At 38.2% G+C, this 48,417-nt stretch carries 61 protein-coding genes, 1 tRNA gene and 1 pseudogene; 17 read left to right on the top strand and 46 right to left on the bottom strand.

The annotated features are described in order from the left end of the window. From ACJMLD_RS06385 to ACJMLD_RS06435, 11 genes are all read right to left on the bottom strand, one after another. On the bottom strand, positions 1-433 hold a 433-nt coding region (locus ACJMLD_RS06385; protein WP_405269416.1), incomplete at its 3' end, for an NAD(P)-binding domain-containing protein. A 9-nt stretch (positions 434-442) separates the two neighbouring features. Further along, entirely contained in the window at positions 443-994 is a 552-nt protein-coding gene (locus tag ACJMLD_RS06390) for a DUF2284 domain-containing protein (protein ID WP_405269419.1), read from the bottom strand. 297 nt (positions 995-1,291) lie between these two features. Further along, positions 1,292-2,659 (bottom strand): MATE family efflux transporter, encoded by a 1,368-nt coding sequence (locus ACJMLD_RS06395; RefSeq protein ID WP_405269422.1) that lies wholly within the window; start codon positions 2,657-2,659, stop codon positions 1,292-1,294. 4 nt (positions 2,660-2,663) lie between these two features. Continuing rightward, positions 2,664-4,028, bottom strand: coding sequence for a CCA tRNA nucleotidyltransferase (gene cca, locus ACJMLD_RS06400; protein WP_405269425.1), 1,365 nt, complete (start codon positions 4,026-4,028; stop codon positions 2,664-2,666). A gap of 4 nt (positions 4,029-4,032) precedes the next feature. Next, positions 4,033-4,590 carry an RNA 2',3'-cyclic phosphodiesterase gene (gene thpR / locus ACJMLD_RS06405; protein WP_405269428.1) on the bottom strand — a complete coding sequence of 186 codons (558 nt, stop codon included), beginning with the start codon at positions 4,588-4,590 and terminating at the stop codon, positions 4,033-4,035. Positions 4,591-4,599: 9 nt separating this feature from the next. After that, positions 4,600-5,730 (bottom strand): 3-dehydroquinate synthase II, encoded by a 1,131-nt coding sequence (locus ACJMLD_RS06410; protein WP_405269431.1) that lies wholly within the window; start codon positions 5,728-5,730, stop codon positions 4,600-4,602. A gap of 8 nt (positions 5,731-5,738) precedes the next feature. Next, positions 5,739-6,533 carry a 2-amino-3,7-dideoxy-D-threo-hept-6-ulosonate synthase gene (locus tag ACJMLD_RS06415; protein WP_405269579.1) on the bottom strand — a complete coding sequence of 265 codons (795 nt, stop codon included), beginning with the start codon at positions 6,531-6,533 and terminating at the stop codon, positions 5,739-5,741. 221 nt (positions 6,534-6,754) lie between these two features. Continuing rightward, positions 6,755-7,267, bottom strand: a complete 513-nt coding sequence (locus ACJMLD_RS06420; RefSeq protein WP_405269434.1) for a class I SAM-dependent methyltransferase — start codon at positions 7,265-7,267, stop codon at positions 6,755-6,757. Continuing rightward, positions 7,260-8,105: a pantoate kinase gene (locus tag ACJMLD_RS06425; protein ID WP_405269436.1), complete on the bottom strand. Its 846-nt coding sequence runs from the start codon at positions 8,103-8,105 to the stop codon at positions 7,260-7,262. Before ACJMLD_RS06425 ends, ACJMLD_RS06420 begins: the two co-directional genes overlap by 8 nt. Before the next feature lie 49 nt (positions 8,106-8,154). Then, the gene (locus ACJMLD_RS06430) at positions 8,155-8,661 is read right to left on the bottom strand and encodes a flavodoxin (protein WP_405269439.1); all 507 of its coding nucleotides are present in this window, start codon (positions 8,659-8,661) and stop codon (positions 8,155-8,157) included. Between the two features lie 104 nt (positions 8,662-8,765). Further along, on the bottom strand, positions 8,766-9,989 hold the full coding sequence (locus tag ACJMLD_RS06435) for an FprA family A-type flavoprotein (protein WP_405269442.1): 1,224 nt from the start codon (positions 9,987-9,989) through the stop codon (positions 8,766-8,768). 89 nt (positions 9,990-10,078) lie between these two features. On the opposite strand from ACJMLD_RS06435, the gene ACJMLD_RS06440 reads away from it, so the two are divergent. Together ACJMLD_RS06440 and ACJMLD_RS06445 are read left to right on the top strand one after the other, a co-directional pair. Further along, on the top strand, positions 10,079-10,744 hold the full coding sequence (locus ACJMLD_RS06440; RefSeq protein WP_405269445.1) for a histidinol phosphate phosphatase domain-containing protein: 666 nt from the start codon (positions 10,079-10,081) through the stop codon (positions 10,742-10,744). Continuing rightward, complete coding sequence (locus tag ACJMLD_RS06445; RefSeq protein WP_405269448.1) at positions 10,741-11,205, top strand: DUF2115 family protein; 465 nt, start codon at positions 10,741-10,743, stop codon at positions 11,203-11,205. Before ACJMLD_RS06440 ends, ACJMLD_RS06445 begins: the two co-directional genes overlap by 4 nt. On the opposite strand, the gene ACJMLD_RS06450 is transcribed toward ACJMLD_RS06445, so the two are convergent. The 5 genes from ACJMLD_RS06450 to metG are packed head-to-tail and all read right to left on the bottom strand — an operon-like array spanning position 11,202 to position 16,983. Next, positions 11,202-11,873: a 2,5-diamino-6-(ribosylamino)-4(3H)-pyrimidinone 5'-phosphate reductase gene (locus ACJMLD_RS06450; RefSeq protein ID WP_405269451.1), complete on the bottom strand. Its 672-nt coding sequence runs from the start codon at positions 11,871-11,873 to the stop codon at positions 11,202-11,204. The two genes, ACJMLD_RS06445 and ACJMLD_RS06450, sit on opposite strands and share 4 nt — an antisense overlap. 8 nt (positions 11,874-11,881) lie before the next feature. After that, on the bottom strand, positions 11,882-12,895 hold the full coding sequence (locus ACJMLD_RS06455; RefSeq protein ID WP_405269453.1) for an MraY family glycosyltransferase: 1,014 nt from the start codon (positions 12,893-12,895) through the stop codon (positions 11,882-11,884). 36 nt (positions 12,896-12,931) lie between these two features. Further along, entirely contained in the window at positions 12,932-13,396 is a 465-nt protein-coding gene (locus ACJMLD_RS06460; RefSeq protein ID WP_405269456.1) for a hypothetical protein, read from the bottom strand. Positions 13,397-13,400: 4 nt separating this feature from the next. Then, positions 13,401-14,981, bottom strand: coding sequence for a DUF530 domain-containing protein (locus ACJMLD_RS06465; RefSeq protein ID WP_405269458.1), 1,581 nt, complete (start codon positions 14,979-14,981; stop codon positions 13,401-13,403). A gap of 10 nt (positions 14,982-14,991) precedes the next feature. Beyond that, complete coding sequence (gene metG, locus ACJMLD_RS06470) at positions 14,992-16,983, bottom strand: methionine--tRNA ligase (protein ID WP_405269461.1); 1,992 nt, start codon at positions 16,981-16,983, stop codon at positions 14,992-14,994. Between the two features lie 158 nt (positions 16,984-17,141). Between metG and priL the strand changes: the two genes are divergently transcribed. Next, complete coding sequence (gene priL / locus ACJMLD_RS06475) at positions 17,142-18,470, top strand: DNA primase large subunit PriL (RefSeq protein WP_405269464.1); 1,329 nt, start codon at positions 17,142-17,144, stop codon at positions 18,468-18,470. On the opposite strand, the gene ACJMLD_RS06480 is transcribed toward priL, so the two are convergent. Continuing rightward, positions 18,471-18,986, bottom strand: coding sequence for a hypothetical protein (locus ACJMLD_RS06480; protein WP_405269467.1), 516 nt, complete (start codon positions 18,984-18,986; stop codon positions 18,471-18,473). A gap of 103 nt (positions 18,987-19,089) precedes the next feature. Here ACJMLD_RS06480 and priS point away from each other — a divergent pair, with 103 nt between their 5' ends. From priS to ACJMLD_RS06495, 3 genes are read left to right on the top strand one after another with little or no spacing between them, the layout of a single operon-like run. Beyond that, the gene (gene priS, locus ACJMLD_RS06485) at positions 19,090-20,067 is read left to right on the top strand and encodes a DNA primase catalytic subunit PriS (RefSeq protein WP_405269470.1); all 978 of its coding nucleotides are present in this window, start codon (positions 19,090-19,092) and stop codon (positions 20,065-20,067) included. A 1-nt stretch (position 20,068) separates the two neighbouring features. Continuing rightward, positions 20,069-20,326: a hypothetical protein gene (locus ACJMLD_RS06490; RefSeq protein WP_405269472.1), complete on the top strand. Its 258-nt coding sequence runs from the start codon at positions 20,069-20,071 to the stop codon at positions 20,324-20,326. A 14-nt stretch (positions 20,327-20,340) separates the two neighbouring features. Beyond that, positions 20,341-20,838, top strand: a complete 498-nt coding sequence (locus ACJMLD_RS06495) for a hypothetical protein (RefSeq protein WP_405269475.1) — start codon at positions 20,341-20,343, stop codon at positions 20,836-20,838. On the opposite strand, the gene ACJMLD_RS06500 is transcribed toward ACJMLD_RS06495, so the two are convergent. Both ACJMLD_RS06500 and cofH read right to left on the bottom strand, forming a co-directional pair. Continuing rightward, complete coding sequence (locus ACJMLD_RS06500) at positions 20,828-21,415, bottom strand: thymidylate kinase (RefSeq protein ID WP_405269478.1); 588 nt, start codon at positions 21,413-21,415, stop codon at positions 20,828-20,830. The genes ACJMLD_RS06495 and ACJMLD_RS06500 overlap by 11 nt on opposite strands. Positions 21,416-21,423: 8 nt before the next feature. Next, on the bottom strand, positions 21,424-22,545 hold the full coding sequence (gene cofH, locus ACJMLD_RS06505) for a 5-amino-6-(D-ribitylamino)uracil--L-tyrosine 4-hydroxyphenyl transferase CofH (protein WP_405269480.1): 1,122 nt from the start codon (positions 22,543-22,545) through the stop codon (positions 21,424-21,426). A gap of 191 nt (positions 22,546-22,736) precedes the next feature. Between cofH and comD the strand changes: the two genes are divergently transcribed. The 3 genes from comD (at position 22,737) to ACJMLD_RS06520 (ending at position 24,134) form a co-directional block, all read left to right on the top strand. After that, positions 22,737-23,234, top strand: a complete 498-nt coding sequence (gene comD, locus ACJMLD_RS06510; RefSeq protein WP_405269482.1) for a sulfopyruvate decarboxylase subunit alpha — start codon at positions 22,737-22,739, stop codon at positions 23,232-23,234. 4 nt (positions 23,235-23,238) lie between these two features. Beyond that, the gene (comE, locus tag ACJMLD_RS06515) at positions 23,239-23,775 is read left to right on the top strand and encodes a sulfopyruvate decarboxylase subunit beta (protein ID WP_405269485.1); all 537 of its coding nucleotides are present in this window, start codon (positions 23,239-23,241) and stop codon (positions 23,773-23,775) included. Between the two features lie 98 nt (positions 23,776-23,873). Further along, complete coding sequence (locus tag ACJMLD_RS06520) at positions 23,874-24,134, top strand: MarR family transcriptional regulator (protein ID WP_405269488.1); 261 nt, start codon at positions 23,874-23,876, stop codon at positions 24,132-24,134. A 5-nt stretch (positions 24,135-24,139) separates the two neighbouring features. Here ACJMLD_RS06520 and hdrA read toward each other — a convergent pair whose 3' ends face one another. The 7 genes from hdrA to ACJMLD_RS06555 form a co-directional block, all read right to left on the bottom strand. Continuing rightward, positions 24,140-26,449 carry a ferredoxin:CoB-CoM heterodisulfide reductase subunit HdrA gene (gene hdrA, locus ACJMLD_RS06525; protein WP_405269491.1) on the bottom strand — a complete coding sequence of 770 codons (2,310 nt, stop codon included), beginning with the start codon at positions 26,447-26,449 and terminating at the stop codon, positions 24,140-24,142. Beyond that, entirely contained in the window at positions 26,446-27,387 is a 942-nt protein-coding gene (gene hdrB, locus ACJMLD_RS06530) for a ferredoxin:CoB-CoM heterodisulfide reductase subunit HdrB (RefSeq protein ID WP_405269494.1), read from the bottom strand. The genes hdrA and hdrB overlap by 4 nt, the downstream gene beginning before the upstream one ends. Further along, a complete protein-coding gene (hdrC, locus tag ACJMLD_RS06535; protein ID WP_405269497.1) occupies positions 27,384-27,977 on the bottom strand; it encodes a ferredoxin:CoB-CoM heterodisulfide reductase subunit HdrC in 594 nt (197 codons plus the stop codon). Before hdrC ends, hdrB begins: the two co-directional genes overlap by 4 nt. 8 nt (positions 27,978-27,985) lie before the next feature. Continuing rightward, complete coding sequence (locus tag ACJMLD_RS06540) at positions 27,986-29,233, bottom strand: methanogenesis marker 16 metalloprotein (RefSeq protein WP_405269582.1); 1,248 nt, start codon at positions 29,231-29,233, stop codon at positions 27,986-27,988. Positions 29,234-29,251: 18 nt separating this feature from the next. Then, positions 29,252-30,022 (bottom strand): phosphosulfolactate synthase, encoded by a 771-nt coding sequence (gene comA / locus ACJMLD_RS06545; protein WP_405269500.1) that lies wholly within the window; start codon positions 30,020-30,022, stop codon positions 29,252-29,254. 157 nt (positions 30,023-30,179) lie between these two features. Further along, positions 30,180-30,467: a UPF0058 family protein gene (locus ACJMLD_RS06550; protein WP_405269503.1), complete on the bottom strand. Its 288-nt coding sequence runs from the start codon at positions 30,465-30,467 to the stop codon at positions 30,180-30,182. Positions 30,468-30,823: 356 nt separating this feature from the next. Continuing rightward, positions 30,824-31,546 carry a UPF0280 family protein gene (locus ACJMLD_RS06555; RefSeq protein ID WP_405269506.1) on the bottom strand — a complete coding sequence of 241 codons (723 nt, stop codon included), beginning with the start codon at positions 31,544-31,546 and terminating at the stop codon, positions 30,824-30,826. A 169-nt stretch (positions 31,547-31,715) separates the two neighbouring features. Between ACJMLD_RS06555 and mtxX the strand changes: the two genes are divergently transcribed. Genes mtxX through ACJMLD_RS06570 form a run of 3 tightly spaced genes read left to right on the top strand, consistent with a single transcriptional unit; the run spans position 31,716 to position 33,970 of the window. Further along, positions 31,716-32,438, top strand: a complete 723-nt coding sequence (mtxX, locus tag ACJMLD_RS06560) for a methanogenesis marker protein Mmp4/MtxX (RefSeq protein ID WP_405269509.1) — start codon at positions 31,716-31,718, stop codon at positions 32,436-32,438. A 5-nt stretch (positions 32,439-32,443) separates the two neighbouring features. Beyond that, positions 32,444-33,208, top strand: a complete 765-nt coding sequence (uppS, locus tag ACJMLD_RS06565) for a polyprenyl diphosphate synthase (protein ID WP_405269511.1) — start codon at positions 32,444-32,446, stop codon at positions 33,206-33,208. Further along, entirely contained in the window at positions 33,209-33,970 is a 762-nt protein-coding gene (locus ACJMLD_RS06570; protein WP_405269514.1) for a TatD family hydrolase, read from the top strand. Here ACJMLD_RS06570 and ACJMLD_RS06575 read toward each other — a convergent pair. The 5 genes from ACJMLD_RS06575 to ACJMLD_RS06595 are packed head-to-tail and all read right to left on the bottom strand — an operon-like array spanning position 33,967 to position 35,940. Next, the gene (locus tag ACJMLD_RS06575; protein WP_405269516.1) at positions 33,967-34,335 is read right to left on the bottom strand and encodes a hypothetical protein; all 369 of its coding nucleotides are present in this window, start codon (positions 34,333-34,335) and stop codon (positions 33,967-33,969) included. The two genes, ACJMLD_RS06570 and ACJMLD_RS06575, sit on opposite strands and share 4 nt — an antisense overlap. Further along, positions 34,336-34,602: a hypothetical protein gene (locus ACJMLD_RS06580; protein ID WP_405269519.1), complete on the bottom strand. Its 267-nt coding sequence runs from the start codon at positions 34,600-34,602 to the stop codon at positions 34,336-34,338. Positions 34,603-34,662: 60 nt separating this feature from the next. Beyond that, positions 34,663-35,034 carry a carboxymuconolactone decarboxylase family protein gene (locus ACJMLD_RS06585; protein ID WP_405269522.1) on the bottom strand — a complete coding sequence of 124 codons (372 nt, stop codon included), beginning with the start codon at positions 35,032-35,034 and terminating at the stop codon, positions 34,663-34,665. A 16-nt stretch (positions 35,035-35,050) separates the two neighbouring features. Then, a complete protein-coding gene (locus tag ACJMLD_RS06590; protein WP_405269525.1) occupies positions 35,051-35,548 on the bottom strand; it encodes a hypothetical protein in 498 nt (165 codons plus the stop codon). Then, complete coding sequence (locus ACJMLD_RS06595; RefSeq protein WP_405269528.1) at positions 35,545-35,940, bottom strand: hypothetical protein; 396 nt, start codon at positions 35,938-35,940, stop codon at positions 35,545-35,547. The genes ACJMLD_RS06590 and ACJMLD_RS06595 overlap by 4 nt, the downstream gene beginning before the upstream one ends. A gap of 97 nt (positions 35,941-36,037) precedes the next feature. Between ACJMLD_RS06595 and cobM the strand changes: the two genes are divergently transcribed. Next, entirely contained in the window at positions 36,038-36,790 is a 753-nt protein-coding gene (gene cobM, locus ACJMLD_RS06600; protein ID WP_405269531.1) for a precorrin-4 C(11)-methyltransferase, read from the top strand. A gap of 332 nt (positions 36,791-37,122) precedes the next feature. Further along, positions 37,123-37,587 (top strand): hypothetical protein, encoded by a 465-nt coding sequence (locus tag ACJMLD_RS06605; protein WP_405269534.1) that lies wholly within the window; start codon positions 37,123-37,125, stop codon positions 37,585-37,587. A 224-nt stretch (positions 37,588-37,811) separates the two neighbouring features. On the opposite strand, the gene ACJMLD_RS06610 is transcribed toward ACJMLD_RS06605, so the two are convergent. Further along, entirely contained in the window at positions 37,812-38,081 is a 270-nt protein-coding gene (locus tag ACJMLD_RS06610) for a TfoX/Sxy family protein (RefSeq protein ID WP_405269536.1), read from the bottom strand. A 234-nt stretch (positions 38,082-38,315) separates the two neighbouring features. Between ACJMLD_RS06610 and ACJMLD_RS06615 the strand changes: the two genes are divergently transcribed. The 3 genes from ACJMLD_RS06615 to ACJMLD_RS06625 are packed head-to-tail and all read left to right on the top strand — an operon-like array spanning position 38,316 to position 39,720. Continuing rightward, the gene (locus tag ACJMLD_RS06615; RefSeq protein WP_405269539.1) at positions 38,316-38,807 is read left to right on the top strand and encodes a deoxycytidylate deaminase; all 492 of its coding nucleotides are present in this window, start codon (positions 38,316-38,318) and stop codon (positions 38,805-38,807) included. 36 nt (positions 38,808-38,843) lie between these two features. Next, positions 38,844-39,161 (top strand): TfoX/Sxy family protein, encoded by a 318-nt coding sequence (locus ACJMLD_RS06620; RefSeq protein WP_405269542.1) that lies wholly within the window; start codon positions 38,844-38,846, stop codon positions 39,159-39,161. Between the two features lie 28 nt (positions 39,162-39,189). Beyond that, positions 39,190-39,720 (top strand): macro domain-containing protein, encoded by a 531-nt coding sequence (locus tag ACJMLD_RS06625; RefSeq protein ID WP_405269545.1) that lies wholly within the window; start codon positions 39,190-39,192, stop codon positions 39,718-39,720. 31 nt (positions 39,721-39,751) lie between these two features. On the opposite strand, the gene ACJMLD_RS06630 is transcribed toward ACJMLD_RS06625, so the two are convergent. The 14 genes and pseudogenes from ACJMLD_RS06630 to ACJMLD_RS06695 all read right to left on the bottom strand — a co-directional run. Beyond that, positions 39,752-40,624 carry a damage-control phosphatase ARMT1 family protein gene (locus ACJMLD_RS06630; RefSeq protein ID WP_405269584.1) on the bottom strand — a complete coding sequence of 291 codons (873 nt, stop codon included), beginning with the start codon at positions 40,622-40,624 and terminating at the stop codon, positions 39,752-39,754. Positions 40,625-40,648: 24 nt separating this feature from the next. Continuing rightward, positions 40,649-41,551 carry an SPFH domain-containing protein gene (locus ACJMLD_RS06635; RefSeq protein ID WP_405269548.1) on the bottom strand — a complete coding sequence of 301 codons (903 nt, stop codon included), beginning with the start codon at positions 41,549-41,551 and terminating at the stop codon, positions 40,649-40,651. 12 nt (positions 41,552-41,563) lie between these two features. Further along, positions 41,564-41,980, bottom strand: a complete 417-nt coding sequence (locus tag ACJMLD_RS06640; protein ID WP_405269551.1) for an NfeD family protein — start codon at positions 41,978-41,980, stop codon at positions 41,564-41,566. Positions 41,981-42,045: 65 nt separating this feature from the next. After that, positions 42,046-42,498, bottom strand: a complete 453-nt coding sequence (locus ACJMLD_RS06645) for a hypothetical protein (RefSeq protein WP_405269554.1) — start codon at positions 42,496-42,498, stop codon at positions 42,046-42,048. Positions 42,499-42,503: 5 nt separating this feature from the next. Continuing rightward, positions 42,504-43,448, bottom strand: a complete 945-nt coding sequence (locus ACJMLD_RS06650) for a methionine synthase (RefSeq protein WP_405269557.1) — start codon at positions 43,446-43,448, stop codon at positions 42,504-42,506. Next, positions 43,445-43,759: a DUF1894 domain-containing protein gene (locus ACJMLD_RS06655; protein ID WP_405269560.1), complete on the bottom strand. Its 315-nt coding sequence runs from the start codon at positions 43,757-43,759 to the stop codon at positions 43,445-43,447. Before ACJMLD_RS06655 ends, ACJMLD_RS06650 begins: the two co-directional genes overlap by 4 nt. Further along, positions 43,760-44,218, bottom strand: coding sequence for a DUF1890 family protein (locus tag ACJMLD_RS06660; protein ID WP_405269563.1), 459 nt, complete (start codon positions 44,216-44,218; stop codon positions 43,760-43,762). A gap of 11 nt (positions 44,219-44,229) precedes the next feature. Continuing rightward, positions 44,230-45,312: a hypothetical protein gene (locus tag ACJMLD_RS06665; protein ID WP_405269565.1), complete on the bottom strand. Its 1,083-nt coding sequence runs from the start codon at positions 45,310-45,312 to the stop codon at positions 44,230-44,232. Positions 45,313-45,351: 39 nt separating this feature from the next. Further along, positions 45,352-45,424: transfer RNA gene (locus ACJMLD_RS06670), tRNA-Ala, on the bottom strand. Between the two features lie 46 nt (positions 45,425-45,470). After that, positions 45,471-46,502, bottom strand: a complete 1,032-nt coding sequence (locus ACJMLD_RS06675; RefSeq protein ID WP_405269568.1) for a DUF354 domain-containing protein — start codon at positions 46,500-46,502, stop codon at positions 45,471-45,473. A gap of 18 nt (positions 46,503-46,520) precedes the next feature. Further along, complete coding sequence (hypB, locus tag ACJMLD_RS06680; RefSeq protein ID WP_405269571.1) at positions 46,521-47,174, bottom strand: hydrogenase nickel incorporation protein HypB; 654 nt, start codon at positions 47,172-47,174, stop codon at positions 46,521-46,523. Between the two features lie 17 nt (positions 47,175-47,191). Next, positions 47,192-47,569 (bottom strand): hydrogenase maturation nickel metallochaperone HypA, encoded by a 378-nt coding sequence (gene hypA / locus ACJMLD_RS06685; RefSeq protein ID WP_405269574.1) that lies wholly within the window; start codon positions 47,567-47,569, stop codon positions 47,192-47,194. A gap of 139 nt (positions 47,570-47,708) precedes the next feature. Further along, a complete protein-coding gene (locus tag ACJMLD_RS06690) occupies positions 47,709-48,005 on the bottom strand; it encodes a putative quinol monooxygenase (RefSeq protein ID WP_405269576.1) in 297 nt (98 codons plus the stop codon). A 108-nt stretch (positions 48,006-48,113) separates the two neighbouring features. Further along, positions 48,114-48,417: pseudogene (locus ACJMLD_RS06695) on the bottom strand (NADPH-dependent F420 reductase); the annotation flags it as partial.

The following is a 48,417-nucleotide window of genomic DNA, read 5'->3' on the forward strand; positions in this document are numbered from 1 at the left end:
TTGAGATGTTACAGAATGCGCAGATTACTTTTGCACCGGTTCCTTCGAGGATTTTTGCGGTTCTTTCAGCTGCTGATCCTTCCATTAGGTCTACGAATCTGAATGGTTTTCCGCCGATTGCTGTTTCTAACGGTACGGTTGCGTCCATGACTATTTTGTCTGTACAGAATTCTTTGATTCCTTCGACGGTAGGTTTTTGTGCTGCTAATGGTACGGTTAGGATTAATACATCTCCTTCTTTTGCTGCATCTTCGTTAGCCATACCTACCATGTTTAAGTCATAGTCTGCTAAGTCTTCTTTTGCTTTTGCAACTACGTCCAATGCCTTTTCTTCTTTTCTTGAACCTACAATTACTTCAACACCAGCAATAGCTAATCTTTCAGCAATTCCAAGTCCTTGTGGTCCGGTTCCTCCAATAACACTTACCTTCATTTTTATCACCTATTTTTTATCATACAATAAGCCGCCGACGAATATCAAGTATTCCGGCAGTTTACCATCATGAGCATAAAGAATTTCATATCCGAAGATTTCCTCGATGGCCCTATCCACTTCTCCACCTAAAGATTCTATTGAATATCTCATTTTGAAAGGCATTTTGCAAGGAGCTCCGAATTCCCTTGTACATCTCATGCACAGGTTACATTTGCCTAAATATAATCCTAAAGCATCCTCACTTTCTTGTGCGTAAATTTCATTCATTAACTTAACCTTAAGCCTTTCAAAGCGTTTCAAAACAAATTCCAGCTCTTGATCTGAGAAAGTGTGTTCGAGCTCTTCGGGCGAAAAGTCAATCTTAAAAGCAATTATCTTAAGTTTATTATATGTATTCCATACATCGTCGACATCGAAATCAAATGGAGGATAATTCCAGTTATATCCTAGCATTTCCTGCTCTTCGATGCATAATCTAGAGATTTTTTCAAAATCAACATACTCATCATAAAACTCTTGAACATCAACATCGGCCGTGATTTTACTAATCTCTGACATAATTAATATTATCTAAAAAGAACATTATAAAGTTTTTGAAAAATAATTATCCACAAAATAGACAATATCTTTAATTTTTATAGTTATTTTTCAATATTTTTCTAAATTTATCAAAAAATGTTTAATAAAAACAAATAAAATTCTTTAACATATAATTTTTACATGAAAAATTTATATTAAAAAATAGAAGTTATACAAATCAATGAAAAATTTAGTCAAAACATGCCAAAAGACCATTAAATTTTCCCCAATCCTCACACTAGTAAAAAAAATAGTTGATAAAAAGTTATTTAGACACTATTTGAAATAGCTTCTGTGCTTGTTCAGATAGTAGTTTACATAAGCAAATCCAATAATGGACCCTATTGACATGCCGCATACAATGCCCATATAAATACCTATATCGGCCAAATCAAATACGAATGCAAACAATCCCGCAAACAGCACTTCCAGGATAAATGTTCTAAGTATTGTCAGAATTAGGGACATTGTCCCCTTTCCCATAGACTGGAAAATGTTACCTGCCAATATACCGAATGGCATGAACAATATGAAGAAACATAGAATCCTTAAGGCTTCAACAACCCTTGCAGACAATACGGCACTGCTTGCAGAGTATGAGAAAATGAATGACAGAGGCTCAGCAAATATGAAGAAAAATGAACATATGATTACAGAAGATATCAATCCTAATTTAACTCCATAAAACAGAGCTGTTTTCAGATTATCAAAATTACGAGCTCCATAAGCCGCACCGCCGACTGTCAATGCGGCTACACCAATACCGATTAAAGGTGATATTCCTATTGAAATCAGTCTCCAAGTTGCAGTATAAGCGGCTACCGCTATGGTTCCTGACAATAAGGTCAGCCAATAGTTCATTAGGATGGATACAAATGAGAGAATGAATTGCTCCAAACTTGCCGGAATACCGACAACAAGGATTTCCTTATAAATTGATAAATCCCTCTTATATTCACTTAATCTGATTTCCAGGAAGCTATCCTTTTTATAGAACATCCAATAAAGCATAGGAAGCATTGCAAGTGTTGCTGCAAGAACTGTTGCTACTGCCGCACCGGTAATGCCCCATCCTATAACATAAATAAAAATCGGATCCAATATCATGTTGATTATGGCTGTAAGCATTAGAGGATATGAAGCCCTCCTGATTTCTCCCTGGGATCTGAATATTGCGGCCAGCATTGCCGGAATGAACAGTGAAAAGATGCTTCCCAAAACGATATATCCATATGCCAAAGCATAGTCTATTACCTCAACAGCACCCATCATCAGGAGAAGTGGCTTTAAGATGACCAAAATCAAGATTGTTGAAATGACCGTTACAATAAAGCATAGCATTATTGAATGAATTGCGCTGTTTCCGGCATCATGATACCTCTCGGCGCCAATGCATCTGGCTATCAGACTATTTGAACCGGCTCCCAAACCATTTGCAATTCCTACAAATGCAAAGAACAACGGTGTAACAAAACCGACTGCCGCAAGAGGCTCCGGACCTAATCCCGCAACCCAAATACCATCGATAATATTGTTTAGAGTCATGAATAAGTTGCTGATAATGATAGGCAATGCCAACTTATTTATAGCCTTTTTAGGATGGTTTACAATCAAATCAATTTCTTCAGTTTTGTTTTGTGCCATTAGTTCACCTTACAATATATTGTCCTGGATTTATAAAATCGTCTAAAAATTCCAAATAATCATCATTATCCAATTCATCGAGGTTAATGAATCTATAAGTATTAATAATTGTTTTTTTGAGGTTTTTTCCAACTTTGATAAGTCCTATATGTTCCGGAGTTAGGATATGTTCAACTAAATCCTTCGCATTGTTGAATTCCCTTTTTTGGGAGTGCACCAGAAAGTCCCCTTGAACATAGCAATTTTCACGGCCATATTTTGCTGCGAAGTTTTCACAGGCCTGATTAATGAAAACTTTTGGACCGACATTGACTTTAACATCATTTAACTCTGAAGAAGCAAGCTCCAATAGGATAACTGCAGATTCACGTTCATCACTCCAATAATCTGCCTTGAATACATTGAATTCCTCATCATTCAATTTTCGTTCAAGAGCTTCTGTCGTTTTTCTAAGCTGAGGGTGTAGAGTATCTAAAGGGATATCCGGAATATCAAAGCATATTGTGATTAAATCACCATTTCTGGAATTGAACTCGTTTAATAACTCCTGTTTATCCAAATTCCTTTTTAATGGATAAAAATAATCATTTTTGTTATCAGAGAATATGTAATTGCGTGCTGACTGGATAAATTCTGCCATCTTGTCCAATCTTAAGGCAGCACCGACATTTCTGTTCATATCGGTTGGGTCAATGACTATTAACGGATCATTGAATAATCCGGATGTCCCATAATTTTCCAAATCAATGGTTTCACCATACTTCCAGTTGAGGGCATTATTTAAAGTATTCTCAAATGTTCCATAATGGATAATCAATAATTCACATAAATAGCCTGCAAATCCACCTACTTTGAACTCAGAGCCATATGTGCCTGTCATTGACATGAATCTTTTTAAAAGCAGAACCTCATCGATTTGATCTTCACTTAAATTAGCCTTTACATAGCGGGTGTGAAGAATGGTCCTGTCAACAGCTGACTTAAGCTCAGTTCCATCATTAATCGCATAACACGGTACGATATCAACCTCAAATCCATTAATATGAGTTGTAACATAAGGATGTGAAGCAAAATGGTGTTCTGGAGTGCTTTCAAATTTCCTACAGCATTCATGAGCAAGATCTAAACCTACTTCCTTTAAATATTGCTTGTCGGTATCCAATGGAAAGGCAATGAAAATATCAATGTCTGATTTTCCCTTTAGTGCAGTATCCTTTGCGACTGAACCGACCAAAGCAACCTTTGCATCGATGCCATTTTCATCACAGGATTCCTGTAAGAAATTCATTAGATTTGATGAAACTTCATCAATTTCATTTTTCTCATCAAGAGTAGGTTTTATATCATTCAGTATTAACTCATAATCCATGAAATCACAATTCAAATACTTTTAAATCCTCATAAACCGGTCCGGATGGTTTTAGGGTTGATTTTTTAAGAGAAATTTTTGTTACTTTCATCTCGCCAATTTCAACATCACCCAATTCTTCAATTGTGGATTTTACCTTATCCTTATTTTTAGCTGCCTTCATGCGGCCGATAGTCAGATGTGTTGAGAATTTCTTGTCCTTATCAAATCCTAACAGTGTAAATTCCTTGTCCAGCTTGTCATGCAATTCCCTTATAGCTGAATCATCCTCTATTCCAATCCAGATGACCTTTATATGATTGTTGTTTGGAAAAGCGCCGCAGCTTCTAATCTTGATATCAAAAGGTTTGAAATCAGATACGACATTCGCGATTTTCTCTTCGAGCAGTTCCAAACCGTTGGTGTCAATCTCTCCAAAGAACTTTAATGTCAAGTGCAGATTGGCTAGCTCCACATATTTGATTCTTGCATCTGTCTTCTTAAATTCTTTGATAATCTTATGTATCTTAGGCTTTAAATCGTCATCCAAATCAATAGCTAGGAATGCTCTTACCTGTGACATGATATAACCTCACTGTTCAATAATAGTCTCATCAATAGCTATTCCAAAGTGGCGTGCATTAGACTCAATGTAAACTTTGACTTTGTCGCCTGCCTTTACATCAGCTACTGATAAAGGATTATCATTTTCATCTACTATTCTTATTGTTTCGGCATTCTGAAGAAGTGTTCTGATAATCTGGCCTTCATATTCTGCTTCAATCAATATCAAAGGCCTTCTCTCAATCTTGCTTCTTCCGACATAAGCAGTTCTTGTTTCACCTTGAGTGTTTACGATTAACACTTCGTCTCCTGCAACAAGTTCTGATAGGTATCTTGTTTTGTTTCCCGGAACCATCACATATGCCTGGACTGGACCGGCATTTACTCTGAATGGACGGGAAGCAACATATTCGCTTTCTAAAGATTCTGAATGTACTAAAAACATGGATTTTGAATATGATCCAATAAGCATTCCCTCTCCAGGCTTCATCATGTCTGTTGTATCGACACAGACCCTGTCACCTGATCCTAGAGGTTTGACATTTGTTACAGTAGCTATCTTCAACTCATATTTTGTTTGGGATGCCTTTACAACCTCTTCCGCTATCTTTTTGGTGTTATTAAAGTCATTCGCTTCGAAAATTACTCCATCGGTTCCATGCTCCAATGTTTCTAAAGCGACTTTAGCACCATCCAAATCACGTACGGCGGCAATTATTCCAACATCCTCCTTTTGTAAATCTGCAATAATGTTTTCAAGTGGGATAATTGTCCAATCTGTTCCAACAAGAATAATATAATCTACAATTGAACCCAATTTGACAGCCAATTGTTCATGTGCCTTATCGGTGATTACAATATATGCACATACTGTTTTTCCTTCGCTTTTTGCTTTTTTCGCATTTGCAATATCAACAGAATCTGCAAAATCATCCTTCAAATCTAAAAAGCCATCTCCTTCACCGTTGATACCTACCAAATAGATATCCGCATCATCAGTATTTGCAATTATCTTTACATTGCCAAGTTTTCTGATTTGCTCTATGTCATCCAAATCCAGAACATGGTCAATTCCTGATTCCAATGCTGTGGTAATCATTTCCTTTTTGTCTTCCCACACTTCGTCAGGAGTACTAATCCAAGCGAATTTGTTTTGCATTCAATCACCTATTCTAAGAATTTTAAAGCTTCATCTACTTCAGCGTCATGATGGACAATTTCTGAGATTGCCCTTGTAATCTTTCCTGGGTTTTCTGCCTGGAACAAGTTACGTCCAAATGCAACGCCTGCTCCACCAACTTCAAGGGATTCCTTTACCATTTGCAATAACTCTTCATCAGTATCTATTTTAGGACCGCCTGCAATTACTACCGGCACGATTGCTCCTTCAACAACTTCCTTAAATGAATCAGGATCTCCTGTGTAGTTTGTTTTTACGATATCAACTCCAAGTTCAGATCCAACACGTGCAGCATGCTTTACGAATTCCACATCATGCTCGTTTTCTACCTTTTGACCTCTTGGGTACATCATTGCAAGAAGGGGCATTCCCCAGTAGTCACAGGTTTCTGCGATTTCACCCAATTCCTGTAGCATCTGGCTTTCGGTTTCACTTCCAAGGTTTACGTGGATTGATACTGCATCTGCTCCAAGCTGAATTGCCTTTTCGACAGTTGTTACGGTTACCTTATTGTTTGGGTCCGGTGCAAGTGATGTACTTGCTGACAAGTGAACGATAAGCCCAATATCCTTACCGTAACCACGGTGCCCTTGCTTTACGATTCCCTTGTGCATTAATATTGCATCTGCTCCCCCTTGAGAGATTTCTTCGACAGTTTCATCCATATCAATTATTCCAGGAATAGGTCCGCTTGATACACCATGATCCATCGGTGCAATTACAGTTCTTCCAGTATTTCTGTTAATGATTCTTTCTAAACGAATCTTTTTACCTATCATTATTTAACCTCGCTATACTTATGAATTATATTTTTCGTGAAACTGATATATAAATATTAATTGTACAGATTTTGACATCTTTTTTAAGATTTTAAAAAAAATAAATTTATAAAAATTATAATATTGCAAAAATATAGAAAAGATAATTATTTAGATACGAAACAATCTTACAAATGAAATAAATATTTAAAAGATTTATAAGCAAACAATAAATTTAAACTTAACTATTTTTTCAGTTTGGGAGTCCACAAGTCAAATTCCTTAATTAATGGAGGAATGCCAGAATCGTGATAGGTTCCAAGATAACCTTCATCACTAATGATTTCCTCATCGCTTCCAACTGCAGAGTTGTAAAACTCCAAAATTCCACGATTCCTGATTACAGTATGTCTTGGCTTGAATGTGGATGACCAAATATAAAAAACCTTAAAAACAGTATCCGGATGATATCCTCCGCCCAGATCAATTGCAAGGACATCACATGATTGGGTAATCTTAAACACTTCGGCTATAACTTCATGCCTGCGAACATCACCTGAAATAAAACTAACGTCTAATTTTGCCATTTCATCAATCGCTTCCGGTGAGTTGTCAACAGCAACCACATTGCAATCATCTGGAAACAATCTGGTGGTGCCTCCGACATGACAGCCCAATTCAATTACAGTATCGCCAGATTCAACCAACTCAAGCAGATCCTGGCGATAATTTTTTACATCATAACCTAATTTAATCATGAACTATCCCTACATTGTTGAGTTTATCCATATGCAAGTCTTCAATGTTTAAAGTTTTGAATGCATCCTCATCATATGCAAAAGCAAATGCCGTATTTCCAAGCATTGCCATTGAACTGCCTAAAATATCATCCAAAGAATTAAAATAATCGACCAGTTCCTTCACTTCGCCAGACATCAATCCTGTCTCATGGGCAAATTTATTTGAAAAGTCCAAAAAGTTTTCCAAACCGGGACTTTCCTTAAAGCATTGCCAATATTTTATCCCTGAATCTGAAATGACCTTTTTGTGATGTTGGTCTTGAATAATGGTTGATGTTTCAATTCCGCCAAATGTTTTCCATGCAATATGGACATCATAATCAAATGATTCGATTTCACCTATCCCAGGAGCGCCCGGCTGGGTTCTGAACACCAGGCCATGGCCTGTCTGTGCTGTGACATCCCCTAATCCTGCACCCAAGTTAACTTCGGCCATGTGTGCAACCTGACCGCAAAGCTCTTTAGAATATCCTAAATCTAAAAATTCGTTTAAGGCTAATGTTAAGCTGAATGCCGATGCTGCAGACGTTCCAAAACCTGCGCCAATCGGAAGCTGAATGTCTTGAGTAATCTTAAAATCTGTTTCAATGTCTAAAATTGACAAAACCTCATCAATTACTGTAGAATCCCCCTGATTAACATCGATTGTCAACTCATCGGCAGGAGATATTGTGGTCTTAACACCTTTGGAAAGCAGAAATCCCGCACCACAAGAACCCTTTTTTAAACTAACTTTGTGGTCTTCAATATTGAAAAAGCCAGTGATGTGGCCGGGTACAAAAACTGAATTAGTCATGATAATCAATTAGTTTTTTGTCTAATTAAAATTTTTCAAAATGATTTTCCTATTCTTCAATCCATAACTTGACAATGTCCTTTGCATCATAAACATCCGCACCCGGAACCGATAAACCTCTTTTTACTTCAGCACCTTCACATAGCTTTTTTATGTCCTTTTCCGCTGAGCCAAATCCTGATCCTTCATGGGTCACAAACGGTTTAACTGTCTTTCCTGCAAAGTCAAGCTGCTCCAATTGTGTAAACATAGGCATTGGAAGGGTTCCCCACCAGTTCGGAAAACCTATGAAAATGGTATCATAATCTGAAATGTCATTTAATGCCTCCTTTATTTCAGGCCTTGCATCGGATTGCTGTTCCTTTTTTGCAACATCAATGCATTTCATGTAATCGGCAGGATATTCGACTACAGGCTCCACTTTGAATAATTCCGCTCCTGCAAATTCCCTGATATATTCGGCAATGACTTCGGTGTTTCCCTTTTCAATGTTCTTCAGCTCTCCGCCGAAGTAGTTTTCACCAGCTCTTGAAAAATAAATCACTAAATCAGACATTTAAATAACCTCTTATATGTTATATGATTAATGTATATTATTTAAATGCTGTTATTAACAACAATTGAAAAATTTAAAAAAAAAAGTAATAAGAATAGAAAAATCTATTCTTTAATGGAACGAGCGAGTTCCGCACCTTTTTCGAATGCTTCTTCTAAAACATCTTCATCAGGTACAAACAGTACATCCAAGGTATCGGTTACGGTGAAGCCCGCTTCCTCCAAATCTCTTTGAAGTTTTGCAATAGCTCCTCCACCCCATCCTTTGGATGAGAATATCAAAGCGTTCTTTTCGCTTCCTGTTCCTTTGAAGTTGACACAATCCAGCCAGTACATCATGTTGCCTATTCTTGGGAACGGCTTGTTCATCATTGTAGGAGCGCCCAATGCAATGGCTTTAGAGTCCAAAATGTCTGTAATCACATCATCAGGACCGTCTTCCTGCATGAAGTACATTCTGACTTCCACACATTCACTCATGATACCTTCAGCTATCTGGTAAGCGAGCTTTTCGGTTGAGTGGTGCATGGTATCAAAGATAACAGTAATCTTGTCTTTGCAGACACCGGATCCCCATTCTGTGTATTTTTCAACGATTGGGCCTGGGTTTTTCCAGATTTGACCGTGGCATGGTGCAATCATTTTGATTTCATTAATCAAACCGGTTTCGGTAAGCTCATTCAATTTCATTCTGAGCATCGGAGAGCCTAAGGTCACTAGGTTTGCATAGTACTTTTGCGCTTCCCTTAGCAGGTATTCTGTGCCATAGTCTTCATCGAATCTTTTGGAGTGGGCCACATGCTGACCGAATGCATCATTTGAGAACAGGATTCCCTCTTCAGCGAGCAATGTAAACATGCTGTCCGGCCAGTGAAGCATCGGTGCTGAGATGAATTTTAGGGTTCTGCCACCGATATCCAGTTCATCGCCAGTTGCAACAGCATTGATTTCCAAATCGGAGAAATTGTGGTATTGAGCTTCCAAGAACTTGATACAATTGGCTGATGCATATATTTCAGCATCAGGATTGTATTTGGCAATAGTTTCCCTTAAAAATGTTGAGTGGTCCATTTCAGAATGGTTTTGAACAAACACGTCTATTTTAAATTCCTTTCCTTCCTGTTCGAATGCATCCTTTACCCTTGCATCGAACTGTTCAAACATTCCCCTGTAGACATTGTCAATCAATACAGTTTTTTCCTCACCAAATACTAAATAAGCATTGTAGGTAGTACCTGGGATTCCATATCCATGGAAAGTTCTACTGTGCCAGTGGATAACACCCACCCAGTAAACGCCATCAGCCATCTTTACTGCTTTTGCTTTCATTTTAATAACCTCATAAATATTTTAAGTTATATAAATTTATATTGTATGTATTATATAAAATATTATATTTAATACAAAGAGGTTATATTTTGAACAAAAGAATCGATTTACATATGCACAGTTTATTTAGTGATGGGGAATTACTGCCTTCTGAACTTGCAAGAAGAGCTTTAAAATTGAATCATGAAGCTATAGCCATTACAGACCATGTGGATTGGTCAAATGTTGATACCATTCCAGCCATCCAAGATGCAATTGATGACATCAATGCGAATTGGGACATTACTGTCGTATTGGGTGCCGAAGTGACTCATGCTCCAGTTGAATCAATTGATGGAATAGCTGCAAGAGCAAAGGAATTGGGCGCAAAAATTGTAGTGGTTCACGGTGAAACATTGAATGAACCTGTAACCCCTGGAACAAACAGGGCCGCAGTTGAATCTGAAAATATTGATATTTTAGGCCATCCTGGCTTAATAACTGTTGAGGAAGCAGAACTTGCAAAAGAGAATGATATTTACCTAGAGATTTCAGCCCGCCAAGGGCATTGCCTTGGAAACGGCCATGTCGCCAATGTTACCCGCGAAGTCGGAAACAAACTATTGGTGAACACAGATACCCACTCACCGGACAACATCATAACCTTCGAAAAATCATATGAAATCGCATTAGGGGCTGGATTGACCCACGATGAAGCTATGAAAGCCATCGTTGACAATCCCCGTGAACTTCTAAAAACAAAAGGAATCCTATGAAAGCGTCAAAACTTTTGAAAATCATACGTAAAAATCTAAAGGATTACCCTATCGATTATCTGAAAAACAAGGTTACAGATGAGAGATATAGGGATCCCTTAACTAAAAAGCTAGCAAAATATAACTCCGGCGTATATGATGAAATCTATAGCATAGATATTTCAGATGATTTTGAAATCGATGATGACCTTATAAAAGGCATACGTTCGGATATCGGATTTTATTTTGACAGATATTCTGCAGGCGACGATGAAAACAAGCGGTTCACTGAATATGTTTCACTATACCTTGCATTGATAGCCAAAAGACCTCTCCATCCATACAGTGAAGACAAAAAGGATGACGTATACCATTTCAATGGGGATTACTACTGCAAAGGCCGCATGAAATATATACATGACGAAAAGTCTCTTTGCAGATATTGTGTCTGTAAAACTGTGGGTTTCAGCGGGTTATTTTAGTCATTTAAAACATTATATTTTAAAATCAAGTCTTTATCCAAAGAATATGAGTCAATCAATTCCAATCTAACTGCCTCATCCATTGTGTCAAATCCTTCACCATCGAAGAAAGTCTTTGCATTTGCCCCGCCGACAATCATCGGAGCCACACAAATGCTTATCTCGTCAATAAGGCCTGCCTTAATCATTGAAAAGTTTAAGGTTGAACCACCTTCAATCATCAGCTTATCAATACCTTCCTCATGCAAATAGCTCATCAACGCAACAAGGTCAACCCTTTCATCTCCTGAGAAGAAAAACTTGACACCTCGATTTTTGAATGTTTCATACTTTTCGGATTGCTTGAATTCATCTTTATATTCATTGGCACATGCAATGATTGTTTTTGCATCGCCGTTTGTAATTCTGGCATCGATTGGGGTTCTGCATTTGCTGTCAACTACAACCCGTATGGGATTGTCCTCCGGCTTTGCATCGATTTTATGGACTGTCAATCTTGGATCATCTGCAAGCACTGTTCCGATTCCAACCATTATTCCATCACATTCTTTTCTAAGCTCATGGACCCTTTCCAAATCCTTTTTTCCAGAAATGTTTGAAGAACCTGTAGCGGTTGCGATTTTGCCATCCAATGTCATTGCCGCATTCAATATTACATATGGCCTCATTGTCCCACCTATATATGATAAAGCATTTCCTTAATCTGCAAGAAGTTCATCAATGTTTGGTTTTCAAGCATGCCCGGCATGATTAATGCTATGGCAATACCAAGCAAACCAAATACCAATCCTATTGCCCAGATAATCTTAACGGCATCTTTCTCAGCAATAGGTTTTCTTAAAATCAATCTGATTAAAGATTTAAATCCAGTTTCAGGCCTTACCAGTTTACCTTCGTCGTTTATTTGGGTTGGCTTTTGTTGTTGGCGATTCATAAAACCTGCTGAATAGAATTTTAAAGCAGCATCAATGATGTTTGGCATTAAAATTATAAATGCAATTAACTTTACCCTTCCGATAAATGCAATACATACGATAGCCGCCCCAATAATCAGTGTTCCTGTATCTCCCGGGAAAATCTTAGCAGGATACCTATTATAATATAGGAATGCAATCAATGCACCGAGCATGCTCATGGAAATGATTGTTACATCATATTTTCCCAAAATCAAACAGGCGATTGTCAATGATGCCATTGAAATAATACCCAGTCCTGATTCGATTCCATTTAATCCCGCAAGCATATTTGTTAAATTGGAACCGATTGAAAGTGCAATTGGAATTGAAATCAAATATAACCATCCGACATTAGGCGGCGCTGCCCACATTAATGGAAGACCCGCTAAAAACAGCAAGAAAAACTTTTCTTTTGAAGATAATGCAAGCAGATCATCAACGATTCCAATAATTCCGACAAGTAATATTACTACAAGAACAATCGCCAATTCAAATGCCAGCAAATCATGAATATATATTCCAGAAAACATTCCAATTATAAATCCAAAAAGAATACCGAAACCGCCCATCTCAGCGACAACAGGCCTCCAGGATTTATGAATGTCCTTTCCAACAATATCAGCTGCTTCAAGTTTTCTAATAATCCTTGGCATAGACAATCTAGTTACAAAAAAAGATAGCAAACCACAGATTAGAGCTATAGCATATAACGGAAGTTGCGGTAAAAATATCATAATAAATTATTTGGCATTCATTATTAAAAAAAGTAATTATTTTTTATTTAGGATATAATAAACACTCCTAAGAGGAATATCCAATTCCAAAGATATTTCTTTTGCAGATAGGCCTTCCTTTTTAAGACGTTTAACGGTCCCATGATTATGTTTTCTCTTTCTATTGTCAAAACTGGCTTTGCTTTTGTTTAGCAAATAATAAACCCTATTGAGGGAAATGTCTAGCTTATCGGCAATTTCTTTTGGTTTCAATCCTTTGTTGGACAATTTCAAAACCTTAAATTCCTCACCATGGCTTTTTGACTTTGCACCCCAGTTATATTGCTTTTTGACTTCAATGTTGACCCCCTTCAAGGCATTGATATACTTGCCTGAAGTCCTCTTGTAGACGCTGGGAGAGCATGTGATTACCTTCAGATTGGGATACTCATCAATCAGCTCCACAATACGTGGAGTGGTCAATGGCTTCGTTATATGAAATGTTTTTACATTCTCATCCATATAATCACTGTTTATTAAGCAATTCCAGGAATTTCTCAGACTTGGCACTTTTCGGATTTCTGATGCTGTCGATATTATCGTTTTCCTCATTGACTCTTGATTTGTTGATGTTGAAGGCATTGCAAATGGCTTCAAGAGGAATGTCTGAATTCTCATTAATCAAAGCAACACCCAATGCAACATGATTGAACTTAATGTTCGAATTCCTAATTTCCTTTTCAAATTTGAATTTCTCATAAAGCAGCAAGTCCATTTCAGGCACTGGAATAATCTTAATGTCTGTAAATCTGTTCAAGATTTCAATTACTTTCGAATAGGTTGTTTGGAACACTTTTCTCTGTTCCCTATCCAGCTCAACCCTAATATATGGAAATGGACCGACATCTATTTTGCGCGCATTATTGGATGTTGTCAGATAATATCTGAATATATCCCAAATGATAAGTGTTGTTGCAATGTTTTTCAATACGTTTTTATATATGCTGTCCCTCTTTTTCAAGTCCCTGCTGAGAGACCTTTTCATGTTTCCAAACTTATCATAGTAATTCAGGCTTTTGAATTTTTCTTCAATCTTTGACTGTCTCCAGCCATCAATAGCATCCAAATCATATTCATCAATGAAATCGGGAGTCTGGTTTTCGAATTCTGCAATGACTTCATCGTATTTTTTAATCCTTTTGAAATCAGTTAGATTTCTCTTTAGAATGTCATCCTTAATTGCATCAATTATCTCTTCGGAATATCTTACATAGCCAATAGCCAAGGCCGTTCTTGCATGCTTATCATCGATGATGGCCGGTTTTGTTCTATAGAATCTTAATCCCTCGATTCTTACATTTTTACCGTAACGCCTTCTGACTTCCTCTTCATAGTTGTCCACATATTCAGAGTCAAGAGTGATGCTTTTCCTAACCAGCCTATTGTTTTCATCCTTAAATCTAACCACTAGAGAAATTGATTTTACGACGCCTTTACGTTCTTGTTTCAATATGCCTAAAACCTGTTTAAGGGATTCCCTTCCATACACTCCAAGTTCACTTCGCAAAACCATATAGTTACCGGATAATGGCAAATGAGGAATAATCTCAATTCTGTGAGTTGCTTCTCTTCTTATCTTAAATGTAAAACCTTGGCTTCCACAGCTGCATTTTCCTTCGATTTCCTTATATTCGCTCATTGAATATTTCTTATAGCAGGAATTGCACTTTACATATCCGAACTGTTCAAGGTTTCCGATGGCAATCTTATGGGAGTCAATAGCTGACTTTACCCTATCCAGAATATTCTTTTTGGCATTAGCTATCCTTCTGAATGTTTGATTTTGGCGGCTGTTTTCACCGATTTCATCCATTGCAACATCAGATACGGACTTTGTGCCATATTTATTTAGGGACATGAAAGGAGTAGTGTACCCTTGCGCATCCATATCATCCTTAAAGTTTTGCAGAACATTTAGTCTGTCATCTAGCTTAAAATAAAGGCTTTTGAAATTTTCAAAGTTTTCAATAGATTCTATGTCAATTGAATCCTTTGAAATTTCTATTAAGTAGTTCTCGGCTTTATTTACTAGGGCAGACTCTGGCATTTTAATCTATCTATTGAATTCTTTCACCGACTTTTCCGTTTTCATCAGGGGATAACAATGCACCGCTTTCACCTGTTGCCAAAATCATGCCTTGAGACAAGGTTCCGAACAGCTTTGCAGGCTGCAAGTTGGCAACGACACATACCTTTCTGTCAACCAATTCTTCCGGAGAGTAGAATTTTGCAAGTCCTGCAACAATCTGCCTTGGCTCGTCTTCGCCGATGTCTACCTGCAATTTCAATAATTTGTCTGATTTTTCTATTTTTTCGGCTTTTAAAACTTGTCCTATCTTAATTACAACTTCATCAAATTGATCAATACTAATTAAATCACTCATATTCTCATCCTCACTGCTTTCTTTTAGGTTTTCTTGCAATTTTGCCTTTTCGGCTTCAATCACGTCATCATCAATCTTTTTGAATAAAGGTTTGGCCTTGTTGATCTTGTGTCCTGATGGAAGGAATACAGCCGCATCTTTCCACTGGGACAGGTCATCGATATTCAATATTTTAGCAATTTCATCAGCTTTGGTAGGCAAGTATGGTTTTAATGTGAAAGCTAATGTTTTTGCAAGCTGATTAGATAAATAGAGACAATTTGCAGCTTTCTGCATATCTTCCTTAACTGCCTTCCATGGCTCTTGGTCATTGAAATATTTATTTCCTTTTTTGGCTACCTTAAATATTTCAAGCAATCCTTCCCTAAATTCAAAGTTGGCTATGTATTCACCAGCTTTTGCAGGCAACTCTTCAATGGCCTTTTTGAATTCCTCATCTTCAGCGGAAGGATTTGCATATTCAGGGATTTGGCTGTCAAAATACTTGCGGGTAAATGTAAATGTCCTATGCAGGAAGTTTCCGATTACATCCGCCAGTTCATCATTGTTTCTTCTTTGGAAATCATCCCATGAAAAGTCTGAATCCCTGTTCAATGGAGCGTTGATTGTCAAGAAGTATCTTAATAGGTCCGGGTCATAGTCCTTTACAAAATCGGCAATCCAAATAACCCAGTTTTTGCTTGTAGACATCTTTTCACCTTCAAGTGAAAGGAATTCACCTGCGTAAATCATGTCTGGCAATTTGCAACCGTATGCCTTTAAAAGGCCCGGCCAGAAGATTGAATGGTGGTAAATGATGTCCTTGCCTATGAAATGAACCACAAAGTCGTTCCAGTATTCCTCCCATTTAAGGCCGGATTGTGCTGACCATTGTGATGCTGAAGAAATATAACCTAAGAATGCTTCAATCCAAACGTATAATACTTTGCCTTCGGCCTCTTCAAGAGGCACTGGGATACCCCAATCCATATCCCTTGTTAAAATCCAGTCATTCAGTCCGTCATTTAGCCAGGTTGATGCGTAATTCTTGACATTTGCCGGAAGGTTTTCATTGTTTTCTATATACTCCTTCAGGTCATCTTCAAATTCTGACAGTTTGAATGCATACTGGAAGGTATCCTTAATTATAGGGGTTGTTCCGCAGGTAATACATTGTGGTTCGTCGAGTTCTGTTGGATCAAGCGCTCTTCCGCATTTTTCACAGTGATCACCCCTTGCTTCAGAACCGCAGACAGGACATAAACCTTCCACATATCTGTCAGGCAGGAACTTATTACAGTTCGGACAGTATAACTGTTGGATATCCTCTCTGTAGATAAATCCGTTGTCATATAAATCCTTAAAGAAATTTTTGGCTATTTCATAATGGGCCTCATCTGTAGTTCTTGTAAAGTTATCCAGAGAGATGTTCATTGATTCTACATCTTTTACAATTAAATCATGATATCTTTTTGCAATTTCAATCGGTTTCTTGTTTTCCTTATCCGCCTTGACTGCAATTGGAGTTCCATGCTCATCTGTTGCACAAACCAGTAATACGTCGTTTCCAACCATCCTGTTGTATCTGGCATAGATATCTGCAGGCAGATAGGTTGAACGAATGTGTCCCAAATGACATGGCCCGTTTGCATAAGGCAATGCACATGAAATGAAAATTTTTGACATTTATCTAATCCCCTTTATTATTTTAGACATTATTTAATTATGTTAATCTTAATTTATAAAGTATTATTTTTAACAGTGTTATAATATGATGAATTGAAATAAATATTGATTTTAAAAATGAGCAATCTATTTAAAATAGAAAAGAAAAATTAAGAATCATGTCTGAAGTTTCTTATATAAACCCATTATCCGACGAAGGAAGAGGAATCATTAGAAAATATGGGGATTTAAATCAGATATTCGAGGAAGATGAATACTTGATAGACCTGTGTACCCATACAACAAATCAAAGAATCTCCGATGACACCTTGATTCCGAAGTCTTACCATGACCTGGCCATCAAGCGCATCCAATGGGCAATCGAGAAAAAGAACAACACCAATTTCAGACAATCTGAATTCGAATACATGACAAACGGCGACCTGTTCCAGCAGGATGTCGTGACATTCCATATATTGTGCCAGGCCATAGCAATTCAATTCAATCTCGGGTCACGTGAAACAAGACTCTTTGTCGAATCACAAGGAACACTTATCTTAGAAAGGCTTGCAAAGATAGCCCCAATGACAAGAGCGGAAATTATAGACGAAGTGCTTGATGAAGTAAAGACAGATGGATCTATTGAATGGAAATCACTAAAGGACGTAATAGCAACAAAAAAGCTTAAATTGACTGATTTGCTTATTGATGACGGGGACATCATACTCCAGCAGGATGACTTTTTAGAGAGGTTTTCAGAAAAGTTCCATGACAGAAGCCCGGACAGAATGTACAATATCCTAATCGGAGAAAGCGTAAAAGAGCAAATCCTATCAAGACTGATAATGCAGAAAACCGAGGAATACATTGCAAGAATCAAGGAAATGTCAGCCAGGATTGAAATCCATCCGGCCATCATCAAGATTGGTGAAGAGCTAAAAGAATTCATTCCAGAAGAAATCAGCAAATATAACCAGTATTATGCCGGAAGCGGAGGAATATATGGTTCGGTCCAAGCTGGAAAATTGAATCCGGAAGCGTTTCCACCATGCATCAAGGCAACCGTCGAAGGAGTATCATCAGGTGGACGTAACGATGCAATTGTGCTTCTTTTAACTTCATTCGCTTCATATGCTCGTTTATATCCAAGAATATTCGCATCAGATGAGACAGTGAAGGTTTCTGATATGGATCCTGATTTGTCAATTACTGAAAATGAGATTCTGCCGTTGATTTTCGATGCTGCAGACAACTGTACACCACCTCTGTTTGAAGACCAGCCCCAAGAAAAGATAAATATCATCTCAAAGCTGGGCTTTGGAATGCATGACAGGGTCGACATCAACCACGAAGGCGAAACAAAATGGTACACACCGATGAGCTGTGAAAAAATCAAGATACACCTGCCTACCCTATGCCATCCCGACAAGTCCTGCAAAGGCATAAACAACCCATTGTCCTGCTATGGACGCAAAAAATACCAGCTGGACAATGCAAAAAATGAGTAATCAGTAAGAGTTCTGTGAAAACATGAATGGATTATGGCCTTCATAGATTGCATCATAATACTTATTTAAAATAGCTGTTTCCCACATATTATAATTGGCTTGCTCCTCTTTTTCAAAATTATAAGCCAACAATCCAATTTTGCGCATATCCTCATCTATTCCATTTATTTCACAAAATTCTGTTATGATATCGGGAATATACTCTGAAGGTTCGCTGCTGCTGAAATCCAAAAACTCGTCATATTCCTTTTCGGAGAAGAGTTCCTCTTCATCGATTGGCTCTTCATATGAATCGATTGTGAACAACTCAATGTATATGTCATCAGCCAGAGGAAGCTGATTCAATTCGATTCCAAGCCCGTAAACCTTGCCGGTTTCCAAATTCAGTACAGTATGGCCTGTTCTGATGCCTGCCTGCCAGTTTTCATAGGCCGGCCTTACAATTTCTTCAGGCGTGAGGCTTGACAAGATTACCTTCAAATGTTCAACTCCAATCACTTCAACTATCTCTTCCATGAGAATACTTTAACAATCATAATTAATAAAAGTGTGCGAAAACATTTTTGCACAAATGTGCACTTACCGAATAAATAAATACTTTAAAAATAAACCTATAATCATGTTTTCTAAAGCCAGCCTAAAAGAGCGAAGACAATATTACCGTGAGGAATGGTCAGTCAAAGACTTGCCGGAATTCATCTCTACCGATTTAAAGAAAAGGGAATTCGGTTTTGACCACAACGGTAAGGGACCTAACGACAGGTATAAGGTATTCAGAGGTCCTGAGTCTTTGAAGAAATTCTTGAGATATAAGGCTCCCTTTGCAGCATACATTTCCGTGGCATTCTACAACAATCCAAGAAGAAGGGAAGACTGGCTTAAGGCGGAATACATCTTCGACGTTGATGCAAAGGATATTCCAATCAGGTCCTGCCAATGCGAAGGGGTTTGTGAAACCTGCCTTGGCGAAGCTTTAGAAATTGTTAATTCTTTAATTGATACATTAGAAAGCGATTTAGGTTTAAAAAATATCCATCTGATCTATTCCGGCAGGGGATATCACATCAGAATACTGGATGAAGAGATGATGACAGCAAACAGCGAGCTGAGATCCGAAGTTTTGAAATATGTTGCAGGCGCTGAAGTTCCAAAATCCCAATTCATAAACTCAGAAGTTTCAAATCAAAGCTTCAACTTTGAACACTTCACAATTCCTGTAGGATACTCAAAGATATTTACCGATAAGGTCAAGTTCAATGTCCAGCACTTGGTCGGAAATGAAAAGATTGATGGAATCAATCCAAAGCTGATGAAGGACATTATTGCTTCAAGACACCATCTGGAAAATGACGATTGGGGCTACTTCAAAAGGGATATTGGCCCTAGACGCTACAAGAATTTTGTTGAAGCCATGGCCCGCGTCAATCTTGCAACAATAGATGCAAAAGTAACAATAGACCTGAAAAGGATTTTAAGACTTCCTTCTTCACTGCATTCAAAGGTAAGCATGAAATGCATGGAAGTCAAAAACAGGGAAACCTTCGATCCTTTTGACAAAGCTGTGCCAAAATTCGTTTATGAAAGAAAAGGTGTATAATATGGATGACGTTTTAAGAGGAATTTTGAGAAACAACCAATATTTTGAAGAGATTAACCAAGACAGGTTTGTTCCGGCTTATTTGGGATTGATTGTAAATGGCGTCGTTATTTATCATGTAAATTGGATTGATTTTGTAGATGAAGAGATTGTTTTCATGCACAAGGACATCCAAACCCACCCAATAGCCTCACTTTTTATAAAGAATCTTGATTCTCTAATGATCATCACCAATGACGGAATCAAGGAAGTCCTATAATCAGGAGAAATATGATGCATATCAGAAAAGCGGTTATCGATGATTTAAGCGAAATCATGACCATTTATCGGGTTGCTCAAGACTATATGATTGCATCCGGAAATCCCAACCAATGGGGACACTTCTACCCTACAGAAAAGTTAATAAAAGAAGATATAAACAACGGAACTTGCCATCTGATATGTGATGATGAGATGCCTCACGGCGTTTTTGCCCTTTTTGACGGATTGGAACCGACTTACCAATATATTGAAAAAGGAGAATGGCTTAACGAGAAAGCATATGTGACCTTGCACAGAATTGCAAGCGATGGAAAGGTACATGGCATCTTCAGATGTGCAATGGACTACTGCAAAAGCATTTCAGACAACATCAGAATTGACACTCACCATAGCAATAAAATAATGCAAAAACAGATTGAAAAAAACGGATTTGAAAAATGTGGAATAATCTATGTTGCCGATGGCTCACCACGAATAGCCTACCAATGGTCAAAAGATTCTATTGAATAGCTTTCTGGTCTGATTTCAAGCAGATATCGATTACTTTTTGAGAAATTACTTCAGGCGGGTCATCTGCCGGGATAATGTTCCATTCATATGTGGCCACCTTTGTTTTTGAACGAACTTCCCTCAAGTCATCGATATTCTCAAACATCTCCTCCTCTTCATTACGGGATTTGATTCTTCTTAAGGATTCTTCAGGAGAAACATCCAAAAAGAACATGCAGTCTGATTTTGGAAGAACAAATGAAACAATCTTATAGACGATAGTGTTGATTCCATCCGGTAGATAGGCTACAGCCATAGTGTATCTTGAAAAGATCACAACATCTGTCTTTTTATTGTAGCAGTACATTTGAACTGATCTGAGCGCGTCAAGACCATAATAGAGTGTTGCTTTGATTTTGTTTATCTTCCCCTTTTTCAGAAGGGCCTGCTTTGATTTGCGGCCGAACTTATTGTCGTTGCATGGATGTGACCTTACAACAACGTCACGCCCTTTGCTTTGATACATTTCAGACAACAGTCTCACTTGCGTATCCTTTCCGCATCCGTCCAAACCATCAAAAACAACAAATTTCTTCATGATATCACTTATTCATCAACTGGATAAAATTCCGTATAGGTGGAGTTTCTCTCTATTGGGTTTCTTCCCAAATCCCTAACCATCCTACTTAATGTGGAAATTGATGCTTCAACTCCATCGGGAGCTCCTGAAGCTTCAGACAATTCATCTCCTCCTAAAGTACCGCCCAAATCATTGGTTCCTGCCATAAGGGATACCTGAGCAAAACGGAACCCCATTTTCACCCATGACACCTGGATGTTCGGGATTAAATCCCTAAGCATTAATCTTGAAACAGCATATAATTTTAAATCCTGGGTTCCTGTAGCTCCCAAATCGGATTGGCCTTCCAGAAAGATTGGGGAAAACTCATGCATAAATGTCATTGGAATGAATTCTGTAAATCCTCCAGTATCCTGCTGGATTTGTCTGATAATGTCGATATGTTCTACCCTTTCCTCTAAAGTTTCTACATGACCATACATTATTGTTGCAGAACCTGGAATGCCAACTTCCTGAGCAGTCTTTACAATATCAATCCATTCGGCTACGCTTACCTTTTCAGGACATATTATCTCTCTAGACCTGTCAGTCAATATTTCTGCTGCAGTTCCAGGCAATGTGTCAAGGCCTGCGCTTTTAAGCCTTTCAAAACCTTCCGCAACATCAATTCCTGAAACCAAACATGCATCCCTGACCATTGTTGGTGAAAATCCGTGTATTGAAACATCAGGATAATCATCCTTCAATAAGGTAAGCAGATGCACATAATAATCGATGTCTGCATCCTTAAGCACACCGCCCATCAATGTGAACTCGCGAGCGCCGTTTCCTACAGCGCGATGGGCTTTTTCCAAAATCTGTTCGTCGCTTAAGATATATGCCTCGGGGTCATCTGCATCCTTTCCGAATGCACAAAATCCACATCTGACCTTACAGATATTTGTAAAGTTGATATTACAGTTATTAATGAATGTTACATTGTTTCCAACGATTTTTTCTCTTAGATAATCGGCAGCTGCTAGCAGGGGGAATAATTCCGCTCCCTTAATATTCATTAAATGGTTTGCTTCCTCAACAGTAATGTCCTCATCCAATGATTTTGTTAAGATTCTTTCTGTTTTAGAAGAAATCGGCAGTTTATCAAACATGATTTTATATTACTTTTAATTTAAATAAAAAGCTTTCTATTAATCTAATCAATAACATTAAAATTTACATTAATTAAAAAGAAAATATAATATTAATATTCAAAATATTCAAGATTAGATGGATTTTTCTAATTTAAATATCTATTTATAGCAATAGCAACATAATAATGTAACAATATTTCAAAGAAGTGATGACTATGGATAGTAGTGAAGCTATATTTGATGCGCTTAAAGATGCCGGAATCGACTTTATCGTAAGCGTTCCTTGCGTTAACCTATCAAAGCTATTGAACATGATTGATGATGATGAAGAGATAATTCACGTTCCGGTAACACGTGAAGAAGAGGGAATCGGAATATGTGCCGGAGCTTATCTTGGGGGGAAGAAGCCGGCTATCCTAATGCAGAATTCAGGGCTTGGAAACTCAATCAATGCATTGAAATCCCTAACTGAATTATACGAAATGCCACTGCTTATGATAATGAGCCATAGGGGAACCGAAGGAGAGACTATTTGCGGACAGGTCCCGATGGGCGAGTCAACCCCTAGAATTCTTGAAGCGATGGACTTTCAGTTTTTCAAGCCTGGAAATCCTGAAGGGGCCTATGAAGACATAAAGGAAGCATGGGACTTATCTGTCGAAGAGGGAAAGCCTGTGAGCGTATTATTAGAAATCAAATATTGGTGATAACATGGCAAGAAGGGAAGCTATCAAAGACATAATGGAATGCATCGATGATGAGATTGTCGTTTGCAATATAGGATTTCCATCAAGAGAACTATATGACATAAAGGACAGGGACAGGAACTTTTACATGATCGGATCAATGGGCCTTGCCTCATCAATCGGCTTGGGTTTGGCGTTATCAAGACCCGATGAGGATGTCGTTGTGATTGACGGGGACGGTTCACTCCTAATGAACATGGGCTCTCTTGTGACAGTATTTGCAAACAATCCTCGCAATCTAACATGGATTGTGATAGACAACGGGGCATACGGCTCAACAGGCAATCAGGATACCTATGCACAGGTGCTTGATTTGGTTGATGTTGCAAGAGGCGTTGGATTTAAGAACAGCTACGACTTCAGGGACATCGACTTGAAAGAGTTCATTAAAAGCGATGATGCGAGTTTCATTGTGTATAATACTGAAGCTGGAAACTCAAAGGCCCCCATCATTGATTTGGACCCTGTCGCTATTAAAAATAGGTTCATGAGTTCCATTTAATCATTTAATGTTCAACTATGTTTAAATTATTATTAAAAAAATCTAAAAGAACATAAAAGGTATATAAAGATTTTTAATTTAAATTAAACAATATTATCATGGATGAGAAAGAACTTTTTGAAATACTTGGCTACATCAAAATTTCTCCTTATAGGACAAACACCCTAAAGTCAATTGGCAATGAATTGAAGATGCCTTCAGAAATAGCTAAAGAGAATAATATAAAAACAAGCCAAGTGTCAGCAGCACTATCAGACCTAAAGGAAAAAGGTTTAGTAATCTGCGTAAATGAGGAAGTAAGGAAAGGCAGATTATACAAATGCACAGACTTGGGATTGGAAATCCTTAAAAAATTATAATGAAGCTATGATTCAGCTTCATCCAATTCTTCTATTTTTTTATCAAATTCTATAAACTTGCGGGCAAGTCCTGAGAAGTATGGAATATAAACCTTTGAGAATGTAACCCTTTCAGGGTCTTCACCCATTTCAGAGATTCTGTCCTTTACCCTTTGGATTTTGCGCTCGACCTCATCATACATCAAATCTCCAGGGAACTCACCGATGAATACCCCATCGGCACCATTATCAAGAGCATATCGGATATGTCTTGGGCGAACCCTATTTACGGAAATGACCTTAATGATATGTATTGACTCAGGATACGATAGCCTGTTCACTCCAATATTGTCGGCGGCAGTGTATCCGATATTGTCCAAGAACACTAGAATCATGCGCTGGCCATCCTTCTTTTTGGACAATACTCCCTTAATTGTAGACATGATTTTCTCATCGATGTTACCGTTTACAGTAATGGCCCTTTGATTGCATCCTATAAGGCATTTTCCACATCCTGTACAGCTCATCGGGTCAATATAGACTTCTTCGTTCTGTATGCTCATGGACTTGTATTTGCACCTTGAGATGCATTCACCGCAAAGTATGCATCTGTCATTGTCAATCTCTGCAATGAAAGGCTCTATTTCCACACCTCCATAGTTGTATTCGCTTACCTTTGCGGCCGCCGCTGTTGCCTGCATGATTGAATCCGTGATGTCTTTCGGATCATGTGCTGTTCCGCAAACGAATATTCCCTGAACATCTGTAGCAACAGGCTTGATTTTAGGATGTGATTCCTTGATGAATCCGTCTTCGGTTGTACCCACATTCAATATTTCGGCAATTTCCCTGGTACCCTCCGACGGCTCCATTGCAGTTGAAAGAACAACCATGTCTGCTTCGATTTCAACAAATTCCCCCTTCAATGTGTCTTCTGTCCTTACGATGAAATTGTCTCCCTTCTTAACCACTTCTCCGGGACGCCCCCTCAAGAAGCGGACCTCATTTTCCTGAGTGTGCTTGTAGTACTTTTCAAACATGCCAGGAGTCCTGACATCAGTATAGCAGATTAGAACATCGGTATCAGGGTATTTATGCTTGATGATGTTTGCATTCTTAAGGGCAACGGTGCAGCATATCTTTGAACAATACTTATGTCCGTCAGGCTTTTCGTCCCTTGAACCGACACACTGTATCATTACGACACGCTTCGGAACCTCACCATTTGCCTTTAGAAGCTTGCCTTTAGTCGGTCCGTTCACACCTGTAATACGGCCCAATTCAGACTGAGTTATAACATCATCATAGCGTGTGTATCCGTATTCCGGCCTTTTCTCCATGTCAAATAGCTTATGTCCTGTTGCAACGATGATTGAACCGACCTGGAGAGGTATCTTTTCGCTTTTTCCCCTAAGCTTGATTGCCTTCATGCTGCATGCCTTAACGCAGTTGCTGCATTTGTCACAATTGTCCATGTCAATGACATAGCTTTCAGGATATGACTGTCCGAATGGCCTGTAGATTGCCTTGCGCATTGACAAATTGTCATTCCAGTCGTTCGGAACCTCCACTTCACATGCTTCAGCGCATTTTCCGCACGCAATGCATTTTTCGGTATCTACATATCTAGGAGATTTCTCTAAAATCAGATTATAGGTTCCCGCTCTCCTTTCAGCTTCAATGACTTTTGTATTTGTCAAAACCTCAATGTTTTCGTTCCAGACAAGTTCATTCAATATCGGGTTTAGAAGACACATTCCGCACTCTTCGGCAATCTTGACCGGTGAGAATACCTTGCCTATTTTTGCCATGTGCCCTCCGATTGAAGGGGACTGCTCTATTAGAGTAACCTTTATTCCCTGCTTTGCAAGGGACAGCGCCGCATTCATACCGGCTATTCCCCCACCTATTACCGCCACTTCATCAGGAGTCTGGCAGTAAATAGGGTCCACTGCATCCGATTGCTTTACCTTTTCGATTGATGCGTTGATTAGGGTAATTGCTTTGTGTGTGGCTTTTTCCTTGTCTGAGTGTACCCATGAACACTGTTCGCGAATGTTGGCCATGTCCATCAGATAGGGGTTTAGAGGCTTTACATAATCCTGGAATGTCTTTTCATGACTTATCGGTGAGCATGCCGCAACGACAACCCTATCCAAATCATGGTCAAATATCGCATCGCGAATCAGCTTACGGCCGTTTAGGGAACATAAGTTTTCAAACTGTCCAACAAATTCCACATCAAGCGATGCTCTCACTTCATCCAGATTAACAATATCCGCAATATTTCCTCCGCATTCGCATAAAAAAACGCCAACTTTCAAATCATCCCTCATTTAGAAACCTCCTTTAACTCCCTTATTACCGAATCGATTGGAACAGTGTGGGCCTTTTGTCCGATGACCCTATCCAAGTCACCGCCCATAGCCAATGCTATGAACTGGGCAATATTGAGATGTATTGCCCTGAATTTTCTTCCTTCACGTTCTCCAATCAAATGCTGATACCTGTCGAATTGTATATGACAATTCGGACACAAATGCACCAGAATATCAACATCCTCATCCTCGATTGCATTCATCTTATCAGCGGTTGCCGTGAATGATAGCTCGGGATTGGAATATCTCTGCCTGAAACCCGTGCCGCATGTCGTACGCTTGTGGTCATACCACCCAATTGTCCTGCAGCCGCACTCCTCAATCAGCTCGTCCATGACATTCGGATCCCTTACGCCACCTATTGTGTCCTCATAGTGAACTTTGCAGTAATGGCATCCGTGATGGGTCGCTATTGTGTAGTCGCTTAAGTCATATTTTATATGGTCCTTGATTTCATCCTTTTTGCCATATAAAATGTCTACAACATGGAAAATGTTTTCTGTCGGTTTCAGGTCATCCTTTCCATATTTCAAGTGTGATAATCCATTATCGTCAAATAGTTTGTTGATGTGATCTCTCAAGTCATCCTTTTTATTCAGGAGTTTTACAGACTTCTTATTGATTGCATAGCATGTTGCACACATCATTACAAGATTTGGCCTGCCGATTTCTTTGGCAATCTTAAAGTTGCGGGCCCCAATTGCTGTGGTATCAATCTGGTCAAATACGTCTGAGTAATGTCCGAGGCCTGTGCAGCAGGTTTGCTTTTCTGAAATTGCATAATCGATGCCCAGCTTATCGAATACGAATTTTGTTGATGCCTCAACACCGGGATACTCTACGCTGACAAGGCAGCTTCTAAACAAAAGGATGTCTTTATCGGGAATTGCCTTCATTCGTCTTCCTCCTGAGTTTCCCTTATCTTTTCAATCTTGTCCTTAAATCCTGTTATTGTCAATATCTTGCTTACTTCATCAATTACTTCCTTGGATGGCATCAACGGAGGGTCCAGCTCCAGCTCATTTCTTATTTCATCCAGACTCTGCCTGAACTGCCACCATCCCGGAACGTCACGGTCAATGTCTGTGAAAAATATTTCGGGTATTGCTCCAATGGCTGCTGTAAAGTATGAATCGGCAAATCCCAAATATTCATATAGCTTGTCATATCCAATTCCGTTTTTGATTGCAAACTGCTTTAGAATCTGGTTTACTTCACAGACGCTGTTTCCAACAGGGCATACGCTGTGGCAGGTATAGCAATAGAAGCAGTTCCATATGCAATCGTCTTCAAGGATTGTCAAATCCCCCTCCAAGACCCTTTCAATGATGTCTCTTGGGTTATAGTCGGAATGCCTTGCTGCGGGGCAGGTTGATGTGCACATTCCGCACTGCACACACTTTAAAACTCCATCCTCTTTTGAGTTTTTAACGTCATGGATTATGTCTTCTGCAAACTCAATCGGTGAGTCCGTAATCTTCTGCATATTTTCACCTATAGTTTGAACTCTTGGTTTTCAATCATTTTCTTTAATTTCAATGATAGCTTGTTAGCTCTCAATCTATCGGATTGGCGGCAAATTATTGGAACATTGACATCCTTTCCATTGATTGTCAAATCAACGCTTCCAGTATTCATTTTAAATGATTGGTGGCGACAGTAATTGGCGCACATTCCACAGCCAAAGCAATATGTGAGGTTTAATCTTCCCCTAGTAAATGCGTTTGTCGGGCAAATTCCTTCTACGGCACATTTATCACAGGTTAAGCATTTTGAATCGTCATATCTTGGCCTCAAGTCATAATCATCCCACAATTTGCCATAATCTGTACTGTCCAAAGGCAAATGACGTCCCTTGATGTCAGTCACCGGAATGTCAACCATATCGTCAGTTATAAGCAAGTTATTGTAGATTTCCTCATTCAGCACAGGTATTGGAATGGCTACAGTATCATAGACCTCTCCGCCCTGGCCTGTCTTGAATCCTCCAATATAATATGGGTCCATTTTTGTCAAATCAGCGGACAGCATCAGGTTCGGCTTTTCATCACTTGACCTTGTTCCGTTTCCCAATATGTAGCCTTGAGCACCGTTCACAAGAACCTTGCTTCCTTCCTTAATCACATTTTGAGGCACGTCATTCTGAAGAGGGTTCAGGTCTCCGCATCCTGAAAATGTCAATCCCCTCAGGTTACCTTCAAGTGGAATTGCCGCAAATATTGATGAAACCTCTTCACTGTTCGGATTTGTAAATGCGGTATAATTCTTGAATGCCATACGGGCTCCGACTATCTGTGCCCTTGTGACATCTTCCATTGTTATCGTATTCTCTATTGTCTTTCCGTCGGCACTTTCAACCCTTACATCAATTTCACGCCCTTCAAGCAAGTCCTTAAGCAAGAATCCTCCTCCATAATTATCGTCATGAATTGAATGTGCGGTTCCGTGAAGTATCACATCGACTGATCCCAGCCACTCGTTTGGACATGGCCCTGCATAGGCTGGAACTCCATTTAGATATACCTCACTGGCTCTTATGAACTCTCCCGGTTCGGAAACTATAAAGTTCAGGATTGCGGCAGTTCCGCTCATGACTCCACATGTGCCGCAGGTCACTACGTCAACTTCATCGAAACCTGGAGCGTCATCCCTTTTGATTAGCTTTTTGAACTCTTCGGCCGTGTAGATGTTGGCTTCGCCGTTGCTGATTTTTTCATTGATTTCATCAATGCTTCGATTAATAGTCAATTGAATACTTCCTTAAATTTTTCCTAATGTGTCTCCCCTCAAACCCCTTCTTAGGGTTTCAAGAGAGGTTATATCGTCACTTGAGATATTCCCCAAATTAACGGTGTTGCCAAATTTCAAGATAAAGAATACCTGCTGGTCTTTGTTTGGAGCTTCCCATAGAATCTTTTTGTTGTCGATTTCATCTACAATGACATCTATTTCATCTTCCTTTGCATTGCCTGACTTGTCAAAGATTCCAATGTTCTTTCCGCCTTCGCGAGCTTCAACAATAATCAGTGATGAACCGGCATCCAACTCATCCTGCATCTGGGAAATCCTTTCATCCAATGACAGTTCCCTATCTAGAGTAGGGTCCTTTTTTCCGACTTCGGATAATACTTCAAAACCTTCATCACTAGCTCTTTTAATGCAGTTCAGCTTATCCTCATGAACAATATTGGTTGAACCATCTGATATTTCAATAGCTGGAAAACCTAATTCATGGGCTTCTTTAAAAAACTTTTCTAGTTTATCTGCTTTGTAAGCCAGTTCAAACAGTGTTCCTCCTGTATAAGGGGTTATGTCATGGTCCTTATACATTTCGACCTTTGCCTTTATTATGTCCTGTTCATGCACGATTGAGGTTCCCCAACCGAATTTCAGATAATCGACATATTCTCCTGAAATGTCCATTAGGCTATCTGCCATTTCAAGGCCTAAACCCTTGTCCAAAACCATTGTAAGACCGCAATCTCTAGGTTTTTCCTCTCTCTTTTTAGATAAAAATTCAAATGATTTCAAAAATATCACTCAGACTAAATTTAATTTTAAATAATAACTAATTGTACATATAGCTTTTTAACTCTTTGCTTTTTAGCGAAATTAAAGACTATAAAAACTGATTAAAAAAAAGAATAACGTATGGTATATTAATAAATTAAAAAAAAGTGGTGGGAAATTAATCCGCATTGATTTCGCTTTCGGATCTTGTCACAAGGTCTGAAAGTGAATTGCGAACATTTTCAGGAATGGCATTTTCATCTTTTTCTGCCATTACTTGAGAGATAATTTTGCATAGAACAAAAATAGCATGCTTATGTTCCGCTTTTGTCTTATGAATATGGTGTGGGCTTATCTTTAGTGTTATATACTCACTGCAATCGTTTCTGATTTGATCATCTTCAGCCAAAAATTTTAAAACATATACCAAAAATTGATGTAATTGTATCATTTCGTCCTTATACATAGATATCTAACCCATTATTAACTAATTTCAGTTAGTTAAAAATTAACTCCCCTTTTCTATAAAGTAATATTTAATAACTAATCATATTTAAATATTGCATTCAAAATTAGTTTACTTGACATGATTTTATAAGCAAATTCTGAAATTTTAGTTTAAAGTTTATAAAAATAAACTTCATTTAACTAAATTATTTAAAAACATGGTGATTTCAACATAATAATTCAAAAATTGGCTGTGCAGATATAGATTTGGCCGGATACATTGTAAGATTTCAGCCATGGATGTGAAAATCTGAAAGGTGCGATTAATTAAAATAGTAATACTTAATCAGAAATATGATTTCGTCATGAGGTTCGTCAATGATTTGATATCCTGACATCGAATTCATTTGTCTCGACAATCTTGGGAAGCCTGCCGACCGTTCCGACATGACTTTGCGAAATAATCAGGACCCCCTCAAAAAATTCCCTATAATCCTCACAGCACTCCAAAGCGTTGGAAACCTTATCCTCACTTGTCTCGCCATTCACTTCATTGGCGATTCTTGTTGCAAGCCCATCGCCAACAGATGACGATTTTGAAATGACGGTAACGCTGTCGGCCACGCCGAAGCTGATGGAATGGCCAATCTTTCCGGAAGAGGTGCAGATTCCAAGCGGGCTTTTGCGGGCCTTGATTCTGAAGGCAATGTCATTTCCCAAAACCTGATTGTTCGAATAGATTCCGCACAAGACATCCTCATCGTTTATCAATGCAATGTCTCCGCCGTTTTCAACAATAGAATATCTTGAACCATTGCTGATGAGATAATCCAAGGACATCTCTGAAATCGTTCCGGCAACGCAGGCCATCGGCCCGACATCGGCAATCTTCGATGATTCAATCATTTTACTGACAATCAATGGCAGGTCCTCATCTGCCTTAATGGGATCCAGTGATAATAAAAAGTCCTCATTTTTCAGGATATATCTTTTCAAGTCTCTCCTGATTGAAAGGATATGGCTTTTCAGATTATGGCTATCCAAATCTGTTGTCAGGCGGATGTGGGTCTGGTCCAAATCGATTTGAGAAAAATTCATATGTTAATATTTGCCGTTGAAACTATATTAATTATCAAGAAAGCCCAACAAAATGCCTATGCCATTTGAAAAGTTTATCAAAAGATGAACCCATTCAACCATTTTTTTCAAAATATCATTGACAAAATAGAAAAATTAATTTATATATGAAAATACAAACTATTAACTAATGAAAACAATAGCTATTGGTGTTGGTGAAAACGAAAATATTATACAGGCCTGTCATATTTTTAAAGAAAAACACCCAAAAACAAATTTAAAACTAATATATCGTGATGAAGACTTAGTCAAGGCAGTTTTAGATGAGAAAATTCATGGTGTAGTCCGCGGTTCACTTCCAGCGTCCAACATCATGAGAGAACTGAAGGAAAACTATCCCGACATCTCAAGAGCAACATACATCAACGGAGACGAATACGAGTTTTTGTTAACCCCCGTTGGAATCGATGAGGGCGAGACTGTTGAGGACAGATTCAGAATCGTCGAGCACTGTATAGACTTTTTGAAAATGCTTGGAAAAAAGCCAAAAATAGCGATTCTTGCAGAAGGAAGGGAAGATGATTTCGGAAGGGGCGAAGAGGTATCCAAATCAATAACCGAAAGCAAAAGATTGACAAAGCTCATTGAGGAAAACACTTCCGAAGAAGTCAAGAATTATTATATATTAGTTGAAAAAGCAATTAACGATAACTGCAACATTATCATTGCACCAAACGGAAGGGTCGGGAACATCATTTTCAGAACACTCGTTTTACTGAACTCCTGGCCAAGTTACGGTGCCGTAACCTTCGGCATGGACAAGATATACATCGATACAAGCAGAGACCAAAGCATCGAAGGTTATGTCAGAAGCCTGACCCTAGCCAATGACTTGGATCAACTTGAAAAGTGATTTGAATGGCGGAAAATATACTTTACAGAATATATGAATGGTACATTTCAAGGGATTTGGTTCCCGAAAAGATGCCGAAGCATGTGGCCCTAATCATGGATGGGAACAGAAGATATTCCAAGCTTCAAGGAAATGTGGACGTTTTAAAGGGGCATGAAGTCGGCGTTGATACCCTAGAGAAGGTTCTGGATTGGAGCATTGAACTTGGAATAGAAATCATTACCGCCTACGCTTTCTCAACAGAGAACTTCAACAGGTCACAGCATGAAGTTGACGGTCTGATGAAACTTTTTGTCATTAACTTCAAGAAACTAGTTGACGATGAAAGGATACACAAAAACGAAGTGAGGGTAAAGGTAGTGGGAAGAACCGAATTGCTTCCGGATAACGTAAAGGAAGCAATCAAGGATGCGGAAGAGGCAACTGCACATTACAATAAACGATTACTTAATTTAGCTATTGGATATGATGGGCGTTTGGAAATCATTGATTCATTCAAAAAGATTATTCAGGACGTGCAGGATGGAAAGATTACAATTGATGATGTGGATGAAGAGCTCGTAAGCAAAAACCTCTATACCGGAGGGCTTGACGACCCTAACCTAATCATCAGAACCAGCGGGGAAGAGCGCTTAAGCGGGTTCCTGCTTTGGCAATCATCATATTCCGAACTGTACTTCTGTGAAACATTATGGCCTGAACTTAGAAAAGTTGATTTCATAAGAGCCATCAGGTCTTATCAAGCAAGAGACAGAAGGTTTGGGACTTAAATGATAGATACACATTGCCATATTGATTTTGAAGACTTTGATGACGACCGTGAAGAAGTCATCAAAAGGGCTGAAGACAAGTTGGATAATGTCATCGTTTCAGGCTTCAGCAATGACAGCAACATGAAAGTGCTGCAGCTTTCAAAGGATTATGAAGGCTTTATCTATCCTACTTTTGGATTTCACCCTGTAAGCTCACAGAACGCCACAGAAGATGAAATAAAAATCGCACACGAAAACATTGCCAAACATCTCGACGAAATTGTTGCCATCGGCGAAGTCGGAATGGACTATTTTTATGTTACCGATAAGGCATTGCGCGAAAGGCAGGAGGAAATTTTCACAGGCTTTTTAAGGCTTGCAAATGAATATAAAAAGCCTATCGTAATGCATGTGAGGGACTGCGAGAAAAAAGCGGTCAATATCGTTGCGGATTATGAGGACATTCCATATTTTGTTTTCCACTGCTACGGCGGAAGCCTGAAAACTGCAAAAAGGATAAAGAATATGGGAAATGCCTATATGAGCTTTTCCACAATGCTCTGCTATTCACAGCAGCATCAGGACTTAATCAAAAAAATAGATTTGGACTATATTCTAACAGAAACCGACAGCCCATACCTGGCCATGACAAAAGAGGACAGGAACGAGCCTGCAAATGTCGTCAATGCGGTTTACAAAATAGCTGAGATAAAGAATGTTGATGTGGAGACCGTTGATGAGGTTACCACAAACAATGCCCGAAAGATTTTCAGAATCTAGTAATGGAGCGTGAAGTTCAAATCAATCAGGACATCCTTGTTTTCTTTAACCGCCTCGATTTCAAGTTCAAAATCCGTCAGATCCTGCATCACCAGATTGACCAGATGCCAGTCAAGGAGCGAATCGTTTAGAAATACGGTGAATTGATTCCTATCTATTACGACCTTTTTTCTGCAGAAAAGCTTAAATGCATAGAAATAGAGTTCGATTCTAAAAATTAAATCTTCCTTATCGCCAACGCCATTTATGAAATAGCTTTTCAAATCTTCCTGCAGAATCTTTCCTTCATCACCTACATCGGCTTTGAAGGTTTCCATTTCCTTTAAGTCATCCATCAACTGCTGCTTTTCTTCATCACTGTACATCTAATCACACAAGCTAAATTTCAATTTAATCAAATTATAAGGGTTCGGCATGAAAGTAGCCTTGAACCTATCGAAGACATCATCCAGCTTCCTTAAAAGACTCAATTCCAAATCATCTGGAATGATATACAAAATGAATGAATCATCACTGATTTGAACACCCAAATCCTCCTGCAAAGGAACTTTCATCTCACTTATGAAAATGTACTTGTACATTACCAGCAGATAGTCATTCACTTCAACATTGTTAATGATAATGTCTGCCAATTCATCCTGCAGTTTGGAAGCTATCGCCTCAAATGTATCTTCTGTTATTTCAATCCCCCACTAGAGCAAATCCTTTTCATTAAAAACTTCCTTTGCAGCCACTATTCCATTGATTGCCTTTGGAAAGCCTGCATATGCGCTCATCTGCATTATGATTTCAACGATTTCGGTAGGGGTGTTTCCGACATTCAAAGCCGCACCGATATGGTCCTTGAGCTGGGGAATTGTTCCCAAGACTGTCAGTGCCGCAACGGTACACAACTCACGTGTCTTCAAATCGACTTCGGGACGTGTGTAAATCTCTGAGTATGGAAACTCAACGACAAATCTTGCCATATCCGGCGCAATGTCATCAATGGCACCGAATATTTCATCCAAAGGCCTTTCTTGGATGCCTTCCAAAACTTCCTTTCCTTTTTCATACCTTGTCATGATTATACTTCTATAGTTAAACCCATTTAACATTGGCGGTAGTGAAAACATAATGTGGTGAAAAGACAGGATTGTACAGCTTATTTGTTGCCTGGGTCGTATTGAAGCTGACGGCAACCGATTTTCTTAAATTGTAATTGATCCTATCACCAATCGAAACCAGCTCCTTATTTTTGAATCTGTCTGAGATTTTTGCATAGACCTTGAACTGGATTCTCTTTTTACCGTAGTTTACGTCATTTCCCATTTCAGAGTATGAAACGTTTACTATTTCAACGGAATATGGATGCAAGAGACCTGTCTTGGAATTCGAATAGTCCCAATATGTATCGCTTGGATAGATTCCACTAGATGATGCGGCCGAACCTTCAATCGCACCGCTTCGAGCGGCGTTCATCGCAATGTTCAGCTCATTTTCGCCTGCAATGAACACCATCGAAACCATTAAAACGATTATCAGCGAGCCGAAAAGGAACAAGAGCTCCGCTGACATCTGACCTTTACTATCCATCATGTTATCACGATTTTTCCCTCATCATCTTTTGAAATGCAATAGCTTCTGCCGCTAAGCAATTTATATTTTTTATCGATATTCAAAAGCGGAAGTAACGTTTCCCCCTTTTTGCCGTCATATTCTATTGTCAGTTTGGACCTTTCGACCGTAATTTCAAAATACCCCTTATCCGAAGGCATTTCAATGTATTTTGAAAATCCTTCGCCGTTTGAATTCACCTGTCCGATTGCATTTGCCACACCATCCAGAATCAATCGATGTTGTATGCCGTCTTCAATATTGAAACTTGAAATAATTGTTGATTCGCTATAAAATAATATGCTGCAAGCAATAATAAAGACTATAAACAATGAAAATATGTATTCAACTGAAATGAAACCTTTACTGTCCATATTTTTTAATTATCTTTGAAATTAATAAAGTTTTCTCTGATTAAAAGTCAATTTTCATACATAATTATTAAATAATATTTGAACTAAAGAATTAATCATGAAAGGAAAAGTTATATTCATTGGTGCAGGTCCTGGAGACCCTGACTTGATTACCGTTAAAGGAAGAAAAGTCATCGAAGAGGCTGACGTGATCATTTATGCAGGTTCACTTGTTAACAAAGATGTTTTATGCCCTGCAAAAGAAGGCTGTGAGATTCACAACAGCGCATACCTGAATTTGGATGAGACTGATGCCATAATTACTGAAGCAGTCAACGAAGGTAAATTGGTTGCCCGTGTACACACTGGCGATCCTTCAATTTACGGAGCGATTGCAGAGCAGATCCGTGAGCTCAAAAAGCATGACATAGAATATGAAATCATTCCCGGCGTAAGCTCATTGTTCGGTACAGCAAGCGTTCTTGAAGCAGAACTGACATTGCCCGAAATCTCACAAAGCGTCATCATCACACGCCCTGAAGGAAGAACTCCTAAACCTAGAGGGGAAAGCATTGCCAGCTTTTCTAAGCATCATGCGACAATGTGCATCTTTTTGGGAATAGGTATGATCGACAAGGTGGTCGATGAATTGCTTGAAGGCTATGAGGAAACCACTCCTGTGGCAGTCGTCAAAAAGGCAACCTGGCCGGACCAGCAAATAATCAGAGGAACCCTTGCGGATATTGCAGACAAAGTAAAAGATGCCAATATAACAAAGACTGCAATGATTGTGGTGGGAGATGTCCTAGACCCTGGGGACTTTAATGCATCCAAGCTATATGACAAAAACTTCAAACATGAATATCGTTGAGTGAGGAAAACACCCTCATTTTTCAATGAAAAATTCATGTCCTCAAAAATCAGTTAAAAGAAGGCTAGAATGGTTTTAAATTGTATGGTTTTTGAGGAAAACCACACCATATTTTAGGAGTTAAAATAGTGTCCCCGGAACTTTTTTTGAAGAAGGATTCTGAAGTGTTTTATTGGACAAAATAAGGAAAAATAAGCAGTGTTTGAAACGTATATTTTGCAAGCAATTATTCAAAACTTAATAAATATTTTTCTTTGCACCACAAATAGGGTCGTTATTTATAAATATGTTCTTTTATAAATTTTTTATTACCAATTAAAAGGGGGTAAATAATGGATATTAAAAAAGTTTTAGTTATTTCATTAGTTTTAATCATGATTGTTTTATCATCAAGTATTGTTAGTGCTGGATGGTTTGACAATGGTGTTAATGTAAATGGAATAGAATTTAATCTTCCAGATGGCTATAAAGAAGCCGAAGGAAATAATTTTGCAGACAACTATTTGAGCATGGGATATAAAGGCGAAACTGGTATTTATGAAGATGAAAATGGTAATCTTATTTGGATTAGTGTTTTAAATGAAAATCCAGAAGGGACTGAATTATCATTAGATGATATTGTAGTTTCAGCAACTGATTTTGAAGATTTGAAAAATAATACCGAAATAGCTGGAAAAACAGGTATCTCTTATAAATTTTCAACACCTTCTCAAAATGCATTTGTTTATGTTGAAGATGGTAAATTAATTGATATTCGTGTTCCAGATGGTGTAAATTTTGAAGATATAATTAAATAATTATAGATGGACTTATTTAAGTTCATCATTTTTTATTAAAAACTTAAAAATTAATAAAATATTTTTAAATGTTTTTGCAATGTATATAAGAATATTGAAGTGTAATTGTAATTTTACAAGTTTAAAGCAATGTTTACAGAATATGTAAACACAAATAATAAACATTATATCTCGATTAATGACGTTTGAAATGTATATCTTACAAGAAATTATTCAAAACCTATTCAAAGATTACTATTTTTGGTTTGCAAATTATAGAAATTTCTTAAATTTTTTTTATCCCCATCAGACAGGTCATGCCAGCGAATGTTCTGTATGGCTCCTTCCAATGCCATCAACCTGTTTACGCATGCGCTTTCGTCTACATCCCTAATCTTTAGCCATGCTTCCCTGCTGCCGATATCAATCAATTCATCGACAGTGCTTATTCCCACATCATTTAATTGCTCTTCCAGCACTTTGCCTATATTCGGCAGTTTAGACAGTTCACCCATTTCAATACCTCATAGCTATTTTTAAAAATTGATTTTTAATGCAATTTCTCTTTAAGAGATTTGATTATTTTAGGATTTATATTTTTCACCATTCACAAAAAGCTAAAACATTGCATTCAATTTAATTAATATTAACATCAATAGTATAATATGGAACAATTCATTGAAATATGAATTATCAAGATTTAACTTAATTCTTAAATAGCTTTTTTTAAAGGGAAGGAGACAGAAGATATGGCAGATGAGAAATCAATGAATGAAAATAACGCAAACCGTATGAGCAAAACCGAATATTATCTTGCAATTGCCCTAGCAGTATCAAAAAGAAGCACATGTTTGAAAAGGAGATACGGAGCCGTGATAGTAAACAACGATGAGATAATCAGTACAGGCTATAACGGTAATCCAAGGGGAGATGAAAACTGTTGCGATAGGGGAAACTGTAAAAGGATGAACCTTCCATCCAACTCAGGAAACTATAATGACTGTTTTTCAGTACATGCCGAACAGAATGCCATGATCAGTGCAAGCAGGAATGAAATGCTCGGCTCAACAATTTATCTTGCTGGAGAAAAGTATGATGATGGTGCTTGGGTGGAAATAGAAGATGCTGAACCTTGTCCTATATGCTTCAGAATGATAAAGAACTCAGGAATCGATGAGATAATCAGCAAAAAAGGGACCTCGAAACTACATAATCAGGCTGCAAACGAATGTTGCATGTAATTTAGGCAGTACAACTAGAAATACAGGTAGGTCTTAATGGCATCAGACAAAGAGTATCTAGAATATATATTGGAGCAGCTATCAGATTTGGAGGACATATCCCACCGCAAAATGATGGGGGAATACATCATATACTATCGAGGCAAGATTATCGGAGGCATCTACGACAACCGCTTCCTTGTAAAGCCTGTAAAGGCGGCAAGGGAGATGATGCCTGATGCGGATATGGAATTGCCGTATGAAGGCGCTAAGGAAATGATCCTCGTTGATGATGTGGAAGACAGGGATTTTCTAGGAGAGCTTTTCGAAGCAATGTATGAAGAACTTCCCGCACCTAAGAAAAAGCGCAAGTAATGCAATAGCCAAAATGAGATTGATTTAAATGGAAAGCAATATAGGGATTAAACAAATTGACATAACAGATTTAAGAACTGATGCAATCGTAAATGCTGCAAACAGCCAACTTAGACAAGGTGGTGGAGTTTGTGGAGCGATATTTCGCAAAGCCGGAGCAACAAAGCTTGCAAATGCATGCAACGATATAGGTCATTGTAAAACCGGCAATGCCGTAATTACCCCAGGTTTTAATCTTCCAGCAAAATATGTCATTCATGCAGTCGGCCCCATTTGGCAAGGCGGCAACAGCAACGAATCGGAACTGCTTTACAATGCATACAAGCAATCCTTGATTCTGGCAAAAGAGAATGACTGCTGTTCAATCGCTTTTCCATTAATTTCATCAGGAATATACGGATATCCAAAAGAACAGGCATGGCAAATAGCAATTCAATCCTGCAGTGATTTCATTTACGATAATCCTGATTACCCTATCAGCATCATATTTGCCGTATTGAGTGATGAATCAAAAGAACTGGGTGAAAAGGCAATTAATGAAACAGGATTAAAAAAATAGCTTTTTGATTGAAATAATGTTTTATATCTGATTATAATTTTTTAAGCACAAACGAACCGACTTCAATAGCCAAATTTCTGGAAATAGGACTGCATTTGCTACATAGCAGGGAAAAGACATCCTTGCCGTCCAAATCCATCTCAGTCAGTCCCTCATAGTTTGCCATTCCTTTTGAAACTATGAATCTACTTTCATCAAAGACCTTCCTGAAATCATCTGAAAACATTTCCTCTACGATTCCGCCCGAATCACATCCCATTGTAATGATATATGCCAATTCATCCAAACCAGCATCGACCGCTTCCTTCATACATGCATCATTAACAATCGGACTGCTGATTACCGCAACAACCACATTGACATCATATTCCTTCATCTTTTCAATCAGCAATCTGTCAAATACGATTTCACCTGCATTATCAACCAGATACAACACTTCATCGTGACTGTTCAATGCATTTTCAAATTCTTCAATATCATTTATGCTTAGATTTTCATTTAGATTATTGGTAATCAGTGCTTTAAAATCAGTATTAACATCATAAGCTCCGAAATCCAAGATATTTCCAACAATTGCTGCCTTCACATAGGTTTCCAAGCCATCATCTGCTTTTAGGATTTCCTTTACTTTCGGCATTAGTGACAAAGCAATTTCACTGCTGACCTCTTTCTGTTTAGAATAAGGGTCTTCACATCCTGTTTTCTCTTTAACATATTGATTAACTACTGTTGCCAATCCGTTAGGCTGTGAGTCTCTGAAGTCTTTTGCCATAATGTTTATGCAATCACTCATCAATTCGAATTTTAACTTTTCATCGCTGCATGACAAGTCAATTACTTCCTTGACCTGCCTTAAGATGCAGGCTGCACATTCATAACTGGATTTGATAATACCACAACCTATAGATAAAAAAAAGAAAAAAGAAAGTTATTCTCTTTTATCTTCCTTAAATAGTTCTGCAATTCCTGCAACAGATCCCAAAACGCCGCTGGTATCCAAAGGCAGGAATATTTTTGATGCATTGCCGTCAGCAATTTTTTCCAGGGATTCCAAGTATTTAACAGCAATCAGGCCATCATCAGGATTTCCTTCATGAATTGCATTATAGACCTTTTCGATTGCGGCCGCTTCACCTTCAGCCCTTAATATGGCTGCTTTCTTATCTGCTTCAGCGATTCTTAAAAGAGATTCCGCTTGACCTTCAGCTTCAAGAATTGCCGCTTGCTTGTCACCTTCGGATTTTTTAATTTCAGATTGCTTATAACCTTCAGCTTCCAAAATGGATGCTCTCTTATACCTTTCAGCTTTCATCTGTTTGCTCATTGCATCGACAATGTCTTGAGGAGGTTCGATTTTTTGTATCTCAACACGGACGACCTTGCTTCCCCATTTGTCAGTTGCAACATCCAATACTTCTCTCAATTCCGCATTGATCATTTCACGGGAAGTCAAAGTCTCATCAAGCTCCAGGTCCCCAACAATATTTCTTAAGTTGGTTTGCGCCAATTTTGTAATTGCCTGATAGAAATTGACTACATTATAAGTCGCATTGAATGCATCGACGACCTCATAAAAGATTACGCAATCCACAACAACTACTGTATTGTCTTTTGTAATGACCTCCTGAGGCGGAACGTCTACCACCTGTTCCCTTAGGTCGACTTTGACAATCTTTTCTATGAAAGGTATTAGAATAGCAACACCGCTTCCGACAGTACGATTATACTTCCCTAATCTTTCTACAACACCCTTTTCATAAGGCCTTAATATTTTAACGGATTTTAAACCTATTATAATTAAAACAATTAAAATTAAAATATACAATATCATTTTCATTACCCCTTAATCTATTTTTTTAATGATTAGCTTAATGCTGTCTATTCCAAGTATTTCAACCTTATCATTAACATCCATGTCCCCCTCTCCATTGGCAGACCATTCTTCCCCGTTGATATTGACAATGTACTTGTTGTCATCGAGTTTGCGAATAATTTTTCCGTGTTTGCCTATCAGCCTATCGGCAGTGGTTTTTTTGCTGGGTTCGGGAGTTATCCTGTCTGCAAATTTCCTTGTGGAAAGAATCAACATCAAAGATACAATTACAAATGCAATGAATTGGACATAAACATCAAAGCCCAGATAGTTTAAGATAGCTGCAACAATTGAGCCGACTGCAAACCACACTAAAACGAAAGCTGTGGTTATCAGTTCAAATATCGCGAATATTACCGCTAAAAATACCCATATCAAAATATCCATTAAACCACCTTAATTTTTGTCAATATTACTTGTCGCTACAAGTATATAAAATTTAGGAAAAAAATTTAAAGTTCTTTTTTATGATTGTAATGAATTCCGATATGGCCTATTGCCAAAATCAGTGCTGAAATTACTAAAAAAATGTTATTTGCATATATTCCCAATAACAAAGCTGATAAAACGGGCAATGTGGCGCCGGGAAGCGGAACATCCAAGAAACTTGAATACATATCATTCAGAGTATGATTGCCTGTGAAATACCTAAGCCAATAGACCTCATATAAAATCATGAGGATAAAAGCCACAGCCAATATTAAAGACCATCCGAACTTTATACCAGTAAATAAAGCAAGGCAAGTTACCAAAACTTCTCCGATTCTCTCTAAAATAAGCAAAAATTTATTCTCGTTTTTAGATAATTCCCCATATCCTTCAGGCGGGAATCTGGACCAGAGGACATTCGGTACAAACAGCATTATCAGAAATATCAATCCGACAAATGAAAATCCGAAATTCATGATATCTAGGAGTATTTATCTTTAATCTCATTCATTAACCTTAATTTTTCAAAGGCAACATCTTTTGGAGCTCGTCTAAGACCGCAATCAGGATCCAAAATAAGATTTTCCTTTCCGACGATTTCAATGGCCTTGCAAACCAAGTCTTCCACATCTGCAATGTCATCGACCTCATTTACTGATGAATCGACGCAGCCGAAGCCGACCTTCTTGTCCTTGAGCATATAGGCATTTTCCTCCAGAACGCCAAGATTGACATTGTTTCCTGCAAATTCCATGTCCAGAATATCTATGTCAAAAGTGACTATGTCCTTAAATGCATCATTCAAAAGACCGCAAACGTGCATTCCCAAAGGAACTTCCAATCCATCCTTAATGATTGCGATGGCTTCCCTGGCCACTTTCATGTCAACCATCCCTGTTGACAAGAATGGCTCATCAACCTGGATATAAACAGGCTCGACCTTCTTGGCGATTGCATCAACTTCGCACTTTAGGCTATGGGCCAAGTCGATTATGGCATCCTCCTTGCTTTTGTAGAAAGACTGGATTCTTGAAGAATGGACAATGGTATTTGGACCTGTGATTATTCCCTTTATGCCTTTGCCTTCAGGAATCTTGCCGCCATAATAGTCTGCCATTACCTTTTTTGCATATTGCAGATCCTTGATTGAAATTTCCTGAGTTGGATTTCTGATTTTGCCCACAATGAAAGTATTTCCATCCTCGATTTTCATTCCGGGAATGTATTTTGTAAAAATGGAAACCATATCTCCCCTGACCTGACCATCGGAGATAATATCCACTCCAGCATCAAGCTGAGCGATGACGCTGCTTCTAATTGCTTCCTTAAATGGGTCATATGCTCCAAAGGAATTTAGCAGTTTATCTTTAAAATTAGATGGAGAGCTTTCACTGGCTGGAAAGCTGCCTACAACAGTTGATTTCATTTTTTATTACCGGTATCCAGTTTTCTGATTTTTTCAATCTCTTCTTCATCGATTGGAAGTTCAACAACTGAAGTCCCATGGCATGGCTTTGTGTAAGGTAAAAAAACAGTTCCCTTTTCATGGTCAAATCCAATTGGAATTGGCGGAATGCCAATGACCCTTACACCTAAAACCTCATCGCCGGGCTTTATATAAACAATATCATCGGCCTTAAATCTAATAATCATTGCACAGTCCTTAAAGCCGGCCCTTGCCGCATGGATTTCATAATTATCGGATTGTTGAAGGTAAGTATCTAAACAGAATGACATTTATTCAAACTCCTTAATTGCTTTGTCGAATTTAACTTTAATCGGTGAAGGATTATGGAAAGCCCTAACGGCAGCAATTTTAGCGTTGCTTCCGCTCTCTTCAATCATGCTGACAAATTCAGCTACTTCATCGCCATCTCTTGAAAATACCAATGCCAATGATTTGCATTGCAAGATCTGCTCGAATGTTACGAAAAATGATGCCGCTGCATCCTTGTGAACGAAACCTACCAATAAATCATAATCCCCTTCGTTGATGTCTCCTAAAGCCCTTTCCAAATCCAAAAGCTTGAGGTTATAATATCCTTCAGGGTCTGATATTCTCACCAGTTTTGATGCTGCAGGATTAGCCGCAATTGTAGTGTCATAACCCATCTGTGTCAATTTGTCGAATACATAAACTGCCATTGGAGTCTGTGATGGAGTTTCAGGACATCCAAGTAAAACTAAAGCTTTCATAAAACTACCTCTTATGATCTTGATTTGAGTGTAACCACATTGGCCAATATCAATGCGCCTACGAATATGAACGTCAGCAATGCCATACCGTTGATGGACCTGTTGAACAGGAACATTCCAATTATTGCCTGAGCACAGAATGCCGCCAAAGCGCCGGTCAGCAAGACTTCTCTTCCCAGGTATTTCTTATTGTTCTTCTCTCTTTTTTCTCTGTATATGTTCAATATCTTAAATCCGATCAGGACTGTTCCAAGCACAAAGACCATCAATCCGATAAGGCCTAAAATACCAAAGTCGAATCCCCAACCGAAGATACCTGGAAGCATATAATCGATTGTATCCTTTTGGTTAACCAATACTCCGAAAAACATTGGGAAAGGCAAACCAAAGAAGAGCACAAACTGCATTGGAAGAGTAATGTAACCTTCGGCAAATGCCGTTCCTTCAGCACCCCAATAAGATGCCTTTGCATTATGCCCAATTATCTGAATATTATTCAATACCGTTTTAATACTTGATAGGGAGTACTGCTCAATCCTACCAAATCTTAAAAGAGGTGAAAAGATTGTCATACCAGTTACACGAGCTATAACTTCAAGAAGGACAAAACCCACGCCTGCTACACCTAAAAACATTAAGATTCTTCTTAAGGTAAATACGGATTTTTCCCTGAATGATTTTGAGATTATCAAATATCCTAAGAACAATCCTAATATCCATAACAGTAAGAAGGACCTGTGCATCAAACCGCCGAATACTGTAATACCAGCAAGGAACAGTATTACAAATCTCCTAAGAGGCCTTATATCGACTCCCGATTCCTTCATCACTTTCAGGGCAGCAAGAGCAGTTACGGCCCCAAGTAACGCTAATGGTCCGAATGGGTGAGTGAATTCCGCTTGACTTGAAGATATCACGAGAAGTGCAATATCGGCTCCGAAGAGAAGTGTGAAACCTCCCATTAAAAACAAGGATAAAAAGGTCACTACACTAAGGGACAAAGGAATCAAGTTAAGACAAAACACTAATGTAACAAACAGCATTAACCCAACTTCTAAAATTAATTGTAAATGGTTTTGAGCAATCAACAACATATTTCAATCACAATTCTCTTTTATTTAAAAAATATAAAATGGACTGACCGGGATTTGAACCCGGGGCCTCCGCCATGCCAAGGCGACGATCTACCATCTGAGCTACCAGCCCAAAAAATTAAGTACATATTAGTATATGAAATTATTACTATAAATAACTATTTGCCATTCTTGGCCAAATCATATAAGTTATCTATAATAATCTGGAACAAGTCATCAGTTTTCACATCAATCTTCTGGTGGGGATGCACTATAAACTCCAAAGCCTTATGGATGATTTCATCGGTATCATGAGACCTGTACATTAATCCATTATTGATGTAGTACTGATCGACGGATAATGTTTCACCAGGATAACATGAAATGACAGGAGTCTGCAAGATTGCGGCTTCCCTGTTCATTGTTCCGCCGGCACCTATTACAAGGTCGCATTTTTTGATTATGCTTGAAGTATCGACAGGCGGCTTCAGGATTGAAACGTTTTCGATTCCTTCAAATATCTCGGCCTGTTCCCTAAATCTTGGAAGGATTAAGATATTTGCAACATTCTTCAGCTCATCGACAATAGGAGATAGAACTGATTTTCTGCAGTCCGCATCCAAGTAAGATGCAAGTGAAGGTTCAGGCCTCATCAGGATAGTCTTTGGATGATTCAGTTCCAGATTCAAATCATCAAAGACATTATCATTATATACAAAACTTTTAAAATGCATCAATTCGGAGGTTCCGTCATAGGAAATGATTGTATTTGGATCCGCTCCAAACTTCATTAGTTTCCACATGTCAATGATTTTAGGTGTAATGATTCTGTCACATAAAGGAAGAGTCAATTTGTTGGCAGCAAGCGCATGTTCATTGTCTAAAACGTACAAACTTGGAATTCCTAAACCGAATGAGATTCTAGGAAGTTCAATGGAATGCTTGCTAAGGGCAACATCCACCTTTTCATCATGTATAACATCCACAAGATTGTATACTCTTGAAGTGCTTTCCTTCAGTTTATCATATAGGCTTACGCCATGCTTTCCCACGGATATGAAATCAATGTCATACATTTCCATTAGTTTATGGATATCACCAAACTGCCTTGCTGTAACGATTACATCCTCACCTTCGGCTTCCAGATACTTGATTACATCTTTAAAGAACCTCACATGAGGCGCATTTGAAATATCTATCCATACCTTCATGAAACCACCATTAGAAATCTAATTATTCATTGCTTCTTCAATAGCAGCAATAATCTCATCTAATCCGCAGCCTTCTTTCAAGCTGGACTTAATGACTTTGACATTAGGGTTTAATTTTTGTGCATCGGCAACCATCTTATCGGCATCGGCACCAACAGCATCAGCCAGGTCTACCTTGTTGATTACAACCACGTCTGAAGTTTGGAAAATGATTGGATGTTTCTCTACGGTATCGTCACCTTCGGTCACGCTTACAACCACGATTCTTAAGTGGGAACCGAGTTCAAAGTCAACCGGACAGATTAGATTTCCGACATTTTCGATTATGACCATATCCAAATCGTCTAATGGCAAATCTTCAAGGCCATGGCCTACTAAATGTGCATCTAAATGGCATTCTTTACCGGTGTTTAATCCAACGACAGGAACATTATGCTTTTCAATACGTCCTGCATCAAATTTTGAGATGACATCTCCTGCCAGAACCCCGATTTTGTAATCGGTGTTGTCAATGATTTCTTCCACTAAAGTTGTTTTACCGGAACCGATTGCTCCGACAAAATCAACACAAAATATTCCGTTATCTTCTAGTTTATGTAAATTTTTGTGAGCTAATTTTTTATTAGCATCCATAATGTTTTTTGCTACTTCTACGTCAGCTACTTGGTGCATATTTTCTCCTCCATTAATTAAGCATCATCAGGCTTTTCAATAACAATATTTTTAACAACAATATCCTTACCGTTTAAAGTTTCTACATTAAGACTATCGCATTTTGGACATTTTACCAAAGGCGCATAGTGGTCTTTATCATCTAGAATAGCCTCTCCATTAAAATCACAGTCATAACATTGAATTTCAGCAGGAATCTCCTCAAATTTAATTTCCGCATCATCCATTATCGTATTCTCAACTAAAACACCTAAAATGAATTGTAACTGTTCAGGATTAATCATAGCTAACCTACCAACTTCAACAGTAACTTCAGTAACCTCAGTTGCATCATTTTCATTGGCAGTATCTAAAACTGCATTAATAATACCTTGAGCCATTGATAATTCATGCATTTTTGGACTCCTCAATAAATATTTAATACTATAAATATAGACTTGTTTATTAATAAAAGTATTTAATAAATAACAAAATATTAAGTATTACTAGAAAAAATTAAAAAAAAGAAATTGGTTAAAACATTAACCAATGAATTTATAAATCAGTAGGTTCTGCGTCAAAAACGTTTATTTCAAGTTCATCAGCAAGTAATCCATCAATGTTAGCGCCGAAATTAAGGAAATGTTCGGTTTGCAAGTGTGCTCCTAAAATTTCTTTGGATTCCCATTGTTCAACAAACATTAATGAACCGTCACCTGTATTTTCAAATAGATTATAATCTACATTTCCGTCCTCTGCTTTGGATTTAGCTATTAAATCTTGTGCGAATTCAATAACTTTTTCTTTTGCAGAGTCATCATTTGGAATAGCCTTTGCTAAAACCATTATCATATTTTTCACCTTAATTAACTTAAATTTTTAACTTAAATTTCAAAATGAAATAGATAAAATATCTAATAATAAACTATTCTATCTAATTCATTAACAAATATCATCAAATTAGTCTTTGTCGAGTGCAGGGATTCCTGTAATTCTTAAACCGCCGTAATGGGATTTGTATTTGATGTTCAATCCAATAAGTAATGGAGTGATCTTTTCGATAATTCTTGCTTTTTCTAGGATACCTGTATCGATTGTTTTGATTCCTGGTATTTTGTCAATTATTTCTGCTGCGGTTTCTTTTGCTTCTTTGTCGTCACCTGCAATCAAACAGTCACAGTCGATTTCTTCTGGGATGTTTGAGAGGTGTGAGTTTGAGATGTTACAGAATGCGCAGATTACTTTTGCACCGGTTCCTTCGAGG

Source organism: Methanobrevibacter sp., from assembly GCF_045112895.1.
Lineage (GTDB): Archaea > Methanobacteriota > Methanobacteria > Methanobacteriales > Methanobacteriaceae > Methanocatella.

What these genes read in the sequence shown, in the direction of transcription:
- ACJMLD_RS06390 (WP_405269419.1), bottom strand. Translation starts at nt 994, where the DNA reads ATGTCAGAGATTAGTAAAATCACGGCCGATGTTGATGTTCAAGAGTTT.
- ACJMLD_RS06395 (WP_405269422.1), bottom strand. Translation starts at nt 2,659, where the DNA reads ATGGCACAAAACAAAACTGAAGAAATTGATTTGATTGTAAACCATCCT.
- cca (WP_405269425.1), bottom strand. Translation starts at nt 4,028, where the DNA reads ATGGATTATGAGTTAATACTGAATGATATAAAACCTACTCTTGATGAG.
- thpR (WP_405269428.1), bottom strand. Translation starts at nt 4,590, where the DNA reads ATGTCACAGGTAAGAGCATTCCTAGCTATTGATTTGGATGACGATTTA.
- ACJMLD_RS06410 (WP_405269431.1), bottom strand. Translation starts at nt 5,730, where the DNA reads ATGCAAAACAAATTCGCTTGGATTAGTACTCCTGACGAAGTGTGGGAA.
- ACJMLD_RS06420 (WP_405269434.1), bottom strand. Translation starts at nt 7,267, where the DNA reads ATGATTAAATTAGGTTATGATGTAAAAAATTATCGCCAGGATCTGCTT.
- ACJMLD_RS06425 (WP_405269436.1), bottom strand. Translation starts at nt 8,105, where the DNA reads ATGACTAATTCAGTTTTTGTACCCGGCCACATCACTGGCTTTTTCAAT.
- ACJMLD_RS06430 (WP_405269439.1), bottom strand. Translation starts at nt 8,661, where the DNA reads ATGTCTGATTTAGTGATTTATTTTTCAAGAGCTGGTGAAAACTACTTC.
- ACJMLD_RS06435 (WP_405269442.1), bottom strand. Translation starts at nt 9,989, where the DNA reads ATGAAAGCAAAAGCAGTAAAGATGGCTGATGGCGTTTACTGGGTGGGT.
- ACJMLD_RS06445 (WP_405269448.1), top strand. Translation starts at nt 10,741, where the DNA reads ATGAAAGCGTCAAAACTTTTGAAAATCATACGTAAAAATCTAAAGGAT.
- ACJMLD_RS06450 (WP_405269451.1), bottom strand. Translation starts at nt 11,873, where the DNA reads ATGAGGCCATATGTAATATTGAATGCGGCAATGACATTGGATGGCAAA.
- ACJMLD_RS06455 (WP_405269453.1), bottom strand. Translation starts at nt 12,895, where the DNA reads ATGATATTTTTACCGCAACTTCCGTTATATGCTATAGCTCTAATCTGT.
- ACJMLD_RS06460 (WP_405269456.1), bottom strand. Translation starts at nt 13,396, where the DNA reads ATGGATGAGAATGTAAAAACATTTCATATAACGAAGCCATTGACCACT.
- ACJMLD_RS06465 (WP_405269458.1), bottom strand. Translation starts at nt 14,981, where the DNA reads ATGCCAGAGTCTGCCCTAGTAAATAAAGCCGAGAACTACTTAATAGAA.
- metG (WP_405269461.1), bottom strand. Translation starts at nt 16,983, where the DNA reads ATGTCAAAAATTTTCATTTCATGTGCATTGCCTTATGCAAACGGGCCA.
- priL (WP_405269464.1), top strand. Translation starts at nt 17,142, where the DNA reads ATGTCTGAAGTTTCTTATATAAACCCATTATCCGACGAAGGAAGAGGA.
- ACJMLD_RS06480 (WP_405269467.1), bottom strand. Translation starts at nt 18,986, where the DNA reads ATGGAAGAGATAGTTGAAGTGATTGGAGTTGAACATTTGAAGGTAATC.
- priS (WP_405269470.1), top strand. Translation starts at nt 19,090, where the DNA reads ATGTTTTCTAAAGCCAGCCTAAAAGAGCGAAGACAATATTACCGTGAG.
- ACJMLD_RS06490 (WP_405269472.1), top strand. Translation starts at nt 20,069, where the DNA reads ATGGATGACGTTTTAAGAGGAATTTTGAGAAACAACCAATATTTTGAA.
- ACJMLD_RS06495 (WP_405269475.1), top strand. Translation starts at nt 20,341, where the DNA reads ATGCATATCAGAAAAGCGGTTATCGATGATTTAAGCGAAATCATGACC.
- ACJMLD_RS06500 (WP_405269478.1), bottom strand. Translation starts at nt 21,415, where the DNA reads ATGAAGAAATTTGTTGTTTTTGATGGTTTGGACGGATGCGGAAAGGAT.
- cofH (WP_405269480.1), bottom strand. Translation starts at nt 22,545, where the DNA reads ATGTTTGATAAACTGCCGATTTCTTCTAAAACAGAAAGAATCTTAACA.
- comD (WP_405269482.1), top strand. Translation starts at nt 22,737, where the DNA reads ATGACTATGGATAGTAGTGAAGCTATATTTGATGCGCTTAAAGATGCC.
- comE (WP_405269485.1), top strand. Translation starts at nt 23,239, where the DNA reads ATGGCAAGAAGGGAAGCTATCAAAGACATAATGGAATGCATCGATGAT.
- ACJMLD_RS06520 (WP_405269488.1), top strand. Translation starts at nt 23,874, where the DNA reads ATGGATGAGAAAGAACTTTTTGAAATACTTGGCTACATCAAAATTTCT.
- hdrA (WP_405269491.1), bottom strand. Translation starts at nt 26,449, where the DNA reads ATGAGGGATGATTTGAAAGTTGGCGTTTTTTTATGCGAATGCGGAGGA.
- hdrB (WP_405269494.1), bottom strand. Translation starts at nt 27,387, where the DNA reads ATGAAGGCAATTCCCGATAAAGACATCCTTTTGTTTAGAAGCTGCCTT.
- hdrC (WP_405269497.1), bottom strand. Translation starts at nt 27,977, where the DNA reads ATGCAGAAGATTACGGACTCACCGATTGAGTTTGCAGAAGACATAATC.
- ACJMLD_RS06550 (WP_405269503.1), bottom strand. Translation starts at nt 30,467, where the DNA reads ATGTATAAGGACGAAATGATACAATTACATCAATTTTTGGTATATGTT.
- ACJMLD_RS06555 (WP_405269506.1), bottom strand. Translation starts at nt 31,546, where the DNA reads ATGAATTTTTCTCAAATCGATTTGGACCAGACCCACATCCGCCTGACA.
- mtxX (WP_405269509.1), top strand. Translation starts at nt 31,716, where the DNA reads ATGAAAACAATAGCTATTGGTGTTGGTGAAAACGAAAATATTATACAG.
- uppS (WP_405269511.1), top strand. Translation starts at nt 32,444, where the DNA reads ATGGCGGAAAATATACTTTACAGAATATATGAATGGTACATTTCAAGG.
- ACJMLD_RS06570 (WP_405269514.1), top strand. Translation starts at nt 33,209, where the DNA reads ATGATAGATACACATTGCCATATTGATTTTGAAGACTTTGATGACGAC.
- ACJMLD_RS06575 (WP_405269516.1), bottom strand. Translation starts at nt 34,335, where the DNA reads ATGTACAGTGATGAAGAAAAGCAGCAGTTGATGGATGACTTAAAGGAA.
- ACJMLD_RS06585 (WP_405269522.1), bottom strand. Translation starts at nt 35,034, where the DNA reads ATGACAAGGTATGAAAAAGGAAAGGAAGTTTTGGAAGGCATCCAAGAA.
- ACJMLD_RS06590 (WP_405269525.1), bottom strand. Translation starts at nt 35,548, where the DNA reads ATGATGGATAGTAAAGGTCAGATGTCAGCGGAGCTCTTGTTCCTTTTC.
- ACJMLD_RS06595 (WP_405269528.1), bottom strand. Translation starts at nt 35,940, where the DNA reads ATGGACAGTAAAGGTTTCATTTCAGTTGAATACATATTTTCATTGTTT.
- cobM (WP_405269531.1), top strand. Translation starts at nt 36,038, where the DNA reads ATGAAAGGAAAAGTTATATTCATTGGTGCAGGTCCTGGAGACCCTGAC.
- ACJMLD_RS06605 (WP_405269534.1), top strand. Translation starts at nt 37,123, where the DNA reads ATGGATATTAAAAAAGTTTTAGTTATTTCATTAGTTTTAATCATGATT.
- ACJMLD_RS06610 (WP_405269536.1), bottom strand. Translation starts at nt 38,081, where the DNA reads ATGGGTGAACTGTCTAAACTGCCGAATATAGGCAAAGTGCTGGAAGAG.
- ACJMLD_RS06615 (WP_405269539.1), top strand. Translation starts at nt 38,316, where the DNA reads ATGGCAGATGAGAAATCAATGAATGAAAATAACGCAAACCGTATGAGC.
- ACJMLD_RS06620 (WP_405269542.1), top strand. Translation starts at nt 38,844, where the DNA reads ATGGCATCAGACAAAGAGTATCTAGAATATATATTGGAGCAGCTATCA.
- ACJMLD_RS06625 (WP_405269545.1), top strand. Translation starts at nt 39,190, where the DNA reads ATGGAAAGCAATATAGGGATTAAACAAATTGACATAACAGATTTAAGA.
- ACJMLD_RS06635 (WP_405269548.1), bottom strand. Translation starts at nt 41,551, where the DNA reads ATGATATTGTATATTTTAATTTTAATTGTTTTAATTATAATAGGTTTA.
- ACJMLD_RS06640 (WP_405269551.1), bottom strand. Translation starts at nt 41,980, where the DNA reads ATGGATATTTTGATATGGGTATTTTTAGCGGTAATATTCGCGATATTT.
- ACJMLD_RS06645 (WP_405269554.1), bottom strand. Translation starts at nt 42,498, where the DNA reads ATGAATTTCGGATTTTCATTTGTCGGATTGATATTTCTGATAATGCTG.
- ACJMLD_RS06650 (WP_405269557.1), bottom strand. Translation starts at nt 43,448, where the DNA reads ATGAAATCAACTGTTGTAGGCAGCTTTCCAGCCAGTGAAAGCTCTCCA.
- ACJMLD_RS06655 (WP_405269560.1), bottom strand. Translation starts at nt 43,759, where the DNA reads ATGTCATTCTGTTTAGATACTTACCTTCAACAATCCGATAATTATGAA.
- ACJMLD_RS06660 (WP_405269563.1), bottom strand. Translation starts at nt 44,218, where the DNA reads ATGAAAGCTTTAGTTTTACTTGGATGTCCTGAAACTCCATCACAGACT.
- ACJMLD_RS06665 (WP_405269565.1), bottom strand. Translation starts at nt 45,312, where the DNA reads ATGTTGTTGATTGCTCAAAACCATTTACAATTAATTTTAGAAGTTGGG.
- ACJMLD_RS06675 (WP_405269568.1), bottom strand. Translation starts at nt 46,502, where the DNA reads ATGAAGGTATGGATAGATATTTCAAATGCGCCTCATGTGAGGTTCTTT.
- hypB (WP_405269571.1), bottom strand. Translation starts at nt 47,174, where the DNA reads ATGCACCAAGTAGCTGACGTAGAAGTAGCAAAAAACATTATGGATGCT.
- hypA (WP_405269574.1), bottom strand. Translation starts at nt 47,569, where the DNA reads ATGCATGAATTATCAATGGCTCAAGGTATTATTAATGCAGTTTTAGAT.
- ACJMLD_RS06690 (WP_405269576.1), bottom strand. Translation starts at nt 48,005, where the DNA reads ATGATAATGGTTTTAGCAAAGGCTATTCCAAATGATGACTCTGCAAAA.